Below are 56,990 nucleotides of genomic sequence, written 5' to 3' on the forward strand. Positions count from 1 at the left end.
ATGGACATCCTCCCGGGGACGAACCCCTGATCTCGAATGTCCGTCAAAGCGGATCAAGCCCAGACTGAGAGCCCGCTCTGTCCGCGGGTGCGACGCAACTGGCCCCTACAGCTACCCGGGCCTCACGTCGGTGCCGAAAGCCGGCATGGGGCCGTTCGAGCTCGGCGTTCGTCAGACGCGCCGACTCGGTCAAGGAACTCCGCACCTACCGGCGTCCAGCGCACGCCTCACAGGTACGTGGCGGACGGGATGTAGGGCGTGGGCGGTCGCATGCCGCGCAGGCACAGGTAGCCGCCCGGTCCCAGTTCCAGCCCGGCGGCGAACCCCACGTCCAGGGCCCACTGCTGCTCGGCCGTCAGGCAGGGCACCTCGGCACGCGCCCCGGCGGGGAGGCAGAGCAGCGCGGCGGTGAGCAGCCGGGTGGCGAGCCGCCGCGAGGTGGCTGCCAGCAGCTCCACCCGGCCGTCCGGCGTCAGGTAGCAGTAGCCGCTGCCCGCGAGGTCGTCGCAGACCAGCAGGCGGTTCTCGCGCAGCAGGACCCCGTGGTCGGCCCCGTGCGCGCCGCCGCGCAGCCGCCGGTCGACGGAGTCCAGCAGGTCCCGGTGCGCGGAGCCGCCCTCGATCACCGGTCCGTCCGGCGCGGCCAGCCGGGCGGGGTCCATGATGCCCGTGAGCCGCATCGCCGGGTGCACGTCCAGGCCGGCGCGGCGGTAGAGGCGGGCGGCAGCCGGGTGCCGGGAGCCGGCGGCGACGCCGCGCAGGCAGCCGTTGCCGTAGGCGAGCGCGCGGGCCAGCAGCGCGCTGCCGACGCCCCCGCGCCGGGCCCTGGGCACGACCGCGAGCAGCGGCAGCCCCCACGTCCCTTCCCGCCGCACGGCCTGGGCGGCGCCGATCGGGCTGCCGTCGGTGGGGTCCTCGGCGAGCCAGCAGCCGCCCGGGTCGGTGCGGGCGAGGTGCCGGGTGGCGCGGTGGTGCCGGGCGACACGCTCCGGTGGCCAGCCGTCGGCCTGCGGCAGGTGGCCGCCGTGCGGCGGACGTCCGCCGCACGGGTTGCCCCCGGTCTGCGCCGGGGCGAGGGCGGCCGCGGTCACCACCCGGACCGCCTCGGCGTCCTCGGCGCTGTCCCTGACCGGTCGCAGGATCATGCGGTCATCCTGCTCGACCGCCGCGGCCACCCGCCAGTGTGCCGCCCGCGCCGGGGCGGGCGGCACGACCGCCGCACGGTCACGGCAGGGCGAGCATGCGCTCCAGGGCGAGCTTGGCGAACTTCTCCGTCTCCGGGTCGACCTCGATGCGGTTGACCACGGTGCCCTTGGCCAGCGACTCCAGCGTCCACACCAGGTGCGGCAGGTCGATGCGGTTCATCGTGGAGCAGAAGCAGACCGTCTTGTCGAGGAAGACGATCTCCTTGCCCTCGGGGGCGTAACGGTTCGCCAGCCGCCGGACCAGGTTCAGCTCGGTGCCGATGGCCCACTTCGAGCCGGCCGGCGCGGCGTCCAGGGTCTTGATGATGTACTCCGTCGAGCCGACCAGGTCGGCGGCGGCGACCACCTCGTGCTTGCACTCGGGGTGCACCAGCACGTTGACGCCGGGTATGCGGGCCCGCACGTCGTTGACGGAGTCCAGCGAGAACCGGCCGTGCACCGAGCAGTGGCCCCGCCACAGGATCATCCGGGCGTTCCGCAGCTCCTCCGCCGTCAGTCCGCCGCCCGGCTTGTGCGGGTTGTAGACGACGCAGTCCTCCAGGGACATGCCCAGGTCGCGCACCGCGGTGTTGCGGCCGAGGTGCTGGTCGGGGAGGAACAGCACCTTCTCGCCGTTCTCGAACGCCCAGTCCAGGGCCCGCTTGGCGTTGCTGGAGGTGCAGATGGTGCCGCCGTGGCGGCCGGTGAAGGACTTGATGTCGGCCGAGGAGTTCATGTACGCCACCGGGACCGTGGTGTCGGCCAGCCCGGCCGCCTCCAGCACGTCCCAGCACTCGGCGACCTGCTCGGCGGTCGCCATGTCGGCCATCGAGCAGCCCGCGGCGAGGTCGGGCAGCACGACCTGCTGGCGCGAGGAGGTGAGGATGTCGGCCGACTCGGCCATGAAGTGCACACCGCAGAAGACGATGAACTCCGCCTCCGGGCGGGCGGCGGCGTCCCTGGCCAGCTTGAAGGAGTCACCGGTCACGTCGGCGAACTCGATGACCTCGTCGCGCTGGTAGTGGTGGCCGAGCACGAAGACCCGCTCGCCGAGCTGCGCCTTCGCGGCGCGGGCGCGTTCCACCAGGTCCGGGTCGGAGGGCGCCGGCAGGTCGCCGGGGCACTCCACGCCGCGCTCGCTCTTCGGGTCCGCTCCGCGGCCGAGCAGCAGCAGGGCGAGCGGGGTGGGCTGGACGTCCAGGGGCTGGGCGGTGTTCACGGCACGCACCCTTTCTGATGGCTCGGCTCAACGCTTCTCGTCGATTTGACGTTATCTATCATAACCGCTTCGCGTCAGCTTGACGATGCCGCTCTCCCCGATGTGACGCACCGCGCCCCGCGGGCCGGGCCGCCGCAGGGCGGGCCGTGACCGGGCGGTCCGCGATGTGCGAGCATGGCAGGGAAAGAACGTGCCCGGCTCGGAATGAATCCGGGAGGCCGCCTGTTCCACAGGTGGCAGAGCAGTCCGTACAACCCGGGAGAGAAGCAGATGTCCGTATCGGACGAGACCGCCACCACGACTGACGGCATCATCCTTTCCGACGCCGCCGCGGCGAAGGTCAAGAGCCTGCTCGAGCAGGAGGGCCGCGAGGACCTCGCGCTGCGGGTCGCCGTCCAGCCCGGCGGCTGCTCCGGCCTGCGCTACCAGCTCTTCTTCGACGAGCGCGCGCTCGACGGCGACGTGGTGAAGGACTTCGACGGAGTCAAGGTCGTCACCGACCGCATGAGCGCCCCGTACCTGGGCGGCGCCTCCATCGACTTCGTCGACACCATCGAGAAGCAGGGCTTCACCATCGACAACCCGAACGCCTCCGGCTCCTGCGCCTGCGGCGACTCGTTCAACTGATCCCACGCCCCTCGGGGCGCACGATCGTGTGAAGGCGGCGGCTCTGCCCGGGTCGCCGCCTTCACGCGTGCCAGAGAGTGCCTACTGCCGGGGGATCTTCCGCCCGTCGGCGTCCAGCACCGCCCGGCCGCCCACCGGCGCGTCCAGGGACACCTCGACCGAGGTCCACTTCGCGATCTGGATGCACACCTGTCCTGGCTTCTGCTTCCCGGCCGTCACGACCACCCGCACCGCGTCCGCGCTCTCCTCCGCGCGGGCCGAGTACGGGTTGCACACCCCGCCCCAGAAGTGCAGGGTCAGCGTGCGGTCCTTCGCCTGGTAGGCCTCCACCCGCTGCCCAGGCGCGGGAAGCGCGCCGGGGTCCGAGGGCGGCACGGCCGACTCGGCCGGCGGGGCGGCGGGGGAGTCGCCGCTGCCGGGGGAGTGGGGCTCGGCCGGACCCGTCGACGGCTCGGCTGCCGTGGCGGGCGGCGCCAGGTAGCGGGCCGCCAGCGCCGGGTGGGTGACGCTCAGCCCCTCCGGTTCTCCGCCCAGGGTGAAGCGCCAGGACGGCACGAGGACCTGTTCGCCGTGCTCGGCGTACTGCGCGAGCACGAACTCCGCACCTGTCACCGGCTTCGGTTTGCCCGCGTCGGCCGGCTCGCACGGCGCCTGCACGCACTGCATGTCCGTCTCGCCCCCACCGCCCCGGTTGTTCAGCTCCGCCAGCGTGCGGGCGGCGTCCAGTACCGGGTAGCGAGGGCCCTGCCTCAGCGGTGCCATCAGCCCCTGCGCCCGCACGACCTCCCCGTCCGCGCCGACGGTGACCTGGGTCTGTCGGCCTTCGGTGGGGAAACCCGCCACCTGCGGGGTGGCACGCACCGTGCGCAGCGCACCCGACACGGACGACGCGTCGACGTCGGCCCCGTCCAACCCGAGCGCGTCCAGCACCGGGTCGGCCGCCCGCTCGGCCGCGCGCTCCGAGACCGGCGGCTCCGCGCCCGGCCCGTCCGGACCCGGCTGCTCCGGCACCGGAGAGGCGTGCTCGGGGCCGCCGGTGGATGAGGACGTGCCGTCGGCAGCGGAGGAGGCCGGTCCGCCTTGGGGGGTGCCGGGGTCGTCGTGGGCGCCGGGAGCGCCGTCTGAGGACACCGCGTCGTCCGGGCCGCCGCCCGGCACCAGGGCGGGGCAGCGCGGCGGTTCGGCGGTGCCGCTCTGCGGGCCGGGCGGGGGTGTGCAGTCCGTCGACGCGGGTGCCTGGTACCGCACGAACGACCAGCGTCCGGGGGCCTCCCGCGCCGCACGCAGGGCCGGACCGGCACCGTCCCGGCCCTCGACGGCCAGCCAGGTGCCCTGCCGCAGGTCGGGCTCGGCGTTGATGCCGAGCGCCTTCGCCAGCCGTGCCACCCGTGCCACGTCGACCCGACCGCCGTCGCGGTGCACCGCCGCACTCCCAGGCCCGTCGGGCAGTTCCACGCCCTTGGCCAGTCGGTAGGGATCACCACCGGGAGCGGACGCCGCACCGCTGCTCTCGGCGGTTGAGCTGTAGCCCTCCAGCACCAGCGGCGGGGGAGTGGCGTCACCGCCGGGCCTGCCGTCGGCGGATCCGCCGCCGAGGGCGGCCTGCGCCCAGTAGGCGCCGCCGCCCGCGAGCAGCACCGCGGCCGCCACCGAGGCGGTGACCAGCGCGCGCCGCCGCCTGCCCGGCGCCGGCCCGTCGTGGAGGTGGGGATCGTCGGTGTCCACCGCGGCTCCTTCGGCTTGTGGGACCTGACGCCGATGGGACGGGGTGGACCGGTGACCGGTTCCGTCAGTCGCCGTAGTCGGACATGCCGTCCAGCAGGCGGGCCGAGCGGTCCGGCACGCGCACACCGTGCAGCTGCGACCAGCCCGCCGGGGCGGGGCGCGTTCCCGACGGGCCGTCCGCGGTCCAGCGGGCGGCCATCCGGGCGCAGTCGAGGCGGAGTTCGGCGAGCGTCTCGGGCTCGTCCCGGACGGGGGTGGAGGAGGGTGCACTCTTCGTCATGAGGCCGACGCTACGCAGGTCGGAGCCGTCTGGTAAGCCCTACTTTCGGGTAGTATCGAGCGGTCGGGAAACTTCGGCCGAACGGGTAGCGTGCTCTTCGACCGCCTCCACGGGGGCGGCCCGCTCGGCCTCCGCCGGAGGCCCACTGTCCCGGCCTCCACCGGAGGCTCCCGTCCTCACCTCCACAGGAGCAGCCCGTCGTGCGTATCGCCGTCTCCGGCTCCATCGCCACCGACCACCTCATGACGTTCCCAGGGCGGTTCGCCGACCAGCTCGTCGCCGAGCAGCTGCACACCGTCTCGCTGTCCTTCCTGGTCGACAAGCTCGACGTGCGGCGCGGCGGGGTCGCCGCGAACATCTGCTTCGGCATGGGCCAGCTCGGCGCGCGCCCGGTGCTGGTCGGTGCGGCCGGCGCCGACTTCGCCGAGTACCGCGCCTGGCTGGACCGGCACGGCGTGGACACCGCCTCGGTCCGCATCTCCGAGGTGCTGCACACCGCCCGGTTCGTCTGCACCACCGACTCCGACCACAACCAGATCGGGTCCTTCTACACCGGCGCGATGAGCGAGGCCCGGCTGATCGAGCTGCAGTCCGTCGCCGAGCGGGTGGGCGCGCTGGACCTGGTGCACATCGGCGCGGACGACCCCGAGGCGATGATGCGGCACACCGAGGAGTGCCGGACCCGCGGCATTCCGTTCGCCGCCGACTACTCACAGCAGCTCGCCCGGATGGGCGGCGACGAGATCCGCGGCCTCACCCAGGGCGCGGCCTTCCTCTTCGCCAACGAGTACGAGACGGCGCTGGTCGCGAGCAAGACCGGCTGGTCCCCGGAGCAGATCCTGCAGGAGGTCGGCACCCAGGTCACCACCCTGGGCGCGCGCGGCGTGCGCATCGAGCGCGCCGGCGAACCGGTCATCGAGGTCGGCTGCCCCGCCGAGGAGACCAAGGCCGACCCGACGGGCGTCGGTGACGCCTTCCGGGCCGGTTTCCTCTCCGGGCTGGCCTGGGGCGTCAGCCTGGAGCGCGCCGCGCAGGTCGGTTGCATGCTCGCCACCCTGGTCATCGAGACGGTCGGCACCCAGGAGTACGAGCTGCGCCGAGCCCACTTCATGGAGCGCTTCACCAAGGCCTACGGTGCGGACGCCGCCGCCGAGGTGCAGGACCACATCGGCTGACCGCCCCCGCGGAGCCCCCGAACCGCGCCCCCGCCCGCAGCACCGGGCGGGGGCCTCTCGGGCGGGCGGCGCTCAGGCGCCGGGCGCCCTGCGGCGCACCCGGTGCGCGTCGCCGTCCGAACCGACGTACTCGTGCCCGCGCATGGCGCACCAGGCGGGGATGTCCAGCAGCGCCGCGCGGTCGTCCGCCAGCACCGTCACCACCGCTCCGACCGGCACGTCCCCGATCACCTTCGCCAGCTCGATCACCGGCACCGGGCACCGCCTGCCCAGGCAGTCGACGGTCAGCGAGGTGACGCCCTGCTCACCGCCGTAGGACGCCTCGGCGGCCGGCGCGCCGAGGCGGTCCCGCACCGAGCGGACCGCCTCCGGCAGCGCGCCCAGGAAGGCCGCGACCTCCTCCGACGTCGTCCCGCGCGGCAGCGACACCCGTACGTTGCCCTCCGTCAGCACGCCCATCGCCCGCAGCACATGGCTGGGGGTGAGGGTGCTGGAGGTGCAGGACGACCCGGAGGAGACCGAGTACCCGGCCCGGTCGAGCGCGTGCAGCAGCGATTCCCCGTCGGTGTACAGGCACGAGAACGTGACCAGGTGCGGCAGCCGTTCGTCGGGGTTCCCCACCACCTCGGTGTCCGGCACCAGGTGCGGCACCCGGGCCCGGATCAGGTCCACCAGCCGGTGCAGCCGTTCCGCCTCGGTGGCGGCCTCGGCCCGTACCGCGCGCAGCGCGGCAACCGCGGCGACGATCGCGGGCAGGTTCACCGTGCCGGGCATGCGGCCCGACTCCCGCTCGTCCAGCGGCGGGCGCGGCGCGAACCGCACCCCCTTGCGCACCGCGAGCAGGCCGACGCCGCCGGGGCCGCCCCACTTGTGGGCGCTCGCCGCCAGCAGCGACCACGGGCCCTCCACCGGCCCCCAGGCGAGCGACTGCGCGGCGTCGACGAGCAGGGGCACCTCCGCCGTCCGGCAGTGCTCGGCGATCTCCGCCACCGGCTGCACGGTGCCGACCTCGTGGTTCGCCGACTGCACGCACACCAATGCGTTGTCAGTGCTGTCAGTGCTGTCAGTGCTGTCAGTGCTGTCCGTGCCCTCAGGGCTGTCAGCACTGAGGGCACCGGCGACGTCGCCGGGCGCGACCCGGCCGGTGCGGTCCACCGGGATCTCGGTGACCGTGCCGCCGTCCGCGGTGTGCGCCTCGGCGGCGTGCAGCACCGCCGAGTGCTCGACGGCCGACACCAGCAACCGCCGTCCCACCCGGCGCCGGCCGGCCAGCGCGCCGGCGATGCCGGCGTGCAGCGCCCGGCTGCCTGAGGGCGCGAAGGCCAACTCGTCGGGCCGGCAGCCCACCTCCTCGGCCGCGCCCTCCCGGGCGGCGTCCAGCAGGAGGCGGGCCCTGCGCCCCTCGCGGTGCAGGCGGGCCGGGTCGGCCCATCCCTCGTCCAGTGCGGCGAGCAGCGCCTGCCGGGCTACGGGATGCAGGGGAGCGGCGGAGGCCGCGTCGAAGTAGGGCACCTCTTGAAACTAACCCGCCACGGCCCGGGCATGCCCGCGGACATGTGTCCGCCTCCCGTCGGATCGCCCCGGGCGGCGGCAGCGCGCACCGCGCCCGCCGGAACACGCCCGGGCCGACGCGCCTCTGGCAGGCTCGTCAGGCCGGTGGAGCACCCCTCCGCGACCGCCGGAACGCTCCCGTCCGGCACTGCCGGAACGTGCGCGTCCGCATTCGCCGGAACGCGTGCCTCCGGGTGGGGTGGGAACGGGTGTCCGGCGGTCGCGCGGGAGGGGTTCCGGGCTCGCGCGCGCTCGCGGAGCGCTCTGTTCCACTCCTTCGGTGGGACCCGCGGCGCGTTGTGCACCCTCCCCGCGCGACCCCAAATGGCGTCCAGTAGGGTTTGGTCCGCATAAACATCCAAACCCCTGCCCGCGCCAGGGCCGGCGCCCGGTCAACAGGGCCGCGCCGTGCCGAGCGGGCGAGACTCTCGGGAAGGCGCTACGTGAGTCCCAACGGCTCCGACCGCTCGTCGCGGCGCCCGATGCGGCGGATGCTGCCGCGGGCGCTTGCCGCGGGCCTGGTTCTGGCGACCGCGACAGGTTGCACATCTCAGGACCTCCCCCGCCTCGGTATGCCCACCCCCGTCACGGAGGAGGCGCCGATCATTCTGTCCTTGTGGCAGGGATCGTGGGCGGCTGCACTCATCACGGGGGCCCTGGTCTGGGGCCTGATCCTGTGGAGCGTGATGTTCCACCGGCGCTCCAGGACCAAGGTCGAGATCCCGCCGCAGACCCGGTACAACATGCCCATCGAGGCTCTGTACACGGTGGTCCCGCTGATCATCGTCTCGGTGCTGTTCTACTTCACAGCCCGTGACGAGTCCAAGCTGCTGCAGACCTCCGAACGGCCCGCCCACGTCATCAACGTGGTCGGCTTCCAGTGGAGCTGGGCCTTCAACTACCTGGAGGACGTGGACGGCGACCCGTCCACCGACAACCGGGACGCCAAGGAACTGGACGCCATCCCGGACCGGATGATGGCCGCTGTTCCCGAAGGCGCCGAAGGCGTCTGGGACCTCGGCACGCCGGGCGAGCGGAACCCGCAGAACAACAACCCGGGTCCGACGCTGTGGCTGCCCGAGGGTGAGAAGGTCCAGTTCATCCTGACCTCCCGCGACGTCATCCACTCCTTCTGGGTCGTGCCGTTCCTGATGAAGCAGGACGTCATCCCCGGCCACACGAACCGCTTCGAGGTCACCCCGAACAAGCAGGGCACGTTCATGGGCAAGTGTGCCGAGCTGTGCGGTACCGACCACTCGCGGATGCTCTTCAACGTCAAGGTGGTTTCTCCGGAGCGTTACCAGCAGCACCTGGAGGAGCTGGCCGAGAAGGGCCAGACCGGCTACCAGCCTGCGGGTATCGCGCAGACGGACGCAGCCAAGAATGCGGAGACGAACAACCCGTGAGCACCCTCAACCACACCCCAGCTGACGCTGCGGCGGGAGGCTCGGTCGACAACGAGCTTCCGGTGCGGCGCAAGGACCGGGAGCCGGGCAACGTCGTGGTGAAGTGGCTGACGACCACTGACCACAAGACCATCGGCTCGATGTACCTCATCACCTCGTTCGTCTTCTTCATCATCGGCGGCGCGATGGCGCTGGTGATGCGAGCCGAACTCGCCCGCCCGGGCAGCCAGATCGTCACCAACGAGCAGTTCAACCAGCTGTTCACCATGCACGGCACGGTGATGCTGCTGATGTTCGCGACCCCGCTGTTCGCCGGGTTCGCGAACTGGATCATGCCGCTCCAGATCGGTGCGCCCGACGTGGCGTTCCCGCGGCTGAACATGCTGGCCTACTGGCTCTACCTGTTCGGCTCGACGATCGCGGTGGCCGGCTTCCTCACGCCGAACGGCGCTGCCAACTTCGGCTGGTTCGCCTACTCGCCGCTGTCGGACGCGGTCCGCTCGCCGGGTGTCGGCGCCGACATGTGGATCATGGGCCTGGCGCTCTCCGGCTTCGGCACGATCCTCGGTGCGGTCAACTTCATCACCACCATCATCTGCATGCGCGCCCCCGGCATGACGATGTTCCGGATGCCGATCTTCACCTGGAACGTCCTGCTCACCGGTGTGCTCGTGCTGCTGGCCTTCCCCGTGCTGGCCGCCGCGCTGTTCGCGCTGGAGGCCGACAGACAGTTCGGGGCGCACATCTTCGACGCCGCCAACGGCGGTGCCCTGCTGTGGCAGCACCTCTTCTGGTTCTTCGGCCATCCAGAGGTGTACATCATCGCGCTGCCGTTCTTCGGCATCGTCTCCGAGGTCATCCCGGTCTTCTCCCGGAAGCCGATGTTCGGCTACATCGGACTGATCGGCGCGACGATCGCCATCGCGGGCCTGTCGGTCACCGTGTGGGCGCACCACATGTACGTCACCGGCGGTGTGCTGCTGCCGTTCTTCTCCTTCATGACCTTCCTGATCGCGGTTCCGACCGGTGTGAAGTTCTTCAACTGGATCGGCACCATGTGGAAGGGCTCGCTCAGCTTCGAGACCCCGATGCTGTGGACCGTCGGCTTCCTCGTCACCTTCCTCTTCGGTGGCCTGACCGGCGTCATCCTGGCTTCGCCGCCGATGGACTTCCACGTCTCGGACACCTACTTCGTGGTGGCGCACTTCCACTACGTGGTGTTCGGCACCGTGGTGTTCGCGATGTTCGCCGGCTTCCACTTCTGGTGGCCGAAGTTCACCGGCAAGATGCTGGACGAGCGGCTCGGCAAGATCACCTTCTGGACGCTGTTCGTCGGCTTCCACGGCACGTTCCTCGTCCAGCACTGGCTGGGCGCGGAGGGCATGCCGCGCCGGTACGCGGACTACCTGCACGCGGACGGTCTGACGGCGCTGAACACCATCTCCACGATCAGCTCCTTCCTGCTCGGCCTGGCCGTGCTGCCGTTCTTCTACAACGTCTGGAAGACGGCCAAGTACGGCGAGAAGATCGAGGTCGACGACCCGTGGGGCTACGGGCGTTCGCTCGAATGGGCGACATCCTGCCCGCCGCCGCGGCACAACTTCCTCACACTGCCGCGGATCCGCTCCGAATCGCCGGCGTTCGACCTGCACCACCCGGACATCGCCGGCATGGACCAGCTGCAGAACCGCGAGGGGTCAGGCACCCCCGAGGGCGAGCTGCGCAGCGGCGAGAGCAAGGAGGACACCAAGTGAACGTCCAGGGCAAGATGTTCCTGTGGTTGTCCGTCTTCCTCCTGCTCATCGCCGCCGTCTACGGACTGTGGTCGAAGGAGCCGGTGGGCACCACCGCGCTGTTCCTCTCGTTCGGCCTCGCGCTGATGGTCGGCTTCTACCTGGCGTTCACCGCTCGCCGGGTGGACACCGGGGCGCAGGACAACGAGGACGCGGACGTCGCCGACGACGCCGGTGAGCTGGGCTTCTTCAGCCCGCACAGCTGGCAGCCGCTGGCGCTCGGCGTCGGCTGCGCGCTCGCCTTCATGGGCGTGGTGTTCGGCTGGTGGCTGCTCTACTTCTCGCTGCCGGTGATCTTCGTGGGACTGTTCGGCTGGGTCTTCGAGTACTACCACGGTGAGAGCCAGAACCAGTAGGTCCGCACCGCACCTCCAAACGGGTCGACCCCGGGCAGCCGCCCGGGGTCGACCCGTTTGGCCTTCCCCGACGCGCCCGTAACGGTTACTTTTCATACTTTTGAGCCATGAACCACCGGAAGCATGGACCGCAAGGACTCACGGTGAGCTGCGCGCTGATGCTGGCGCCGCTGATGGTGCTGACCGCCTGTGGCGACTCCACCCATCCGCTGGCCGTGGAGCCCTACGACGCCGCGTCCCACGTGGAGGTGAACGCGGCCGGCAGCCGTCCGGTGGACCCCGAACGGCCCCTGGTGGTCACCGCGGCGGACGGTGAGGGCGAGATCACCGACGTGCTGGCGGTCGACCGCGCCGGACGGTACGTCGCGGGCCGACTCTCCGCCGACGGCACCCGCTGGCGCAGCACCGCCCCGCTGGTCGCCGGCACCTCCTACACCGTGGAGGTGAGCACCGAGAACTCCGCGGGGCGCCGCGGCCGGAGCACGGTGGAGTTCACCACCCGCAACGCGGTGGCCAGGAAGCGCCTCACCGTCGAGTTCGGCCCGCCGAAGGGCACTTACGGGGTGGGCCAGCCGATCACCGCCGAACTCAACCGCAAGGTCGTCGATCCCGAGCAGCGCCGCATCGTCGAACGCGGGCTGCTGGTGCGCTCCAAGCCGAAGGTCGAAGGTGCCTGGCACTGGGTGGACGACCGGAAGCTGCACTACCGGCCGAAGGAGTACTGGCCGGCGCACGCCGCCGTCAGCGTGCGGAGCCGGCTGACGGGCGTGAAGATTCGCGACGGGCTGTACGGCGGCCCCGGCAGGCCGCTGGCGCTGCGCACCGGCGACCGGGTGGAGGCGGTCGCTGACGCCTCGTCACTGGTGATGACGGTCCGGCGCAACGGCAAGGTCATCAACACGCTGCCCATCACCACCGGCAAGGCCGGCTTCCGCACCCGCAACGGCACCAAGGTGGTGCTCGGCCAGGAGCCCTTCGTGCGGATGCGCAGCACCAGCATCGGCATCGGGGAGGGCAGCGCCGACTTCTACGACCTGCCGGTGCACTGGGCGACCCGGCTGACCTGGAGCGGCGAGTACGTGCACGGCGCGCCCTGGTCCGTCGGCTCGCAGGGCTACGCCAACGTCAGCCACGGCTGCACCGGCATGAGCACCGGCAACGCGCGCTGGTTCTTCCGCACCGTCCGGCCCGGCGACCTGGTGACCCACGTCAACACCGCCGGGGACCGGATGGCGGTCTTCGGCAACGGGTTCGGGGACTGGAACCTGTCCTGGGAGAAGTGGCGGGCAGGCAGCGCCCTGCACGGGGACGGCGGCCAGGGCGGTCAGCGGTCCGAGCAGGGCCGCCTGCGGCCCCTGCTGTGAGACGCCGCCGCCCCCTCGACGGCCGCCGTACGCACCCGGCCCGCCCGGCAGCCCCGACGGGCCCTGAGGCACCGCCGGCAGGCGGCTCAGCGCGCCGCTCAGGCGGCGTCGCTGCTCCGGCCGCGCAGCAGCCCGGCGAGGGCCCCGGCCAGCGCCACCGGGTCCACCGGGTGCGCGACGACGGCCTCCGCGCGGCTCCACTCGGCCAGCCAGGCGTCCGTGGGGCGGCCGATGAGCAGCAGCACCGGGGGGCAGTCGTAGATCTCGTCCTTGATCTGCTTCGACACGCCCATGCCGCCGGCCGGAGTGGCCTCGCCGTCCAGCACGCAGACGTCCACGCCGCCCTGCTCCAGTGCGGTCAGCACGGCCGGCAGCGTGGCGCACTCCAGGTACTCCACAGCGGGCGAGTCGGCGGCCGGACGGCGTCCAGCGGCGAGCCGCACCTGCTCACGGGTGTTGGCGTCGTCGCTGTAGACCAGCACCGTGGCCGTCGGCTGCATCGTTCCTCCGCGTTGTCGTACCTGGGATGGGTGATCGAAACGTCAAGAAGCACCTCGAAGCGCTGCCGGGGATCGTACTCCCTCCCGGCGCCCGCGGGCAGCCCGCCGGACCCGCCGTGCCGGGTGCCTCGAACCCGTCTTCGACCAGGGCCCCCGATCGCCCTCCCGACCAGCCTTCCGACCAGCGTGGGGCGGCCTGACACACCGAACGGCACCCCCCGAAGTGAGGACGGAATAAGCGAACGACATAATGACGGCGTGGCGACAGCAACAGCAGTAGAAACCGGGCACGCGCACCCGTCGGTCGAGAGGCCGAACCTCACCAGCGTCGGAACCATCATCTGGTTGAGTTCCGAGCTGATGTTCTTCGCGGCCCTCTTCGCGATGTACTTCACCCTGCGATCGGTGATGGGAGCCGAGTACTGGCAGGAGCAGGCAAGCGCCCTGAACCTGCCGTTCGCGGCGACGAACACCACGATCCTGGTGCTCTCCTCAGTGACCTGCCAGCTCGGCGTCTTCGCCGCCGAGCGCGGGGACGTGAAGAAGCTCCGGAGCTGGTTCGTGGTCACCTTCGTGATGGGCGCGGTCTTCATCGGCGGCCAGATCACCGAGTACGTGGAGTTGGTGAAGCACGAAGGACTCTCGCTTTCCTCGGACCCCTACGGGTCGGTGTTCTACCTGACCACCGGCTTCCACGGCCTGCACGTGGCGGGCGGTCTGATCGCGTTCCTCTTCGTCCTGGGCAGGACGTACATGGCGAGGCGGTTCACGCACCACCAGGCCACCGCAGCCATCGTCGTGTCCTACTACTGGCACTTCGTCGATGTCGTCTGGATCGGCCTCTTTGCCACGATCTACCTGATCAAGTGATGCGGGGGCGCGCGCACCCGTACTGCTTGCAGACAGACACTTCCAGAAGTATCGACGCAGAAGATCCTGACACCCGGGGTAATCCGTGAAAAAGCTCTCCGCACGACGGCGCCATCCGCTGGCGGCGATCGTCGTTCTACTCTTCGCGCTGGCGGCCACCGGGGGGCTGTACGCCGCGTTCGCACCTGCGGGTGAAGCGAAGGCCGAAGCCTCGGCCGCCGCCCAGTCTCTTGCCATCGAGGAGGGCAAGAAGCTCTACGCCGTGGGCTGTTCCAGCTGCCACGGCACCGGCGGCCAGGGCAGCAGCGACGGGCCCAGCCTCGTCGGTGTGGGCGCCGCCGCCGTCGACTTCCAGGTCGGCACCGGCCGGATGCCGATGCAGGCCCCCGGCGTCCAGGCCCCCGCTAAGCCGAAGGTCTACTCCCAGGAGGAGACCGACCAGCTCGCGGCCTACATCGCCTCGCTCGGCCCGGGCCCGACCGTGCCGACCAAGGAGCAGTACAGCCCTGAGGGCCTGAGCGGCGAGGAGATCGCCGAGGGCGGCAACCTCTTCCGCCAGAACTGCGCCCAGTGCCACAACTTCACCGGTGAGGGCGGCGCCCTCACCGACGGCAAGTACGCGCCGGGCCTGAAGGACGTCGACCCGAAGCACATCTACGAGGCCATGGAAACCGGCCCGCAGAACATGCCCGCCTTCCCGGACTCGGTGCTGCCGGAGAAGGAGAAGCGACAGATCATCGCGTACCTGGACAAGGTCAACACCTCCGAGACGCCGACCCCCGGCGGCTGGGGACTCGGAGGCTTCGGTCCCGTCAGCGAGGGACTCTTCGCCTGGACCATTGCCCTCGCCATCCTGGTGGGTGTGACCGTCTGGGTCGCCGCCCGGAACGCCAAGGCCAGGAAGTCATGAGTAGCGAGACTGGATCCCACAACGTGCCAGACGAGAACCTGCCGGCGGAGCCGGGCTCCGCGGGCCACGGGGCACACGACCCCGTGATCGCGGAGGACCCCTTCAAGGACCCGGGCATTCCGCCGCACGAGGACCGCATCCAGGACATCGACGAGCGGGCCGCCAAGCGGTCCGAGCGTGTGGTGGCCATGCTGTTCACGCTGTCCATGGTCGCCACGATCGGCTTCATCGCCTCGTACGTGATCTTCCCCGTGGACCAGATCCGGTACATCTTCCCGCTGGGGCACATCAGCACGCTGAACTTCGCGCTCGGCATGACGCTGGGCATCGCGCTGTTCTGTATCGGCGCCGCCGCGGTCCACTGGTCGCGGACGCTGATGAGCGGTCACGAGTACGTCCAGGAGCGGCACCCGATCGCCGCGACGCCCGAGACCAAGTCCGAGGCGCTGGCGCAGTTCGCCCTCGGCGCCTCGGAGTCCGGTCTCGGCCGCCGCAAGCTGATCCGCAACACCATGTTCGGCGCGCTGGCCCTGGTGCCGCTCTCCGGCGTGATGCTGCTGCGCGACCTCGGTCCGCTGCCCGAGGACAAGCTCTTCCACACCATGTGGCGCAAGGGCCTGCTGCTGGTCAACCAGAACACCGGTGAACCGCTGCGGCCGGAGGACGTCACGGTCGGTTCGCTGACCTTCGCCAAGCCCGAGGGCCTGGAGGAGGACAGCCACGACTTCCACCGTGAGATCGCCAAGGCCGCCCTGATGATCGTCCGGCTGGAGCCGAACGACATCAAGGACAAGCAGCAGCTGGACTGGTCCCACGAGGGCATCGTGGCCTTCTCCAAGATCTGCACCCACGTGGGGTGCCCGGTCAGCCTGTACGAGCAGCAGACCCACCACGTGCTGTGCCCCTGCCACCAGTCGACCTTCGACCTGAGTGACGGTGCACGAGTGATCTTCGGCCCGGCCGGCCACCCCCTGCCGCAGCTGGAGATCAGCGTCAACAAGGACGGTTTCCTCGAGGCACAGGGCGACTTCGCGGAGCCCGTCGGCCCGAGCTTCTGGGAGCGCGGATGAGCACTTCGACAGACAGTCCGAACACCCGGGGCGCAGCCCCCGCCGGTGAACGGGTCGCGGACTGGGCGGACAGCCGTCTGGGGGTCTACGGCGCGGCGAAGAAGAACCTGCGCAAGGTCTTCCCCGACCACTGGTCGTTCCTGCTCGGTGAGATCGCGCTCTACTCGTTCATCATCATCATCCTGACCGGCGTCTACCTCACCATGTTCTACGTGCCGAGCATGGCCGAGGTGCACTACGACGGTCCGTACGTCCCGATGCAGGGCGTGCTGATGTCCGAGGCCTACGCCTCGACCATCGACATCAGCTTCGACGTCCGCGGTGGCCTGCTGATGCGGCAGATCCACCACTGGGCCGCGCTGATCTTCCTGGTCGCGATGTTCGTGCACATGATGCGCGTCTTCTTCACCGGCGCGTTCCGCAAGCCGCGCGAGCTGAACTGGCTGTTCGGCTTCCTGCTGCTGGTGCTCGGCATGTTCACCGGGTTCACCGGCTACTCGCTGCCGGACGACCTGCTCTCCGGCACCGGTGTGCGCTTCATGCAGGGCGCGATCCTCGCGGTGCCGCTGGTCGGCACGTACCTGTCGATGTTCCTCTACGGCGGCGAGTTCCCCGGCACGGAGATCATCCCGAGGTTCTTCACGGCGCACGTGCTGCTGCTGCCGGGCATCATGGTCGGCCTCGTGGTGGCGCACCTGATCCTGGTCTTCTACCACAAGCACACCCAGTACCCCGGGCCCGGACGCACCAACAACAACGTCGTCGGCTTCCCGCTGATGCCGATCTACATGGCCAAGGCGGGCGGCTTCTTCTTCCTGGTCTTCGGCATCATCGCGATGATCTCGGCGGCGGTCAGCATCAACCCCGTCTGGGTGCTCGGTCCCTACCGTCCCGACCTGGTGTCGACCAACGCGCAGCCCGACTGGTACATGGGCTTCTCCGAGGGCCTCATCCGTGTCATGCCCGGCTGGGAGTGGGTCATCCCGACCGGCCACACCATCAACTTCGGTGTGTTCGTGCCGCTGATGATCTTCCCGCTGGTGCTCGCGTCCATCGCGGTCTACCCGTTCTTCGAGAACTGGGTGACCAAGGACAAGAAGGAGCACCACCTGCTGGACCGCCCCCGCAACGCGCCCACCCGGACCGCGTTCGGCATGGCCTGGCTGAGCTGGTACTTCGTCCTGCTCATCGGTGGCGGCAACGACCTGTGGGCGATCCACTTCGACTTGTCGATCAACGCGATCACCTGGTTCGTCCGGATCGGCTTCTTCGTGGTGCCGGTGCTCGTCTTCATCGTGACCAGGCGGATCTGCCTGGGCCTCCAGCGCCGGGACCGCGACAAGGTCCTGCACGGCGCGGAGACCGGCATCATCAAGCGCCTGCCGCACGGTGAGTTCGTCGAGGTCCACGCCCCGCTGCCGCAGGACAAGCTGCACCTGCTCACGCAGCACCACCAGTACGAGCCGGCGGCACTGCCCCCCGCGGAGGACGCCAACGGCGTCCGCCGCAAGGTGAGCCGGCTGGAGAAGCTCCGGGTGAAGCTGAGCCAGGGGTACTACGGCCCGAGCGGCCAGATCCCCAAGCCCACCGCGGAGGAGTACAAGGAGATCACGAGCAGCCACAGCCACCACTGAGCTGTGCGCCGCTACTGATCCGTGGCACCACCGGCCGCAGGGCCCCGTCCGCAGCATGGGACGGGGCCCTGCGGCACGTCCGCGGCTCGATAGGGTGTCGGCAGCAGTGACCGACCCGTGACCAGGAGCGTGACCCATGAGCGCTGTTTCCCCCGTCGGAGGCGACACCGTGGCGGCGCGCACCTGGCCCGACGTGCTGGGCGCCCTCCTCGCCGGCCGCGACCTCTCCTCCCGGGACACCGCCTGGGCCATGCACCGCATCATGCTGGGCGAGGCCACCGACGCGCAGATCGCCGGCTTCGCGGTGGCGCTGCGCGCCAAGGGCGAGACGGTGGAGGAGGTCACCGGGCTGGTCCGCACGATGTACGAGCACGCCAACACCATCGAGGTGCCGGGACCGACGGTGGACATCGTCGGCACCGGCGGCGACCGGGCCAGGACGGTGAACATCTCCACCATGTCGGCCATCGTCGTGGCCGGCACCGGCGCTCGGGTCGTCAAGCACGGCAACCGCGCGGCGTCCTCCGCCAGTGGCTCCTCCGACGTGCTGGAGAAGCTCGGCGTCAACCTCGACCTGAGCCCCGCACGGGTGGCGGAGGTGGCGCAGGAGGCCGGCATCAGCTTCTGCTTCGCGGTGAAGTTCCACCCGGCCCTGCGCCATGTGGCCGGAGCCCGCAGGGAACTGGGCATCCCCACCACCTTCAACTTCCTCGGCCCGCTCACCAACCCGGCCCGCGTCCAGGCCCAGGCCACCGGCGTGGCCGACGCGCGGATGGCGCCGATCATGGCGGGTGTGCTCGCCGAGCGCGGCACCTCCGCGCTGGTCTTCCGCGGCGACGACGGGCTCGACGAGCTGACCACCACCGCCACGTCCACCGTCTGGACGGTGCGCGACCACCGGGTGGAGCGGCAGACTTTCGACCCGCGGGACGTCGGCATCGAGCTGGTGCCGGTGGAGGCCCTGCGCGGTGCGGACGCCGCGCACAACGCCGACGTCGCCCGCCGCCTGCTGGACGGCGAGCGGGGCGCGGTGCGCGACGCGGTGCTGCTCAACTCGGCGGCCGCGCTGGTCGCCCTCACTCCGACGGACGACCCGCTGCCCGAGCAGCTCAGTGCGGGCATGGTCCGGGCCGCCGAGGCCATCGACTCCGGCGCGGCCAAGGCGGCGCTGGACCGGTGGGTGGCCGCCAGCCAGGCCTGACCCCCCGGCCCTGGCCCGTCGAAGCCCGTCCCGCTGGCACAGCCCAACCGGCACAGCCCAACCAGCTCAGCCAGCCCAGCCCACCGTCCCGTCCGGCCGCCGTGCCGGGCGGGACGGCGGCGTGACGGGCCCCGGACCGGCGCGTGCTCAGCATCCGGACGGTGCCGCTGCCGTCGGCGGTCGGTTGTGCCATACTCACGGCAGGTCACGAGTGACAGCGATTTCGGCCCCGGCCCGCTGTCCGGCAACCCTCCTTCCGTGGCGGGGTGCCCCGGGTGATGACCCGGCCGCAGGCAGCGAGGTCTGCGGCAAGCGCGGTAGAGGGAGTTCCCCGATGAGCAAGCGAATGCGTTAGGGCGCAAGCCCCCACCCCCGCATGTCTCCCGGCGGCGTGGTCCGCCGGTTGCTCCGTGAATTCCCTCCACCCCAGTTCCGGGAGATCCCAGCATGTCCGCAACCGCCGCTGCCCCCTGCCGCAACGCCACCGCCGACGCGTCCCTCTCCGCAGCACCCGCAGCCTCCGCTCCCGGTTTCGACGCCGAACCGCTGCCGGTGCTCGGCGCCGACGTGAGCGTGCCGCTCGCCGACGGCGGCGAGCTGCCGTACGCGGCGCTCGACTACGCGGCCAGCGCCCCCGCCCTGCGGCGGGTGTGGGACGACGTCGCCGCCTACGTGCCCTACTACGGCAGCGTGCACCGCGGTGCGGGCTACCTGTCGCAGCTGTCCACCGACCTGTTCGAGCAGAGCCGCGCCACCGTCGCCGACTTCCTCGGCTGCCGGCCGGACGACCAGGTCGTGTTCACCCGCTCCACGACCGACTCGCTCAACCTGCTCGCCGCGGTGCTGCCCGAGGCCACCACCGTCTTCGTCTTCGAGACCGAGCACCACGCCGCGCTGCTCCCGTGGCGCGGCCGGCGCACGGTGTGCCTCGCCGCCCCCCGCAGCCCGCAGCACGCGGTGGCGGTACTGGAGGAGGCGCTGCACGCGGCACCAGAGGGCCCGAAGCTGGTCTGCGTCACCGGCGCCTCCAACGTCACCGGGGAGCTGTGGCCGGTGGCCGAGTTGACCGCCGCCGCGCACCGGCACGGCGCCCGGCTGGTCCTGGACGCCGCCCAGCTGGCCCCGCACCACCGGGTGGACCTGGCCGCGATCGACGCGGACTGGGTCGCGCTGTCCGGGCACAAGCTGTACGCGCCCTTCGGCTCCGGCGTGCTCGCCGGCCGTGCCGACTGGCTGCGCGAGGCCGAGCCGTACCTGGCCGGCGGCGGCGCCAGCCGCCGCGTGGCACGGGACGGTGACGGGCGGCTGGACGTCGAGTGGCACACCACCGCGGCCCGCCACGAGGCCGGCTCGCCCAACGTGATCGGCGCGTACGCGCTGGCCGCTGCCTGCCGGGCCCTGACCGAGGCCGGCTTCGAGCGCCTCGTGGCGCGGGAGCAGCGGCTGCTGGAACGGCTCCTGACCGGCCTGGCGGAGGTGCCGGGGGTGCGGGTGCTCTCGCTGTTCGGCGACGGTGCCCCGAGGGTGGGCGTCGTCTCGTTCGTGGTGGACGGCTGGAACAGCTCGCACCTGGCGGCGGCGCTGTCCGCGGAGTACGCCATCGGTGTCCGCGACGGACTGTTCTGCGCCCACCCGCTGCTGCGTGCCGTGCTGGGCGCGGCGGAGAGCGAGGCGGGTGCCTGCGGCGCGCCGGAGGCGGAGCCGGGGGAGCGGTCGCTGAACGCGGTGCGGGTCAGCTTCGGCGCGGGCACCCCCGCCGAACACGTCGACCGGTTCCTGGCGGCCGTCGCCCGGCTGGTCCGCGACGGCGCCCGGCTGGGCTACCGCACCGAGAACGGGCGCTGCGTGCCTGACCTGGACGCCCCGGTGTCGCGGCCCGCCGGGGCCTGATCCGGGACTGCCCGGCCCGCGGCGGCGGGCGCGTCGCCGCGGGGGGCGCGCCCGCCGGGCGGAAGGGTGCTCAGGCGTCCAGCCCGATGGCGAACGCCGCTTCCAGGTCGTGCGAGGAGTAGGTGCGGAAGGCGATGTGGGTCTCGGTGGAGAGCACACCGGGGACCTTGCTGATCCGGCCCGGGATGACCTCGGCCAGGTCGTCGTGGCGAGCCACCCGCACCATGGCCACCAGGTCGTGGGCGCCCGTCACCGAGTAGACCTCGCTGACGCCGTCCAGGGCCGCGATCTGCTCGGCGATCTCCGGAATCCGGTCGGTGCTGGTCTTGATGAGCACGATCGAAGTGATCACGTCTGGGTCTCTCCCTCGGTCGCCTGAGCTGGCCCGCTCACTCTAACCGCCCGCCCGGACCCGCCCCCGCGCGGCGAGGACCGCGGCGGAACCCCTCGTGCGGGTGGCCGTTCGGGGTCGGAGCGGGGTCCGGGCGGCAGCCGGAGGGGGCGCGCGCGGGCTTGGTGACGCTTCGGTTGCCCTGCGGCGGCCCGGCACACTCGGGGCCCCGCAGGCCGTAGGGTTGCGGGTGACGACGCGGGCGCGGTACTCCGCAGCTCCCGGGCCCTCCGAGCGAAGAAGAGGACGACACCATGCCGGTCCCTCCACCCACCGCCGCGACCCGCTGGCGCTGCACCCTGTGCGGCAACCTGACCCGGTTCGACGTGACGCGCACCAGCCGGGTGGTGGAGTACGTGCACCTGGACCTCGCCGGTGAGCCCAGCGTGGAGGAGACCGAGGTCGTCAGCGAGGCCGTGGAGTCGGTGCGCTGCCGCTGGTGCAACGCGGTGGACCAGGTCGAGCTGGTGGACCGCCCCGGCGCCCAGGTCTGACGGACGGGCGGGTGTGAGCGGTGCAGGAACGGACGGGTGGCGAACCGGCCACCCCGGCGGAGCCGGGCGGCGGTGAGGGCGCGGAGGCCGAGGCGCTCGACCGGCCGCTGCCCGAGCGGGTGCGGCGCCGGGTGGTGGCGTTCACCGGCGACGCCCTGGGCGGGCTGACCGTCGCGGAACTGCCCGCACCCCTGCGCCAGTACGCCCGCTTCACACCCGCGCGCCGGGCCAAGTACGGCGGCAACGCGATGGCGGCGGCGCTGGCCGCTGACACGGTCTTCCGGCAGCGCATCGCCGGCCGGTTCCGCGAGCTGGAACCGGAGCTGGCACGGGCCGTCGAGGGCGGGGCACCGCCGGCCGCGGCCGACCCGGTGGACGTGGCTGCCGCGGCGTACGTGCTGCGTCCCGACGGCTGGGTGAAGCTGGTCGCCGCCGCGAGCGAGGAGGCGCAGCGCGCCGAGGCCGAGCGGGCCGGTGAGGAGGCCCAGCGGGAACTGGCCCGGCTGCGCGAGGAACTGGACCACGCGCGGACCGCCGCCCGCGAGGAGACCGAGCGCTACCGCACCGAACTCGACGCCGCACGCAAGGAGTCGGACGCACTGCAGCGCCGGCTGCGCAGCGCGCTCAGCGACGTCAAGCGCGGCGAGGCGGAGGTCCGCAGGACACGCGCGCTGCTGGAGGAGGCCCAGGCGGGCGCGGCCACGCACAAGGCGGCGGCCGACAGTGAGGCGCGCCGGCTGAGGACCCGCCTCGCGGAGGCCGAGGGTGCGCTGGAGAGCAGCCGCCGCGCGGTGCGCGAGGGGCGCAGCGTGGAGGACATGCGGGTGCGCCTGCTGCTGGACACGGTGCTGGACGCGGCCCAGGGGCTGCGTCGCGAGCTGGCGCTGCCCCCGGCCGCGCTGCATCCGGCGGACACCGTGGACGCGGTCGAGCCCGGCCGCATGACGCCGAAGGACATCGCCCGGCGTGCGCTGTCGGAGGACGACCCGGCGCTGCTCGACCAACTCCTCGCACTGCCGCAGGTGCACCTGCTGGTCGACGGCTACAACGTCACCAAGACCGGTTATCCGACACTGCCGTTGGAAAAGCAACGACTGCGGCTTCTGGGTGGTTTGTCGGTGCTCGCCGCGCACTCCGGCGCCGAGGTCACCTGCGTCTTCGACGGTGCGGAACTGGTGGCACCGGTACTGCTCGCACCACCTCGGGGCGTAAGGGTCCTTTTCAGCAAACCGGGGCAGACCGCCGACGAGTTGATCCGCCGGCTCACCCGTGCCGAGCCCGAGGGGCGTCCCGTGGTGGTCGTCTCCACCGACCGGGAGGTGGCAGACGGGGTCGCCGCCGCCGGGGCGCGGCCGGTCGCATCGGCCCTGCTTCTCAAGCGACTTGCCCGGACCTGAGGCCTCCGCGGGTCTACGCAGGGTCAGGCGGCGGTCGCTGCCAGTGCGGTGAAGGTAAAGGATCTGCTCGCGCAACGAGATTTTGCCCGGGAGGATTTGATGCCTGGGTGGCACGTGGCTATGGTCAGGGCTCGAACCTTCGCGCGGTCGATCACTCATCCGGGGTGTCAGCGGAGGAACCGCCGATTCCGTGGTGTGTACACGGAGCCGGGAGTGACGTCCCCCAACACTCCGGCAGGCGGCTGAGGAAGAAGGAGCTCGCCCGAGTGGCGTCCCACCGTCGTCCCAAGCAGCCCAGCCGTGCCCGTGCGACCGTTCTCACTGCGACCGCCGCGGCAGCTGTGGCCCTCTCCACCCAGGCGGCCTCGGCGGATCCCGCGCCGGACCCGAACAAGAAGGGCGTGCAGGCAGAGGTCGACCGCCTGCACGAGGAGGCGACCCAGGCGACGGAGAAGTACAACGGCGCCAACGAGAAGGCCAAGAAGCTCCAGAAGCAGGTCGACCGCGTCCAGGACACCGTGGCCCGCGGCCAGGGTGAACTCAACGACATGCGCAACGCCCTCGGTGCCGTGGCCACCGCCCAGTACCGCAGCGGCGGCGTCGACCCGACAGTGCAGCTGATCCTCTCCGCCGACCCGGACGAGTACCTGGCGAAGGCGGCGACGCTCGACCAGCTCAGCAGCAAGCAGCTCGGCGCCCTGCAGAAGATCCAGACCAAGCAGCGCACGCTGGAGCAGCAGCGCAAGGAGGCCGGCGAGAAGCTCAAGGAACTCGCCGACACCCGCAAGGAACTCGCGGCCAAGAAGTCCGAGATCCAGGGCAAGCTCGCCAAGGCGCAGCGCCTGCTGAACACCATGACGGCGAAGGAGAAGGCCGCCGCGGCGGCCGAGAAGGCAGCCGAGGACGCGCGGGCCACCCGCAGCAGCGCCAGCGCCCGCACCGAGCTGGGCAACCAGGCCGGCGCGTCGCAGCGCGGCAGCGGCGCCCTGAGTGCGGCCCAGTCCAAGGTCGGCTCGCCCTACGTGTGGGGCGCCACCGGCCCCAACTCCTTCGACTGCTCGGGCCTGACGTCCTGGGCCTTCAACCAGGCCGGCGTCTCCATCCCGCGCACCTCGCAGGCACAGGCCAACGCCGGTACCCGGATCAACTCCATGAGCGACCTGCGCCCCGGCGACCTGGTGCTGCTGCGCAGCGACCTCAGCCACGTCGGCTTCTACGCCGGCAACGGCCAGATGCTGCACGCCCCGAAGCCCGGCGCCAACGTCCGCTACGAGTCCATCAGCGGCAGCGGCATGCCGTTCATGTGGGGCGTCCGCATCGGCTGACGTACCGCCGACCGGTCCGGGCTGCCACCGGCCCGGGCCGCGACCGGGCCGGAATCCACCGGCCGTCGCGCCGCCACACTCCTCCCTACGGGTGATTCCGCACCGCCGTGACTGACCGCGTCGCGGCGGTGACCTGCGCCCGGGACGCTGTGTCACATTCCGTGCCGCCGAGGGTTCTTGGTGCTGGTGTGACGCCGGGGCTACTGTCTGCGAGCGCAGTCCCCGAACGGGGAGGCGTCAGCGGAAGGAGCGCGGACAACCGTGGCGACGCACCGGTCCAATCGGCACATCTCGCCGCCCGGCCTCGGCCGTGGTGCCCGGGTCACCGCCCTGTCGGCGGCTGCGGGAGCGGCTGCCGTGATCACGGCCGTCCCGGCTCTCGCCGACCCCGCGCAGCCCACGGTGGAGTCCGCCGGTACGCGCGTGGACCAGCTCTACGCGGAGGCCGAACGCGCCACCGAGAAGTACAACGCCACCGCCGAGAAGGTCGACGAGCTGCGCGAACAGGTCGAGCGCGCCCAGGACCGGGCCGCCCGCGGCCAGGCCGCCGTCAACCGGATGCGCGGCGCGCTGGCCGCTGTGGCCGGCGCCCAGTACCGCTCCGCCGGGCTCGACCCGACGGTCGCGCTGATCCTCTCGGAGAACCCCGAGGACTACCTGGACAAGGCCGCGACGCTCGACCGGATCAGCAACCGGCACTCCGGCAAGCTCCGCGAACTCCTGCGCGCTCAGCGCTCCCTGGCCCAGCAGCGGACCGAGGCGGGCACGAAGCTCACCCAGCTGGAGCACCACGGCAAGGAACTCCAGCGGCACAAGAAGGCCGTGCAGAGCAAGCTCGGCGCCGCCCGCCGGCTGCTCAACCGGCTGACGCCCGAGGAGCGTTCCGACCGCGAGCGCGCCTCCCGCAGCGGAACCCGCCCCGACGGTGTGCTGCCGGACGCCTCGCAGGCGCCCTCCGGCCGGGCCGGGGCGGCGGTGGCCGCCGCGCGCGGTGCCGTCGGCCGCCCCTACGTGTGGGGCGCCGCCGGGCCCAGCGCCTTCGATTGCGCCGGGCTCACCCAGTGGGCGTACGCCCAGGCCGGGGTGTCGGTGCCGCGCACCTCGCAGGGCCAGGCCCACGCGGGCCGCCGGGTGCCGCTCTCCCAGGCCCAGCCGGGCGACCTCGTCGTCTACCGCGGCGACGCCAGCCATGTGGCGATGTACGTGGGCAACGGCCAGGTCGTGCACGCGCCCTACCCGGGCGCGCAGGTGCGGTACGACCCGGTCAACATGATGCCGGTGAGCGCGGTCAGCCGGCCCTGACCGGCCGGGCCCAGGAGCCCGCCGGCCGCCCGTCGCCGTACGATCGTCCCGTGGCGGGACGCGGCTGGGCGACGCGGCCGTGGGCGGCGGCCGTCCTCGCGGCCCTGCTGGCGCTGCCCGCCGCCTGCGCCGCCCCTGCCCCGGTGCCCGCGCCGCGCGAGGAACTGGGACAGCTGCTGGCACGGCAGTCGGCCGCGGTCACCGCGGGTGACCGCGACGCCTACCTCGCCGAGATCGACCCGGCGGCGACCGGCTACGCGGCGCTGCGCCGCCAGGCCTTCGACAACCTGCGCGCCCTCCCGCTGGAGCAGTGGTCCTACCGCCTGCTGTCGGTGCACCCACTGCCCGAGGACGGCGACCGCGCGGTGGTCCGGGCGGAGCTGAGCCACCGGCTGCGCGGCCACGACCGCACCCCCGTCACAGACGAGGAGCAGTGGGACGCGGTCCGCCGCGGTGACCGCTGGTACCTGAGCGGGGAACGGGACGGAAGCGCCCGCCAGCTGTGGGAGCAGGGCGCGTTGACCGTGCAGCGGGGCAGCCGCAGCCTGGTGCTCGGCGTCGGGCGGGACCGTGCCTCGCTGCGCGAGCTGGCCGCCGAGGCCGACCGCGCGGTGCCCGCCGTGGACGCGGCATGGAAGCGGCCCTGGACGCGCCGGGTCGTGGTGCTGGCGCCCGCCGGAGTCAACGAGATGGCCGAGCTGCTCGGTGCGCCGCCCGCCGACTACCGCGGCATCGCCGCCGTCACCACCAGCGCGGGCGACCCGGGCGCGCACGCCGAGCGCGGGGACGGCACGGCCCGGCACCGGGCATCCGCCGACCCCGGCCCGACGTCCGGCCCGGCGCCGGCGGTCCGTGTGCTGGTCAACCCAGGCGCGTACGGCGCGCTCAGCGCGGAGGGGCGCCGGGTCGTGATGACCCACGAGGTGACGCACGCCGCCACCCGGGGCGCCACCACCGCCGCCACGCCGCTGTGGCTCTCCGAGGGCTTCGCCGACTGGGCCGGATACCTCGGCACCGACCGCACCCCGGAGCAGGCCGCCCCGGAACTGGCCCGCGAGGTGCGCGCCGGCCGGGTGCCCCGGCAACTGCCCTCCGACGAGGACTTCACCTTCGGCCGGTCCGCCGCCGAGCTGGCCCTCGCCTACGAGGGCGGGTGGCTGGCCTGCCTGCTCATCGCCCGCGACTGGGGCCCGAAGGCGCCCGGAGACCTCTACCGGGCGATGGGCGGGCAGAGCGCGGACGCGGCGCTGCGCGAGGTGCTGGGCGTCGGCGAGGCCGAGTTCACCGCTCGCTGGCGCGACCACCTGCGGGCCGAACTCGGCGGCTCACCGGCGCGGCGACCGCAGGGCTGAACACGCGGGCTCCGCCGTGCCCGGCCCCGCCCGGACCCGGTTCCGGGCGGTCCCCGGCCGTCACCGTGCTGCGCCACAGCGCCGCACCGGCCAGCAGCGAGGCGGCCACCAGCAGCCCGTTCCGCACCACCAGCAGTGTCACGCCGACCGCGTCGCTCGCCACCACGTGCCCGAAACCGAGCGGGAACTCCAGCAGCGTGAAGAAGGTCGCGGCCAGCACCAGCAGGGCCGGTCCCCGCATGTGCCACGAACGCAGCGCCAGGCACACCGCGGCCAGGCCCACCAGCCACAGCAGGTACTGCGGGCTGAGCACACGGCTGGTGGTGGTGAACAGCAGCACCGCGGTGAACGCCGCGTCGGCGGGAGTGGCCGCCGTCCAGCGCCGGGCCCGCAGCCGCCACCACAGCAGCCAGCCGAAGGCGAGGGCCGTCAGTACCAGCGACCCCGCCGCGACCGCCTCCACGTGCGGGCCGAGGAACTCCATCGACCCGTAGTGCAGCCTCACCTCCCCCTCCCAGCCGAACTGCCGGGCGACGTGCAGTACCAGCGCGCCCAGCGACTCCACCTCCACACCGCGGTCCCGCTGCGCCGTCAGGAAGTCCAGCGCGCCCGGCATCGCCGCGGTGAACAGTGCCGTGAGCAGCACCCCGGTGGCCAGCGCCGCCAGCCACGCCGCGCGGGTCGCCCGGCCGCGCGGCGTGCCGACCAGGATCAGCGCCGGCCACACCTTCAGCAGCGCGCCGAAAGCGGCCAGCGCGCCCGCGGCACGGGGGTGCCGGGCAGCGGTGAGCAGCGCGGCCACCGCCACCGCCGTCACCATCACGTCGTACCGGGCGAAGGCTGTCGGCCCCAGCAGCGGCACCCCGGCCACCCACACCCAGGCGCCCGCCACGCTGCGCCCGGCGCCGCGCCCGGCGCGCAGCAGCGCGGCGAACACCGCCGCGTCGGTGAGCAGCGCCAGGACGAAGAACGCCGCCGGGTAGGACAGGAACGGCAGCAGGGCGGGGGCGAGCACGGGCAGCGCGGCGCCCGGCGGGTACTGCCACGTCACGTCGTCCAGCGGGAAGCTGCCCGTGCGCAGCACCTCGTACCAGTTCCGGTAGATCACCGACACGTCGGTGGTGACGTCCGGGCCCGGCAGGGTCAGCACGTGGAACACCAGGAGCAGCAGCAGGACGCGGGTGGCGGCCCAGACGAGGCAGGCGGTCCGGGCGGTGGGGGGCGCACGCATGACCCGACCGTACGCTGCGCGCCCGGCCACCCGGTACTGTCGTCGCCGATGTACGAGACGATGCGCAAGACGCTGATTGTCACCAACGACTTCCCGCCCCGCCCCGGCGGCATCCAGGCGTTCCTGCACAGCTTGGCGCTGCGGCTGGACCCGGACCGGGTGGTCGTCTACGCCTCGACGTGGAACCGGACCGCCGAGGGGCGCGCGGAGACGTCGCGGTTCGACGCCGAGCAGCCTTTCGCGGTGGTGCGCGACCGCGCCACGATGCTGCTGCCCACCCCGCGCGCGACCCGCCGCGCGGTGGGACTGCTTCGGGAACACGGCTGCACCGCGGTGTGGTTCGGCGCGGCGGCACCGCTGGGCCTGATGGCCCCCGCGCTGCGGGACGCCGGGGCGGAGCGGATCATCGCGACGACCCACGGCCACGAGGCGGGCTGGGCCCAGCTGCCGGGCGCCCGGCGGCTGCTGCGCCGGGTCGGGGACGGGGTGGACACCGTCACCTACCTCGGTGAGTACACCCGCTCCCGGATCGCCCCGGCGCTCTCCCCGGCGGCGGCCGACCGGATGGTCCAACTGCCGCCCGGCGTCGACGAGAAGACCTTCCACCCGGGTTCCGGCGGCGACCGGGTGCGGGCCCGGCTGGGCCTGAGCGAGCGCCCGGTCGTGGTGTGCGTCTCCCGCCTCGTCCCGCGCAAGGGCCAGGACACCCTGATCCGCGCGCTGCCGCGGGTCCTGTCCGAGGTGCCCGACACCGTGCTGCTCGTCGTCGGCGGGGGCCCCTACGAGGGCGAGCTGCGGCGCCTGGCGTCCACGACGGGCGTGGCCGACGCCGTCCGGTTCACCGGGTCGGTGCCGTGGGCGGAGCTGCCCGCCCACTACGGGGCCGGCGACGTCTTCGCCATGCCCTGCCGGACCCGCCGCGGCGGCCTCGACGTCGAGGGGCTGGGCATCGTCTACCTGGAGGCGTCCGCCACCGGCCTACCGGTGGTCGGCGGCGACTCCGGCGGCGCGCCCGACGCGGTGCTCGACGGCGAGACCGGCTGGGTGGTTCGCGGCGGCGACGCCGAGCAGACCGCGGACCGGCTGGTCAGCCTGCTGCGCGACCCGGAACTGCGGCAGCGCATGGGACGGCGCGGTCGGCAGTGGGTCGAGGAGCGCTGGCGCTGGGACCTGCTGGCCGAACGGCTCCGCGCCCTGCTGTGACGCCGTCAGGTCGGGTCCGGCCGCGACCGGACCCGCCCCGCCCACCGCTGAGTCCGCCCCCGTGCGACTCAGCGGTGGGCGGGGCGGTGGTCAGTACGCGAACGTCCTGCCCGTGCAGGTCCGAGCGCCGCGGGTGACGCAGCCTCAGGAGTGGGGCGGGACGCCGTCAGGAGTAGAGGGCTTCGATCTCCTGTGCGAAGTCCTTCACGACCACGTTGCGCTTGAGCTTCAGCGACGGCGTGACATGCCCGGACTCCTCGCTGAACTGGGCGTCCAGCACCCGGAACTTGCGCACCGACTCGGCGCGCGACACGGCGGCGTTGCCGTCGTCCACCGCGCCCTGCACCGCGGCGAGCAGATCGGCGTCGGCGAGCAGTTCGGCGTGTGAGAGCTTGTCCTTGCCGTGCTCGGCCGCCCAGCGCGGCAGGAACTCCTCGTCCAGGGTGATCAGGGCGGCCACGAACGGCCGCCCGTCGCCGACCACCATGCACTCGCCGACCAGCGCGTGGGCGCGGATGCGGTCCTCGATGACCGCCGGGGCGACGTTCTTGCCGCCCGCCGTCACCAGGATCTCCTTCTTGCGCCCGGTGATGGCGAGATAGCCGTCCTCGTCGAGTGTGCCGATGTCACCGGTGTGGAACCAGCCGTCGGCGAGTGCCTCGTCGGTGGCGGCCTTGTTGTTCCAGTAACCGGTGAACAGGTGGTCGCCGTGCAGCAGCACCTCGCCGTCGTCGGCGATCCGCACCACCGAGCCCGGCAGCGGCTGGCCGACCGTGCCGATCTTCTGCCGGTCCCACGGGTTGAAGCCCGTCGCCGCGCAGGTCTCGGTCAGTCCGTAGCCCTCCAGCACGGTGAACCCGATGCCGCGGTAGAAGTGGCCCAGGCGCTCGCCGAGCGCCGCGCCGCCGGAGATGGCGTGCGTCGCGCGGCCGCCCAGTACCGCGCGGAGCTTGGAGAAGACGAGCTTGTCGAACAGCTTGTGGGTGAGTTTCAGCCGCAGCGACGGCCCGGCGGGGTCGTCCATGGCCCGGCTCCACGCGATCGCGGTGGCCGACGCCCGGTCGAAGATCTTGCCCTTGCCGTCGGCCTGCGCCTTGGCCCGCGCCGAGTTGTAGACCTTCTCGAAGACGCGCGGCACGCCGAGCACGATGGTCGGCTGGAACGAGGCCAGCTCGTCGGTGAGGTTCTTCACGTCGGGCACGTGGCCCAGGCGGATCGGTGCCATCACCGCCGCCAGCTGCACCATGCGCCCGAAGACGTGCGCGGCCGGGAGGAACAGCAGGACCGAGGACTCCCCGGTACGGAACAGCGGGCGCAGCCGCTCCACGACGTTGCCGCACTCGGCGAAGAACGAACGGTGCGTCAGCACGCAGCCCTTGGGGCGCCCGGTGGTGCCGGAGGTGTAGACGATGGTGGCCGGGGAGTCGGCGTGGGCGGTCGAGCTGCGCTCGTCCACCGTCTCCTCGCTGATCTCCGCGCCGGCCGCCCCCAGCTCGGCCACGGCGCCGTCGTCGATGGTCCACACCCGGCGCAGCTCGGACAGCTCGGCGGACACGGACGCGACGCACTCGGCGTGCGCGGCGGTCTCCACCAGGATGGCGACGGCCCCCGAGTCACCGAGGATCCAGGCCACCTGCTCGGGGGAGCTGGTCTCGTAGACCGGCACGGTCACCCCGCCGGCGCTCCAGATGGCGAAGTCCAGCAGCGTCCACTCGTAGCGGGTGCGCGACATCAGTGCGACGCGGTCGCCCGGCTGCACACCCGCCGCGATCAGCCCCTTGGCGGCGGTGCGGACCTCGGCGAGGAACTCCCTGGCCGTCAGGTCCTGCCAGCCGCCACCGGCGGTGCCGGGGGCCTTGCGGGCGATCACCGCCACATCGGAGTGCTGGACGGCGTTCCGACGGATCAGATCAGTCAGGTTTCCGTCCGCGGGGACCTCGTACAGGGCCGGAAGGCTGAACTCGCGCAAGACTGCTGCTCCTCATCGGCGCCGGAACGGGGGCCGCTGCGGGTCGGCCTCCGTTGGCTCGCCCCTGGGCGTTCGCGGCCCCGGGGGTGGACGGCCCGGACGTTACCCATCGGTATGGCCGTCGGTACAGGGGGAAAGGCCAGATGTTCGCTGTGTCACATATGCCCGGGAGGCGAGTCGCCCCCAGTCGCCCCCCAAAGGGCCGCCTGGGACAGCCCCCTGGTGAGAACCCTAGTCCACCGTCCCCCTGACCTGGAAGCGACCGCCTTCCGCCCCCGACCGGCGCCTCCCCGGCGCGCCGCTGCACCTCCCGGCGCACAGTCGCACCCCGGCGCCCCCGCGGCTGCCACCGTCTCCCACCGGGACCGCTGGGCGGAGCCTTAGGCTGACCGCATGCCTGGGACACGGATTCATGTGGTCAGTGATGTGCACGGCAACGCCGAGGACCTCGCACGGGCAGGCGACGGCGCGGACGCGCTGATCTGCCTGGGCGACCTGATCCTCTTCCTGGACTACGCCGACCACTCGCGCGGCATCTTCCCCGACCTGTTCGGCGAGGAGGCGGCCGACCGCATCGTGGAACTGCGCACCGCACGCCGCTTCACCGAGGCCCGGGAGTTCTCCCGCAGCCTGTGGTCCGGCATGGACCGGGCCGCCGCGATCGAGAGCGCCGTACGCAAGCAGTACGCGGAACTCTTCGCCGCCTTCCCCGACCCGACGTACGCCACCTACGGCAATGTCGACATACCCCGGCTGTGGCCCGAGTTCACCGAGGACGGCACCACGGTGCTCGACGGGACGACCGCCGTCATCGGTGGACTCACCGTCGGCTTCGTCGGCGGCGGTCTGCGCACGCCGATGAACACGCCCTTCGAGATCGACGACGACGTCTACGCGGAGAAGGTCGCCGCGCTCGGCCCGGTCGACGTGCTCTGCTCGCACATCCCGCCGGACGTCCCCGAGCTGTGCTACGACGTCGTCGCGCGCCGGTTCGAGCGCGGTAGCGCCGCACTGCTCGACGCCATCCGGGAGGTGCGCCCCCGCTACGCCCTGTTCGGCCACGTGCACCAGCCGCTGGCCCGCCGTATGCGGGTCGGCGCCACCGAGTGTGTCAACGTCGGCCATTTCGCGTCCCACGGGCGGCCCTTCGTCCTGGAGTGGTGACGGCCGCCCGCCCGCAGCGCGGTAGCCTCGGGAACGCAGGCGGGACGCGGTGCGCGGGGCGCACCCGGCGTCCGCGCGCTTCAGACCACAGCTTGAGACCACAGCGGCACACACGGGTTCAGCGGAGGAGCCAGGGCGATGGCGGAACACACCAGGTCGAGCATCACGATCGACGCGGCACCGGCCGAGGTCATGGACGTGATCGCCGACTTCGCCCGTTACCCGGAGTGGACGGGAGAGGTGAAGGAGGCCGAGGTGGTCTCCACCGACGAGCACGGGCGCGCCCAGCAGGTGAGGCTGCTGCTCGACGCGGGAGCCATCAAGGACGAGCACACCCTCGGCTACGAGTGGCCCGCCCCCGGCGAGGTCCGCTGGTCGCTGGTGAAGTCGCAGATGCTGCGCGCGCTGGACGGGGCCTACCTGCTGAAGCCGCTCGACGGCGGCGCCCGCACCGAGGTCACCTACCAGCTCACCGTGGACGTCAAGATCCCCATGCTCGGCATGATCAAGCGCAAGGCGGAGAAGGTCATCATCGACCGCGCGCTGGACGGGCTGAAGAAGCGGGTCGAGTCCGGCGCCGCCACCGGCAAGGCCTGAGGTGCCGCCCGCCCCCGGTCCGCGCGTCGTACTCGTCACCGGGACCGGCGGCGCGGGACGCACCACGGTCGCCGCCGCCACCGCGCGCGCCGCCGCGGCCGACGGGCGGCGCACCGCGCTGATCAGCGCCGACCGGAGGGCCGCGGACGGCGAAGGCTTCACGGCCGTGGCCGTCGACCCCGCCGCCACGTTCCGCGCCCACGCCCTCGGCCTGCAGTCCCGCGGCGCCTCGCTGCTCGACCTGCTGGGCTCGCAGCCGCTGGACGAGGACGAACTCACCGAACTCCCCGGCGCCGCCGACTTCGCGCTGCTGCGGGCCCTGCTCGCCACCCACCGCGACGGGGAGCACGAGGTGCTCGTCGTGGATCTGCCGCCGGCGCCGGACGCCGTGCGGCTGCTCGCACTGCCGGAGCAACTGCGCCGCTACCTGACCCGCCTGCTGCCCGCCGAGCGCCAGGCCGCCCGCGCCCTGCGGCCGGTGCTGGCCCAGCTGGCCGGGGTGCCGATGCCGGCCCGCCGCCTCTACGAGGCTGCCGAGCGGTGGCACGGCGAACTCGCCGCGGTGCAGGACGTGCTGTACGCCGACGGCACCTCGGCGGTGCTGGTCACCGAGCCCGGGCCGGCCGCCGCCGGGGCGGTGGCCGAAGCCCGCCAGGGCCTCGCGCTGCTGGGCCTGCCGGTCGACGCGGTGCTCGCCAACCGGATGCTGCCGGAGGTCTCGCCCGACCCCTGGCTGGTCGCCCTCCAGGAGGAGCAGCGCCGCGCGCTCAAGGAACTCGCCGGAACGCTCGGCCCGGTGCCGCTGGTGGAGCTGCCGCACCTGGGGCCGCCGCCCGCCGGCACCGGTGCGCTGGCCGCGCTCGGGGTGCCGCCCCTCGCCGACCCGGCCCCGCGTCCCGAGGCCCGGGTGGTGGACCGGCTCGCCGAGGACGGCGAGCTGGTGTGGCGGCTGCCGCTGCCCGGAGCGGTGAAGGAGGAGCTGCAGCTCGTCCGCCGCGGCGACGAGGTGATCGTCACCGCCGGGCCGTTCCGCCGCGCGCTGCTGTTGGACGCGGCACTGCGCCGCTGCAGCGTGGCCGGCGCCCGGCTGGCCGACGGGGAGCTGTCGGTACGCTTCGTGCCCGACCCCGGACTGTGGCCCGACGGCGACTGACCGGTACTGTCGAAGAGGTACATCCCGCTCGCGCCCGCAGGAGTCCGCCATGAGCGATGCCACCGATCCCACCGACGCCTGGGCCGACGCCTGCGCCGAGGATCTCGCCGCCGAGCAGGCGCGCCGCCGTGAGCGCTACGGCACCCCGCCCGGCAGTGCGGCGGAGGAGCTGCGCAAGCTCGCCGACACCGTGGCGCAGCGGATCGCCGATCTCGCCGGTCCGCTCACCGGGTCCGCTGCCGGATCGGTCGCCGCGCAGTCCGCGGCGCAGTCCGCCGAGCGGGCCGCCCGGCAGTTCGCGGAAGGCGCGCGGGCTGTCGTGGAGCCGGTCGTCGAACGCAACCCGCAGGTGTTCCAGCACCTCTCCGCGGCCGGTTCCGAGCTGCTGGCCGCCTACCGCGCCGCGGTCAGCGGCCACGAGCAGCGCTGGACCCGCGGCGACCGGCCCGAGACCACCCCGGTCGACACCGCAGACCCCGCAGGCCCCGCTGAGGCGGCAGACCCCGCAGACCCCGCAGAGGCAACGGACCCCGCGGGCCGCGCCGGTGACCAGCCTGCCGCCGGGGACGCCGCGCAGGACAAGCGGAACGACGGCGACCGCGAAACCGGCCGAGGCCGGGGCGAGGACGGCCCTGCCGGTACCGAGCGCATCGATCTCGACTGAGGCCGGGTCGGCGGCCTCAGCGGGGCCCGGCTGAGGCCCCGCCGCGGTCCCGAAGCGGCGCGGGAGCCCTTCCGCCCTCCGGTACGGTGTTCCCACAGCGGGGACCGAGCGAGTAACTGAGGGACATATGGGACTCACCATTGGCGTCGACATCGGCGGTACGAAGGTGGCCGCCGGCGTGGTCGACGAGGACGGCAACATCCTCAAGACCAGCAGGGTGCCCACCCCCCAGACAGCCGAGGGCGTGATCGACGGCATCGCCAACGCGGTCCGCGAGGCCAGTGCCGAGTACACGGTCGACGCGGTCGGCATCGGCGCACCCGGTTACGTCGACGACAAGCGTGCCACCGTGCTGTTCACGCCGAACCTCAGCTGGCGGCACGAGCCGCTGAAGGACCGCGTCGAACAGCGCATCGGCCTGCCCGTCGTCATCGAGAACGACGCCAACGCGGCGGCCTGGGGCGAGTACCGCTTCGGTGCCGGACAGGGCCACGGCGACGTCGTGTGCATCACGCTCGGCACGGGCCTGGGCGGCGGCATCATCATCGGCGGGCGGCTGCACCGCGGCCGGTTCGGAGTGGCCGCGGAGTTCGGCCACATCCGCATGGTGCCCGACGGCCTGCTGTGCGGCTGCGGCAACCAGGGCTGCTGGGAGCAGTACGCCTCCGGCAGCGCCCTGGTGCGTTACGCCCGGCAGCGGGCGGCGGCCACGCCGGAGAACGCGGGCATCCTGCTGGGGCTCGGCGACGGCACCCCCGAGGGCGTCCAGGGCAAGCACGTCAGCTCGGCCGCCCGTCAGGGCGACCCGGTGGCGATCGACTCCTTCCGGGAGCTGGCACGCTGGGCCGGCGCGGGCCTGGCCGACCTGGCCTCGCTGTTCGACCCGGGCGCGTTCATCGTCGGCGGCGGCGTCTCCGACGAGGGCGAGCTGGTGCTCGACCCCATTCGGAAGTCCTACCGCCGCTGGCTCGTCGGCGGCCACTGGCGTCCCCAGGCGCAGGTGCTCGCCGCCCAGCTCGGCAACAAGGCGGGCCTGGTCGGTGCCGCCGACCTCGCCCGTCAGGGCTGACCCGCCCCCGTCAGGGCCGCCCGGTCAACCGCCGGCCAACCGCCCGGCCCGCCCTTCGAGCGGACCTGGCGGGAGGCCCGGCGGTGCGCTGCGGCACGGGGTCCGGGCCGTTAGCGTGGGGCCATGACGCCGCTCGCCGACCTGCCCGCGTCCCGCACCGACCCCGACGGCTCCGCCGTGGTCCGCGTGCTCAGCTACAACATCCGTTCCATGCATGACGACGTGGGGGCGCTGGCCCGGGTCATCCGGGCCTGCGCCCCGGACGTCGTCTGCGTGCAGGAGGCGCCGCGGTTCTTCCGGTGGCGCAAGCACGCCGCCCGCCTGTGCCGGCTGACCGGGCTGTTCCACGTCACCGGCGGCGCCACCGCCAACGGCACCATGATCCTTGCCTCGCTGCGCGCCTCCGTGGACCGCACTGAGGACGTGCTGCTGCCGCAGACCCCCGGCCTGCACCGGCGGGGCTTCGCCACCGCGGTGCTGCGGTTCGGCGAGAGCACCCGTCTGGCCGTCGTCAGCTGCCACCTCAGTCTGCAGAAGGACGAGCGGCACGCCCAGGCAGGCATGCTGCTGGGCCGGCTCGCGGCGACCGACCCGCTGTGCGCGGTCGCCGCCGGGGACCTCAACGAGCGTCCCCAGGGCCGTGCGTTCAGGCGGCTGACCTCCGAACTCCAGGACTGCTGGTCGGTCGCGCCCTGGGGCGGCGAGCTGACCTCGGAGCCGCGACGCCCGCACCAGCGCATCGACGCGGTGCTCACCCGGGGGCCGGTGGAGGTGCTGGGGTGCGGCGTGCCGACCGGGCTGCCCGGGATCACCGCGGCCGACCTGTGCGCGGCGACGGACCACCTGCCCGTCCTGGCCGCCCTCCGCGTGCCGCCGACCGCCGCCGCCACCACCGGCGGCGGTGAGGGCGGTCGGGCCCGGGAGCTGGGAAGTCAGTAGCGGTTGCTCTTGCGGATCGCCTCGCTGCGGGCGTACGCCACGTTGCCGTCCAGGCAGCGGCTGTCGCCCGCAAGGCCCTCGAATCGCCCCCGGGCCTCGGCCTCGACGGCCCGGCCCTCGGTGGTGTGGGTCCGTGCGCCGGAGTCGCGGCGCAGCAGCACCACGATCATCCAGCCCGTCAGCAGCGCTATCACCGAGAAGATCACCAGAAGATCCAACACGGCCGTTCCCCCGTCCGTCGAGATGTCCCCGTTCAAGAACCATCATCGCGCGGCGGGACGGCGGGGCGCATGTCCAGGTTCCGGCAGCGAACCGGCCCTCCTGGCTGCGTCAGACCACGGCGCCCCTGCCGGGGTCGTCAAACCCGTCGTCCTCCCGGCCGTCACGCATCCTGGCCACCAGCGTGCCGAACCCGCCGAGGAAACCGCCGATGCCCAGCGTGGTGATCCACCACGTCATGTCCAGCTGGAACAGCACGGTGCCGAACAGCAGCGCGGGCCCGCCCAGCACGGCCAGCCAGGCGAAGCGGGTGACCGTGTCGCCCCTCGGCGGGGGCGGCGGGTCGGGCGGCACGAAGTGGTCGTCCTCCTCGGAGGGCGGCGCCGGCTTCCAGTCCCGCGGACCGGTGCCCGCCGCGTACACCGTCAGGCTCCGCCGCGGCCCGTCCGGCCCGTCCTGCGCATCCCCGTCCTGCCCGTTCTGCCCGTCCTCGGTCTGGGCGGTCTGGGCGGTCTGGGCGTCCTGCGCGTCCCCGTCCCGCGCGTCGTCCCGCTCCAGGGTGTCGCCGTCCTGCGCGCCGCGGTCCAGGGTGTCCCCGTCCCGCGCGTCACCGTCCCGTCCGTCACCCCCCGCGTCGCCGCGGTCGGTGCGGGGAGCGTCGCCGGCCGTCCCGCGGCCGTCGTCCAGGCCCGGCGCGGAGCCCTCGCCGTGTACGGTGCGCCCGGCGTCCGGCGCTGAGCCGTCGCGGGCGGGCCCGGCGCCCGCCGGGCGGAAGCCGGGCGGGTCCGGCGGTTCCTCGCCGTAGCCGGCGACGATCTGCGCCCAGGCGGCGTCCTCGTCGAGGGGCTCGCGGCCGTCCCCCCGGCCCTGCTCACGCTCCGTCACGTGCCGTCTTCCTCGCTGCCAGCCGGCTGATGAATCCGTACGAGTCCGCGAAGATCCGCTCCGCGTCGTGGTCCAGCGTCGCCACGTGCAGGCTCCGCTCCAGGACCGTCTCGGTCACGTCCGTGGACGACACCGAGCTGAGCACCACCGCCGAGTCGGTCGGCGGCACCACGTGGTCCACCCGGCTGTGCAGCACCAGCAACGGCTGGGTGACCTGCGGCAGTTCGCTGCGCACCAGCTTGAAGAAGGCGTTCAGCGAGTGCGCCGCGTGCAGCGGCACCCGTTCGTAGGCGAGCTCCGTCGCGCCCTCCTTGGCGATGTCGTTCGCCACACCCTTGGTGGAGCGCACGAGGTGGCGCACCACCGGCAGGGCGAGCCCCTGTGCGCGGGGGAAGGTCATCCCCGGGTTGACGACCACCACGCCCTCCACCGCCGGCCCGTGCTTGGCGGCGAGCCGCAGAGCGAGGGCGCCGCCCATGGACAGGCCGCACACGAAGACCTGCTCGCACCGCTCGGTCAGGGCGCGCAACTCGTGGTCCACCGTGGCGTACCAGTCCTGCCAGCCGGTGACCTGCATGTCCTCCCACCGGGTGCCGTGCCCGGGCAGCAGCGGCAGCGACACCGTCAGCCCCCGGTCCGCCAGGTACTGCGCCCAGGGGCGCATGGACTGGGGCGTGCCGGTGAATCCGTGACAGAGCAGGACACCGATTTCTGAGCCTTCGTGGTGCATCGGTTCTGACCCGGGAAGCAGCGGCACCGTGGGGTCTCCGTTCGGACGGATGCGTGACAGGGGTCCTGCCACCCTACGCGGGCGGTCGGTCACCCGGTAGCCCGGTGGCCGGCCCGGGACCGGGCTGCCGGGCCGGGGGTGGGTCCGCCGACGCCCAGGGGCGCCGGCGGCGCGCAGGGGGATAAGGTTCTCGCGGTGAAACAGGAGGTTGGCGGTTGTTGTACGGAGCAATGAAGCTGTCGGTCGGAGGGTCGCTCAAGCTTGCCTTCCGGCCCTGGGTCGAGGGGCTGGAGAACATTCCCGCCGACGGCCCGGCGATTCTGGCGAGCAATCACCTGTCCTTCTCGGACTCGTTCTTCCTGCCGGCCGTTCTGGACCGCAAGGTCACGTTCGTGGCGAAGGCCGAGTACTTCACCTCCCCGGGGGTCAAGGGGAAGTTGACCGCAGCCTTCTTCAAGGGCGTCGGCCAGCTTCCCGTGGACCGCTCGGGCGCACGGGGAGCGGCGGAGGCGGCGATCAGGAGCGCGGCGCAGGTCCTCGACCGCGGTGAGCTGTTCGGCATCTACCCCGAGGGCACCCGCTCGCCCGACGGGCGGCTGTACCGGGGCAAGCCCGGAGGCCTGGCCCGCATCGCCCTGGCCACGGGCGCGCCCGTGGTGCCGGTGGCGATGATCGACACGGAGAAGATCCAGCCGCCCGGCAAGGTGGTGCCCAAGCTGATGCGGCCCGGTATCCGGATCGGTGCCCCGCTCGACTTCAGCCGCTACCACGGCATGGACGGCGACCGCTTCATCCAGCGCTCCCTCACCGACGAGGTCATGTACGAGATCATGAAACTCTCCGGTCAGGAGTACGTCGACATGTACGCCACCGCCGCCAAGCGGCAGATCGCGGAGGCCGCCAAGAAGCGGGCCGAGGAGGAGAAGGCTGCCGCCAGGGAGGCGGAGAAAGCCGGGCGGGCGGACATAAGTCCCGTCTGAGCCGGTGGTTCGCAGGGGGAACGGGGAACGGGGGGCCAGCATGGCCGGCAGAGCACCGCAGGCGGCACGGCGACCGCAGCGCATGTCCGTTGAGCAGCCGCTGTGGCGCGCCCTGACCGGGTACCGGCTGCTGACCCTGGTCTACGCCGTCGCCCTGTTCGGCTACAACCACGCCGACTACACCCGCCCCCTGGTCGGTGCGGTCTTCCTCACCTTCCTGGCCGGGTGGACGCTTGCCACCCTCGGCCGGGTCTCGTCGGCCGAGCGCTGCACCCGCCGCTTCCTGGCCTGCGACATCACCGTCGCCGTCACCGGCATCATGCTCAGCCGGCTGGCCGACCCGTCCGACGCGGTCGGCCCGACGCTGCCCTCGATCTGGGTCGCCGGGTCCGTGCTGGCGTTCGCCATCAAGGGCGGCTGGCGCTGGGCGGCGGGTGCCTCGCTCGTCATCGGCGCGGCCAACGTCCTCGAACGCGGTGCCGTCTCCCGCGACACGGTGCACAACGTGCTGCTCGTGCTGGTGGCCAGCATCGCCATCGGCTACGTCGTCGAGGTCGCCCGGGCCAGTGAGCGCACCCTCGCCGAGGCGCTGCGCGTCGACGCGGCCACCCGCGAACGGGAGCGGCTGGCCCGCGACATCCACGACGGTGTGCTGCAGGTGCTGGCGATGGTGCAGCGGCGCGGCACGGCGCTGGGCGGTGACGCCGCCGACCTGGGCCGCCTCGCCGGTGAGCAGGAGGTCGCCCTGCGCACCCTGGTCGCCTCGGGCCCGCCGCCCGGCCCCGCTGCGGCGGATGCACCGCCCGGTCAGGGCGCCGCGGCCCTGCCGCCGCCCCGGGACGGCGGGGTCCGCGACCTGCGGGAGCTGCTCGCCGGGTACGCCGGTTCCGCCGTGTCGCTGTCCGCCCCGGGCGAGCCGGTGCCGCTGCCCGAACCGGCGGCCGGTTCGGTCGCGGCCGCCGTCGGCGCGGCCCTGGACAACGTCCGCGTGCACGCCGGGGACGGCGCCCGCGCCTGGATCCTCGTCGAGGACGAGGGCGACGCGGTGCTGGTCACGGTGCGCGACGACGGCCCCGGCATTCCGGCCGGCCGGCTGGCGGCGGCCGAGGCGGAGGGCCGGATGGGAGTGTCGCTGTCCATTCGCGGGCGGCTGGAGGAAGTGGGCGGAAGCGCCCGGTGGGAGTCCGTGCCCGGGCAGGGCACCGAAGTCGAGTTGAAGGTGCCCAGACATGACTGAGACGCACGGCACGCCGAACGCACGGACCGTACGGGTGATGGTCGTCGACGACCATCCGATGTGGCGGGACGCCGTCGCCCGAGACCTGGCCCAGGCCGGCTTCGACGTGGTGGCGACCGCCGGTGACGGCCCGCAGGCCGTGCGCCGGGCCGAGGCGGTCCGCCCCGACGTACTGGTGCTCGACCTCAACCTGCCCGGCCTGCCCGGCGTGGAGGTATGCAAGCGCCTGGTGGGGGAGGGCTCGACGCTGCGGGTGCTGGTGCTCTCCGCCAGCGGGGAGCACGCCGACGTGCTGGAGGCGGTCAAGTCCGGCGCCACCGGCTACCTGGTCAAGTCGGCCAGTACCGAGGAGCTGGTGGACGCGGTCCGCCGCACCGCCGCGGGCGACGCGGTCTTCACCCCCGGCCTCGCCGGCCTGGTCCTGGGCGAGTACCGGCGGCTGGCCGGAGAGGCACCGCCGCCCAGCTCGAACGGCCCGGCAGCGCCGCAGCTCACCGAGCGGGAGACCGAGGTGCTGCGGCTGGTCGCCAAGGGCCTGTCCTACAAGCAGATCGCCGAGCGGCTGGTGATCTCCCACCGCACGGTCCAGAACCACGTGCAGAACACCCTCGGCAAGCTCCAACTGCACAACCGCGTCGAGCTGGTGCGCTACGCGATAGAGCGCGGGCTCGACGACGACTGACGTCCGCTGGCGTAACGTGGCGCGGGGAACGATCACCTGCCAGGCAACGCGGAGAGGACACGCCATGCGGATCGGGGTACTGACCGGCGGCAGCGACTGCCCGGGACTGAACGCGGGCATCCGCGCCCTCGTGCGCAAGGGCGTCCAGGAGCACGGCGACTCCTTCGTCGGGTTCCGGGACGGGTGGCTGGGCGTCCTGGGGGACAACACCGTGCCGCTGGACATCCCCGCGGTCCGGGGCACCCTGCCGCGCGGCGGCACCATTCTCGGCTCGTCCCGCACCGACCCGGTCGCCGTGCCCGACGGCCCGGACCGCATCCGCCGCACGCTCGACGCCCACCGGCTCGACGCGCTGGTGGTGTTCGGCGGCATCAACACCCTCGCCCGGGCCGCCGTTCTCGCCGACCGCTACGGCATCCCCTGCGTGGGCGTGCCCAAGACCATCGACAACGACATCGCCGGCACCGACTACACCATCGGCTTCGACACCGCCGTCAACGTCGCGACCGAGGCCATCGACCGGCTGCACACCACCGCGGAGTCGCACAAGCGGGTGCTCGTGGTGGAGGTGATGGGCCGCAGCACCGGCTGGATCGCGGTGCACGCCGGTCTGGCCGGAGGGGCCAACTGCGTGCTCATCCCCGAGCGGCCCTTCGACCTGGACGAGGTCTGCGCGCATGTGACGTCCCGGTTCCGCGCCACCTACTCCCCGATCGTGGTGGTCGCCGACAGCGCGCAGCCCAGGGGCGGCGGTGTGGAGCTGGAGGGGCTGTCCGGCGTGGGGGAGTGGCTGGGCAACGCGATCGAGCACCGCACCGGCCACGAGGCGCGCACCACGGTGCTCGGCCACATCCAGCGCGGCGGCACCCCCAGCCCGCAGGACCGCTGGCTCGCCACCCGCTTCGGCCTGCACGCCGTCGACGCCGCGCACGACGGCGCCTGGGGCTCGATGGTCGCGCTGCGCGGCACCGACATCGTGCGTACCCCGCTCGCCGCTGCGGTGGCCGCACCCAAGTGCGTCGACGCCGCCCGCTACGCCGAGAACGAGATCTTCTTCGGCTGACCGAAGGCCGGACGCGGACCGGACGCGGACCGGACGCGGATCGGCCGCTCGGCGTCGTCCCTCCGGGCGCAGGCCCTATATTCGAGCTGTGCAGATCCTCGCCTTCGGAGTGCAGACCGACGAGAAGCCCCTCATCGAGCGGGCGTTCGCCGACCGACACCAGGTCCGCTGCCTTGACGTGTTCATGAACGGGGACACCGCGCCGATCGCCGCCGGCCACGAGGTCGTGAGCGTCAGCGTCAACGCCGAACTCGACGCGGACGTGCTGCGCACGCTCGCCGCGGGCGGCACCCGGATGATCGCCCAGCGGGCCACCGGCTTCAACAACATCGACCTGGACGCGGCGGCCGGACTCGGCTTCACCGTGGCCCGCGTCTCCTCCTACTCGCCCTACTCCGTCGCCGAGTTCGCCTGGACCCTGGCGATGGCCGTCAACCGCAGGATCGTCCGCGCCGCCCGCCGCACCCGCGAGTTCGACTTCCGGCTGGACGGGCTGCTGGGCCGCGACATGCACGGACGGACCGTCGGTGTGGTCGGCACCGGCAAGATCGGGGAGGCGTTCACCCGCATCGCGCACGGCTTCGGCATGCGCCTTCTCGGCTGGGACATCGCTGAGAACCCGGCCTGCCGCGCCCTCGGCATGGAGTACACCGGGCTGCCCGAGCTGCTCGCGCAGTCCGACCTGATCAGCCTGCACGTACCGCTGCTGCCGCAGACCCACCACCTGCTCGGCCGGGACGCCCTGCGCTCGATGAAGGACGACGCCATCCTCGTCAACTCCAGCCGGGGCGGCCTGGTGGACGCCGAGGCACTGGTCGACGAGCTGAAGGCGGGCCGCTTCACCGGTGTGGGCCTGGACGTGTACGAGGCCGAGGCGGGCCTGTTCTACCAGGACAAGTCGCTCGAGGTCATCGCCGACGACACGCTGGTGCGGCTGATGTCGTTCAGCAACGTGCTGGTCAGTTCCCACCAGGCGTACTACACGCGCGAGGCGGTCGGGCAGATCATCGACACCACGGTGCGCAACATCGACGACTATTTCGCGGGCCGGGTCGGGGAGAACGTGCTCACCGCCCCCGGCCGCCCGCCCGGCACCCGCTGACGCGCGGCCGGCCCCCGGCGGGTGCCGGGGGCCGGGCCGGCAGCGGCCGGAGAGGTCAGCGCACCGCGGCCGCCGTGAGCAGCCCCGCCACGATGCCCGGGCCGTTGCGGGTCAGCACCGACTCGGGGTGGAACTGCACGCCGGCGAAGCCGGGGCCGCGCAGCGCGTGCACGTCGCCGCTGGCCGGGTCGCGGCTCAGTTCGACGCCGCGGGCCGCCAGCGCCTGCTCGGCGTGCGCGTCGCAGCGCGCGGTGTAGGAGTTGTAGAACCCGACCGTCTCCAGCCGGCCGAAGAGGTCGATCCGCTCCTGCGCGCCCTGCTGCGGGGCCGCCTTGCGCACGAGGTCCAGGCCCAGTTCCGCGGCGAGCAGTTCGTGGCCCAGGCACACACCCAGCAGCCCGGACGCGCCGCCCTCCCGGCGCAGCAGGCCGGCGGCCAGCCCACGCAGCAGCCGCATCCTGGTGTCGGAGGTGTCCCGCGGGTCGCCGGGGCCCGGGCCCAGCACCACCGGGCCGCGGTGGGCGAGTGCGAGGTCCCGCAGCCCCGGCTCGTCGTGGCGCAGCACGGTCACCGGCCGGCCGGCCGAGCGCAGCAGGTGCGCCAGCATGGAGGTGAAGGTGTCCTCGCCGTCGACCACCAGCACCTCCCCGCCGACGCTGCCGCCGCCGTCTTCGGGCACGGCTGCGTGGCCCGTCGAGGAGGAGTCGGGAGCGGCGCCCTCGGAGGCAGCGGCCGCCGGCTGCATCCGCAGCCAGAACGGCGCCAGGTCCGCGCGGCGTGCGGCGAGCGCCGCCCGCACCCGCGGATCGTCGGCCAGCGGCTCCGTTGAGCGCGGCGGCAGCGGGCGGCCGGGCCGCACCCCCAGCGCCGCCAGCACCCCGGCGGCCTTGGCGTGCGTCTCCGCCACCTCGCTCGCCGGGTCCGAGTCGCGGACCAGCGTCGCACCCACCGGCACCCTGAGTCTGCCGGTCGCCGCGTCGATGTCCGCGGTGCGGATCAGGATGGGCGAGTCCAGGTCCTGTGAACCGTCCGGCGACGGCGGACCGAACAGGGCGAGCGCGCCGGCGTAGTAGCCGCGCCCGGTCGGCTCGTACCGGCTGATCACCCGGCAGGCGTTCTCCACCGGGCTGCCCGTCACCGTCGCCGCGAACATCGTCTCCCGCAGCACCGACCGGGCGTCGAGCGTGCTGCGCCCGCGCAGCTCGTACTCGGTGTGGGCCAGGTGGGCCATCTCCTTCAGCCGGGGACCGACGACCACCCCGCCGCGGTCCCCGACGGTGCACATCATCTTCAGCTCCTCGTCGACGACCATCGACAGCTCCTCGCGCTCCTTGCGGTCGCCGAGGAACCGCAGCAGCCCGTCGGCCGTCGGCCCGCCCGGCGGATAGCGGTAGGTGCCGCTGATCGGGTTCATCACGACCGTGCCGCCGCTCATCCGCACGTGCACCTCCGGGCTGGCGCCGACCAGGGTGCGCTGACCGGTGTGCACCGCGAACGTCCAGTAGGCGCCGCGTTCGGCGGTGAGCAGCCTGCGGAACAGGGCCAGCACGTCGGCGGGCCGGTAGCCTGCGATCGCGCCGCGGAAGGTGCGGCGGACCACGAAGTTGGCGCCCTCACCGGTGGCGATCTCGTCGCGGACGATCCGCCGCACGATCTCCTCGTACGTGCCGTCCTCGACGTCGAAGCCCTCGTCCGCCACCTCCACCGGGTGGTCGGGCAGCGCGGCCAGGACCTCGGCCAGCGGCAGCTCGTACCGCTCGGCGGGCACCAGGACGGAGAGCGGGGTGCCGTCGTCGCGGACGTCGAAGCCCCGTTCGGCGATCTGTCGGAACGGCACCAGCGCCAGTGCCCCGTGCGGCCCGTCGGGCACGGCGGCCAGGCGGTCGACCTCCGCGACCTCGCCGACCAGCACCTCCACCGTGCGGTGGTCCCGGCCGGGGGTGCGGCGGCGCAGCAGGGCGAACGGGGGGCAGTCGGCGTCGAGCAGGCGGTCCAGCACTGTGCGTGCGGTCATGGTCTTCCTTCCGGGACGGCTCGGGTGAGCCGGTGGTCCAGGGGGCAGGGAGGACCGTCACGGAGGTGACACGACCCGCGAACACGCCGAAGGCCGCCCTCCGGGCGGCCTTCGCGTCAACAGTCGGGTGTACGCGCAGTCAGTGGGCCGCCGGTGAAGCGGGCCACCACCAGGTGCATGCGGTGCGGAGAGCGGGATGCGCGAACATGGCGGCAGGTTACCGCAGTCGGCGGGCGGCGACACCGAAAGCCGCACGTCGGGCGCGCCGCCGTCCGTGGACGGTCCGTCTCACCCACCGGTCACCGCGCGGAACGGCCCGCGCGACCCCGTAACCTGGACGCGTGACCGTGAACGCCAATACCGACGCCGGTGCCCGCACCTGGCGAGACCTGCCCGCGGCGCAGCAGCCCGACTACCCGGACGCCGAGGCCCTGCGCGATGTGATCGCCGAGCTGGAGTCCTATCCGCCGCTCGTCTTCGCCGGAGAGTGCGACCAGCTCAAGGACCGGCTGGCCGCCGTCGCCCGCGGCGAGGCGTTCCTGCTCCAGGGCGGTGACTGCGCGGAGGCCTTCGACGGCGTGTCCGCGGAGCACATCCGCAACAAGCTGAAGACGCTGCTCCAGATGGGCGCGGTCCTCACCTACGCCGGCTCGGTGCCGGTGGTGAAGGTCGGCCGGATCGCCGGCCAGTACAGCAAGCCCCGCTCGAAGCCGACCGAGACCCGCGACGGCGTCACCCTGCCGACCTACCGCGGCGACTCGGTCAACGGTTTCGGGTTCACCGAGGCGGAGCGTCTTCCGGACCCGCAGCGGCTGAAGCGCATGTACCACGCGTCGGCGTCCACGCTGAACCTGGTGCGCGCCTTCACCACCGGCGGCTACGCCGACCTGCGGCAGGTGCACGCCTGGAACCAGGACTTCGTGAAGAACTCGCCCTCCGGGCAGCGCTACGAGGCGCTGGCCAGGGAGATCGACCGGGCGCTGAACTTCATGAACGCCTGCGGGGTGGACCCGGAGGAGTTCAAGACGGTCGAGTTCTTCGCCTCGCACGAGGCGCTGCTGCTCGACTACGAGGGCGCGCTGACCCGCACCGACTCCCGCAGCGGCCAGCTGTACGACGTCTCCGGCCACATGGTGTGGATCGGTGAGCGCACCCGCCAGCTCGACGGCGCGCACATCGAGTTCGCCTCGCGGATCAGCAACCCGATCGGGGTGAAGCTGGGGCCGACCACGACTCCCGAGGACGCCCTGACGCTGATCGACCGGCTCGACCCCGAGCGGGAGGCCGGCCGGCTCACCTTCATCACCCGCATGGGCGCGGACAAGGTCCGCGACCGGCTGCCGACCCTGGTGGAGAAGGTCACCGCCTCCGGTGCCAAGGTGGCGTGGGTGTGCGACCCGATGCACGGCAACACCTTCGAGGCGGCGTCCGGGCACAAGACCCGGCGCTTCGACGACGTGCTCGACGAGGTCAAGGGCTTCTTCGAGGTGCACAAGGGCCTCGGCACGCACCCGGGCGGCATCCACGTCGAGCTGACCGGTGACGACGTCACCGAGTGTGTGGGCGGCGGCGACGAGATCTTCGTCGACGACCTGCACCAGCGCTACGAGACGGCCTGCGACCCCCGGCTGAACCGCAGCCAGTCGCTGGACCTGGCCTTCCTGGTGGCGGAGATGTACCGGGACCAGTAGGAACCACCGGCGGCCTGCCCGTTCGCGGGCAGGGCCGCCACCGGTCGGAAACGATCTGGGGCGCGGATCACAGCGATCCGCGCCCCAGCCCGTTTCCTGGACACCGCCCGGCGGGTAAGGTTAGGTTAACCTCACCGATTGAGCCGCTCCGGAGGTGTCCGCGTGTACGTCTGCTCCTGCTTCGGCATCACCGAGCAGCAGGTCCGTGAGCACGCGTCTGCCGGGGCCTGCACACCCCGCCAGATCGCCTCCGCCAGCAAGGCCGGCACCGACTGCGGCTCGTGTGTGCGCCGCATCCAGGGCCTGCTCGGCCGGGGCGGCTGCCCCCGCAGGGAGTCCGCGGCGGAGAGCGCCGTGGCCGCGCTCGCCGCGCCTGCGGCGACGGCTGGCGTCGCCGAAGCCGCCTGAGCGGCCCGGCAGCACTTTCCGGGCCGTCCGCCGCGGGCGGACGAGCCGGTGCCTGCGTGGTGTGTGTCAGCTCTCGGGCTGCTCGATGAGCTGGGCGATGTACAGCGCCTCGCCGAGCTTCTCCACCAGCTCCAGCTGGGTGTCCAGGTAGTCGATGTGGTGCTCCTCGTCGGCGAGGATCTCCTCGAAGATGTTGGCCGAGGTGATGTCGTTCTTCGCCCGCATCACCTCGATGCCGCGCTTGAGCCGGTCGATGGCCTCGACCTCGATCATCCGGTCCGCCTGGAACATCTCGGTGACCGTCTGGCCCACCCGGACGTGGAACAGGCGCTGGTAGTTCGGCAGCCCGTCCAGGAAGAGGATGCGGTCGGTCAGCACCTCGGCGTGCTTCATCTCGTCGAAGGACTCGGCGCGGGTGTACTTCGCCAGCTTCGTCCAGCCGAAGTTCTCCTGCATCTTCGCGTGCAGGAAGTACTGGTTGATCGCGGTCAGCTCGGCCGTGAGCTGCTCGTTGAGGAATTCGATGACCTCGGGATCGCCCTGCATCGCGGCGGTCTCCTTCCAAGCGGTGCGGGCAGGCTGCGTGCCCGGCAAGATTCTGTGGGGTAGTGCGCTGAATCCTCGCACTCCCCCAGCGATCACGTCCAGTAAGTGCAGGCTTACCGAAATTGCCCTGATTCCCGGCAGGTTCGGCCCGCGGGCGGTCGGGACCACCCGTACCCGTCTGTCACCATGGACACATGGGTCAGCCGGTAAGCCATGAAGGGGAACAGGACAGCCTTCCACCAGGACAGAGGCCCCAGCGGGGCTGGCCGGTCACCCACTACGGCCCGGTGCCGAGGTTCAAGGCCGACCGCTGGGAGTTCCGCGTCTTCGGCGCCACCGCGGACGGCGACAAGCACTGCTGGAACCACGAGCAGTTCTCGTCCCTGCCTCACGAGACGGTCACCGCCGACCTGCACTGCGTCACCAAGTTCAGCATGCGCGGCGTGGAGTGGGGCGGCGTGCCCGCGCGCACCGTGCTGGAGCTGGCCCCGCCCGCCCCGGAGACCACCCATGTGATGGTGTGGGCCGAGTACGGCTTCAGCTCCAACCTGCGACTGGTCGACTTCGACCGCCCTGACGCGCTCTTCGCCACCCACCGCTCCGGTGAGCCGCTGACCGCCGAGCACGGCTTCCCGGTCCGCCTCGTCGTGCCGCACCTCTACGCCTGGAAGGGCCCGAAATGGGTGCGCGGCGTGGAGTACATGACGGCCGACCGGCGCGGCTTCTGGGAGGAGCGCGGCTACCACAACGTCGGCGACCCGTGGCGCGAGCAGCGCTACTCCTACCAGGAGGAGCCCGGCGAGGGCCCGGAGCTGTGACGGGGACGGGTCACCCGTCCTCCCGCCCGTCCCCCCGCTCGTCCTCCTGGCTGGTCCCGCCGTCGCGCAGCCGCTGGAGGCGGGCGACGTCGGCGGCGTGGCCCTCCTTGCCGCCGGGCGTCTCGATGACCAGCGGCACCCCGGCGGTGGCGGGGTGGTCGAAGAGGTCCGCGAAGGCGCCGGCGCCGATGTGGCCGGAGCCGATGTTCTCGTGCCGGTCCTTGCGGGCGCCGCACACGTCCTTGGAGTCGTTGGCGTGGACGAGCTTCAGCCGGCCCTCGCCGGTGGTGTCCACCAGCTCGTCCAGCAGCAGCTTGGTGCCGCCCGGTGCGGCCATGTCGTGCCCGGCGGCGAAGGCGTGGCAGGTGTCCAGGCAGACGCCCAGCCTGGGGTGCCGGTCCAGGGCGTCGAAGTAGGGCCCCAGGTCCTCCGCCAGCGAGCACAGTGACGCCCCCTGCCCGGCCGTCGGCTCCAGCAGCAGCCACGGGTCGTCGTCCGCGGTCAGCTCCTCCAGCAGCGGCAGCAGCCGCTCCCGGACCTGGGCCAGCGCCACCGCCCGCTCCCGGCCGCCCGTAGCGGAACCGGTGTGCACGACCACGCCGCGCGCGCCGATCACCCGGCCGCGCCGCAGCGAGTGCCGCAGCGAGTCCACCGAGCGGTCGACGGTCGCGGGGGTGTGGGAGCCGAAGTTGATCAGGTAGGGCGCGTGCACGTAGACCGGCAGCGACTCGGCCTCGCAGGCCTCGCGGAACGCCTCGTCCTGCTGCGGGGCGCCCGGTGGGGTGGCCCAGCCGCGCGGGTTGGCGACGAAGACCTGGAGCGTCTCGGCGCCCAGCTCGCGGGCGTAGGCAAGGCCGGTGGCGGCGAGCCCGCCGGCCACCGGGACGTGGCTGCCGACGGGGTTGCGGGCCCGGCCGGGCCCCGGCACGGGGAGGGAGGAGGTGCGGGTGTTCACCCTCCCAAGGGTGCCAGGGCCCGTGGTGGCGCCTGTCAGTAGGCCCCGAAGACGTTGTCGATGGAGCCGTAGCGGTCCGCCGCGTAGTTGCAGGCGGCGACGATGTTGGCCACCGGGTTGTACAGGCTCCGCTCGGTGCCCGAGACGTGGTACGCGTCGAAGGTGGGCTGGATCACCTGGAGCAGGCCGATCGAGGGCGTGCCGTTCTGGGCGTTGATGTCCCAGTCGTTGATCGCGTTCGGGTCGCCGCCGGACTCCCGCAGCACGTTGCGGTGGATGCCGTCGTAGCTGCCCGGGATGCCGTTCGCCCGCATGATGTCGAGGGACTGGCGAATCCAGCCGTCCAGGTTGTTGCCGTAGGCGGCGGGAGCGGTGCGCTGCGCGGTCCGGCTGGCGGTGGTCGCGCTGCCGCGCTCGGCCTTCGCCTTGGCCTCGGCGGCCTTCTTGGCCTCGGCCGCCTTCTTCGTCTCGGCGGCCTTCCTGGCCTCAGCCTTGGCTTCGGCGGCCTTCTTGGCGTCCGCGGCCTTCTTCGCCTCGGTGGCCTTCTTGGCGTCGGCTGCCTGCTGCGCCTCGATGGCGCGCTGGGCGACGGCCTCGTGCTGGCGGCCGATGTCCGCCCGCTGGGCGGGTATGTGCCCGGTCAGCGACTGGAGGGCGGCCGGCTCGGCCTGCAGGCTCGCGGTGTCGGACTCGGTGCCGCCGGGCGCCAGGCTCAGTGCCAGGGTCGCGACGCCAGCCGCAGCGGTGACGCCGATCGCGGAGAACCTCTGCGACCGGGTGACGGCGCGACGCCAGTCGTACGTCTTGGCTTCGGGCATGGTGGAGCTGACCTTTCCCCTTCGCGTGGATCGCCGGTTGCCGGAGGGCGGGACGGGCCGTGAGCGGTCACGACGCCGGGCGACGGAGAGAAGTCTTAGCGGTCGGAAATTCGCAGGGCAAAGGGCGCCCCTACTACTGCCGATAGTGGGCGAGGGGGGTGCGGCAGGCGGTCGATGCCCGCTCCAACGGCGGGAACGGGCCACTAATCCGGGTCGTAGGTGAGATGCGTCCTATGCCGCACATCACAGCCGGGCGAGGGTTGAAACACGGTGCGAAGTTGCGGTCGCACCCAGTGTCAGCGAATCGTGTCAGCGAATCCAGAGGGTGATGGTGGAGCCCTTCGGCGCGCGTTCGCCGCCGTCCACGGACTGGTTGAAGACCTCGCCGGTGAAGAACACCCGGCGGACCTTCACCTCAAAACCGGCGGCCTCCATCGTGCGCACCGCCTCGTCCTCCTCGGCCCCGATCACGTCGGGTACCGCCACCATCTCCGGGCCCTTGGACAGCGTCAGGGTGACCGTGTCGCCCCTCGCCCCGGTACCGCCCGCCTTCGGCGACATCCGGGCGACCGTGCCGGCCGGCCGCTCGGAGTGCACCTGCCGGGACGCCACGCGGACCTCGAAGCCGGTGCCCTCCAGCTCCTCGCGGGCCGTCGCCTCCTTGACGCCGACGACGTCGGGCAGGTCCAGCTCCTCGCCCTTGGAGACGACCAGCGACACCGCGCTGCCGGGCCGCCGCTCCACCCCTGCCCTGGGGTCGGTGCGGACCACCGCGCCCTGCTCGACCTCGTCGTGGAACTCCCGCTTGACCGTCGCCGGCTCCAGACCGGCCTGCTTCAGCCGCTTGCGGGCCTCGGCCAGCGGCACACCGGTGAGCCGCGGCACCTTCACCACGTCCGGGCCGCGCGAGACGGTGAGCGTGACGGTGCTGTTGCCGCGGATGCGGGCACCGGGCACCGGGTCGGTCTCCACCACCCGGCCCCGCGGCACGGTGCTGCTGTGCTCCCGCGTGACCTGCGCCCGCAGCCCGGCGTCGGTGACCGCCGTGACGGCCTGCGCCTCCGGCATGCGCAGCACCCCGGGCGTGTGGGTGAACTGGCCGGAGTTGATGTACCAGACACCGGTGCCCACCCCCAGCACCAGCAGGACCGTGCCGATCAGCGCCAGCACCGACCTGCGGGACCGCCGCGGACGGCCCGGCGCGGCGGTGGGTCCGCCCCCGGCCCCGGCGAGCGGCTCGGCGGCCAGCACGCTGGTCCGGTCCACCGCCGCGCCGGACAGCACGGTGGTGGGGGAGTCGTCGGGGCCGCCCGCGCCGGCGCTGGAGCCTGCGGGGTCCACGTCGTCCGCTGAGCCGTCCCCGGCGCGCGGCGGCACCGCGTCCAGCTCCGCGTCGCTCAGCGCCGCGCGGGCCCGGCGCACCTCCTGCAGCATCCCCACCGCGTCCGCCGGGCGCTGCCGGGGGTCGCGGGCGGCGGCGCGTGCCACCAGGGCGTCCAGCCCCGGAGCGAGCCCGGGGACCAGGGCGGACGGCGCCGGTACGTCGCGGTGCAGGTGCTGGTACATCACCTGGGCCGGTGTGCTGCCGGTGTGCGGTTTGGCGCCGGTCAGCATCTCGTACAGCATCACGCCGCAGGCGTAGATGTCGGCGGTCGTGTCCGCCGTGCCGTGCTCGATCTGCTCGGGCGCGAGGTAGGAGACCGTGCCCATCACCGCGGTGGTGGACGTGGACGTCTGCGCGTCCACCGCCCTCACCAGGCCGAAGTCGGCGACCTTCACCCGCCCGTCGTCGCCGATGAGCACGTTCTCCGGCTTCATGTCGCGGTGCACCAGCTGCGCCCGGTGGGCCGCGCCCAGGGCCGCCAGGACCGGCTCCAGGATGTCCAGCGCGGCCCGCGGCTGAAGCGCCCGCCGCCGCACCAGGACGTCCCGCAGCGTGCAGCCCGCCACGTACTCCATGGCGAGGTAGACGTAACCGCCGTCGGTGCCCTGGTCGAAGACGCCCACCACGTTGGTGTGCGCCAGCCGGGCGGCCGACTTGGCCTCGCGGATGAACCGTGCGACGAACTGCGCGTCGACGGCGAGCGCCGGGTGCATGACCTTCAGCGCCAGCACCCGGTCCAGCCGGGTGTCGACGGCCCGGTAGACCGTGGCCATGCCGCCGACGGCGATCCGCGCCTCGACGCGGTACCGGCCGTCCAGCATGTGCCCGATCAGCGGGTCCTGAAGGGTGGTGTCCACAGCACCGGAGTCTACGAGCCGGTAGCCCGCACGTCGGCGGGCAGGGCGCCCGGCGAGCCGGGTTGCAGCGGAACGGTGACAGGACCGCGTCCGTCGCGCGACCGCCCGGCCCGCCGGCCGCTCGCGGACGTCGGGCGGACCCCAGGGGGAGGTCAGCGGAGGTCGGCGGACGTCAGACGGTGAAGGCGGGGCGCTCCGGGTCGAGTTCGGCGCGGCCGTCAACCGGTGAGGACGCCTCGGCGAAGTGGCGGCGGGGGATGCGTCCGGCCCGCCGGGCCAGCCGCCCGGCGAGCACGGCGTGGCGCATCGCCTCCGCCATCAGCACCGGTTCCTGCGCCCGGGTCACCGCCGACGCCAGCATCACCGCGTCGCACCCCAGCTCCATCGCCAGCGCCACGTCGGACGCCGTGCCCGCGCCGGCGTCGAGGATCACGGGGACCCGGGCGCGCTCGGTGATGAGCTGGAAGTTGTGCGGGTTGCGGATGCCCAGCCCGGAGCCGATGGGTGAGCCCAGCGGCATCACCGCCGCACATCCCACGTCCTCCAGCCTGCGGGCCAGGACCGGGTCGTCGCTGGTGTAGGGGAGCACGGTGAAACCGTCGTCGACCAGGGTCTCGGCGGCGTCCAGCGTCTCCACCGGGTCGGGCAGCAAGGTGCGCTCGTCGGCGATCACCTCGAGCTTCACCAGGTCGGTGCCCAGTGCCTCCCGCGCCAGCCGAGCCGTCAGCACCGCCTCCCCCGCGGTGTAGCAGCCCGCCGTGTTCGGCAGCGCCCGGATGCCCAGCCGCTCCAGGACCGACAGCACCGAACCGCGTACCGACGGGTCGAGCCGCCGCATCGCGACCGTGGTGAGTTCGGTGCCGGACGCCACCAGCGCGCGCTCCAGCACGTCCAGGCTCGGCGCGCCGCCGGTCCCCATGATCAGCCGGGAGCCCAGCCGCAGCCCGCCGATCCGCAGCCCGTCCGGCGCCTCCGGCGCTTCCGCGCCCGTCGTGCTGCCGCCGGTGCCGTTGCTCGTGCCGTCCACAGTGCTCAGCCTCCCTGTACCGCGGTGAGGATCTCCACGCGGTCGCCCTCGCCCAGCGGCGTGGCGGCCCAGCTCCCGCGGGGCACCACCGACTCGTTGACGGCCACCGCGACCCCGCTGCTCGCGGAGGTCACCGTCCGCACCAGCGCGTCCAGGGCCTGCCCGTCCTGCGCCTCGTGCGGTTCGCCGTTCAGCTGGATTCTCATACCGGTACCTCCCTGGGGGTGTTCGAGGTGTCGCACGGGTGCGGTGCCGTCTCGAAGCGCCGCGCGGAGAACGGCACCGCGACCTCCGGCAGCTCCCCGGTCTCCAGGGCCTCCGCGACGGCGTCCCCGGTGACGGGCGTCAGCAGCACGCCGTTGCGGTAGTGCCCGGTCGCCAGGTGCAGCCCCGGCAGCCCGGTCGGCCCCAGCAGCGGCGCGTTGTCGGGGGAACCGGGCCGCAGCCCGGCACGGGTCTCCACCAGCGGCAGTTCGGTGATGCCCGGCACCAGTTCGTGCGCGTCCCGCAGCAGCTCGTACACGCCGCCGGCGGTCACCGTGGTGTCATGGCCGGTCTCCTCGCTCGTGGCGCCCAGCACCAGTTCGCCGCCGATCCGAGGCACCAGGTAGACGTGGCCGCCGCGCACCACCGCGCGCACGGTCCGGGACAGGAACGGCCCGAACTCCGGCGGTACCCGCAGTCGCAGCACCTGCCCCTTCACCGGCCGCACCGGCGGGAGCACCTCCGGCGGGACGCCGGCCAGGTCGCCGCTCTCGCTGCCCGCCGCCAGCACCACCGCGTCGGCCGCCAGTGTGGTGCCGTCGGCCAGTTCCACCCCTGCGGCGCGGTCGCCGCGCACGGTCAGCCCGCGGGCGCGCACCCTGCAGAACCGCGCCCCGGCCCGTTCCGCGGCCGTCACCAGTGCAGTCGCCAGCCGCCGTGGATCCACCTGGTGGTCGCCGTCGACCCGCAGGCCGCCGCGCACACCGGGCGCCAGCATCGGCTCCAGCCGCCGGCACTCGCGGCCGGTCAGCCACTGCGTGCGCAGCCCGCAGCGCTCCTGGAGCGCGTGCAGCTCCCGCAGGTGGGCGCGGTCGTCGGCGTCAAGCGCGACGGCCAGCGTGCCGCAGGTGCGGTAGCCCACGTCCCCGGCGGCGTCGCCGCCCGCCTCGGCGAGTTCCGCCACGAAGTCCGGATACCGCGCCGCCGACGCCAGGTTGAGGGCGAGCAGCTGCTCCTCCCCGTAGTGCAGCTCCGTCACCGCGGCCAGCATGCCCGCCGCGACCTGCGCCGCGCCGCCGCCCGGTTCCGGATCGACCACCGTGACGTGCATGCCGCGCTGCGCCGCGCGCCACGCCGTCACCAGGCCGATGACACCGCCGCCGACCGTCACCACACGCATGGGCTCACCCCTTCTCCCTTCGCCGGCATGACCCGGTGCAGGTTCCTACGGTCGGAGGCCGCCAGCCTCCCTCTCAGCCCGGTACGGCCGGGCTCCCGCGAGTGCATCTCGCCCTCACCCTACTGCCCGTGCCCCGCCGCCCCCCAGGGAGCACCCGGCGTCCCGCACCACCGCCGCGCACCGGCCGCCGTACGGGCCCGGGACGCGGTCCACCGGGCCCGTACGAGCAGCAATTACAGTGACCGGGTGACCTCACGCAGCGAGCAGAGCCATCAGCGGGTCGTGATCGTCGGCGCCGGCCTCGCCGGGGTGCAGACGGCCGTCCAGCTCCGCGAACAGGGCTGGGCCGGAGGCGTCACCCTGATGGGTGCCGAGACGCACCGGCCCTACGACCGGCCGCCGCTGTCGAAGGCCGTACTCAGCGGCAAGGCCGCCGGCTCCGCGTTCGACATCGACTACGCCGCGCTCGGCATCACCCTGCAACTGGGCACCCGGGCCGAGTCGCTGGACCCGCAGGCCCGCGTGGTGCGCACCGCGGACGCAGAGGTGCGCTACGACCGGCTGGTCCTCGCCACCGGCGCGGCGGCGGCGACGCTTCCCGGCACCGGCACCGGCACCGGCACCGGCACCGGCACCGGCACCGGCACCGGCCGCTCGGGGCCGCCCGGCGTGCACGTGCTGCGCACCCTGGACGACGCCGAGCGGCTGCGGCCGGTGCTGAGCGGGCAGGTGCCGCTGGTGGTGGTCGGCGCGGGCTGGATCGGCGCGGAACTGACCACCGCGGCCCGGGAGGCGGGCTGCCCGGTGACGGTGGTCGAGGCGGCCGACCGGCCGCTGGCCGGCGCCCTGCCGGCCGCGGTCGCCGGCCACATGCGCGGTTGGTACGAGGAGTGCGGGGCCGTCCTGCGCACCGGCACGGCCGTCGCCGAGGTCCGGGCGGGCGAGGTGGCGCTGACCGACGGGACGGTGCTGCCCGCCGGGGCCGTGGTGGTCGGCATCGGCGCCCGCCCGGCCACCGGCTGGCTGGCCGGCTCCGGCGTCGAGCTGGCGCCGGACGGCTCGGTGCGCGCCGACGAGCAGCTGCGCACCTCGGTGCCGGACGTGTACGCCGTGGGCGACTGCGCCTCGTTCCCTTCGGCCCGCTACGGGCGGCGCCTCCTGGTCCACCACTGGGACAACGCGCTC

Annotated in this window: 53 protein-coding genes and 2 riboswitches (1 of these 55 running past the window's edge); of the genes, 33 read left to right on the top strand and 20 right to left on the bottom strand. The window is 73.0% G+C overall.

The genetic code is table 11. From position 1 onward, the window contains the following. Window positions 1-227: 227 nt before the first annotated feature. Window positions 228-1,145, bottom strand: coding sequence for a GNAT family N-acetyltransferase (locus QNO07_RS19225; RefSeq protein ID WP_283993415.1), 918 nt, complete (start codon window positions 1,143-1,145; stop codon window positions 228-230). Between the two features lie 79 nt (window positions 1,146-1,224). Next, entirely contained in the window at window positions 1,225-2,412 is a 1,188-nt protein-coding gene (gene nadA, locus QNO07_RS19230) for a quinolinate synthase NadA (protein ID WP_502961881.1), read from the bottom strand. A 261-nt stretch (window positions 2,413-2,673) separates the two neighbouring features. Between nadA and QNO07_RS19235 the strand changes: the two genes are divergently transcribed. Then, the gene (locus QNO07_RS19235; RefSeq protein ID WP_283993417.1) at window positions 2,674-3,030 is read left to right on the top strand and encodes a HesB/IscA family protein; all 357 of its coding nucleotides are present in this window, start codon (window positions 2,674-2,676) and stop codon (window positions 3,028-3,030) included. 81 nt (window positions 3,031-3,111) lie between these two features. Here the strand turns inward: QNO07_RS19235 and QNO07_RS19240 are convergent, their stop codons facing one another. Both QNO07_RS19240 and QNO07_RS19245 read right to left on the bottom strand, forming a co-directional pair. Next, window positions 3,112-4,755 carry a hypothetical protein gene (locus QNO07_RS19240; RefSeq protein ID WP_283993418.1) on the bottom strand — a complete coding sequence of 548 codons (1,644 nt, stop codon included), beginning with the start codon at window positions 4,753-4,755 and terminating at the stop codon, window positions 3,112-3,114. A 64-nt stretch (window positions 4,756-4,819) separates the two neighbouring features. After that, window positions 4,820-5,035 (bottom strand): hypothetical protein, encoded by a 216-nt coding sequence (locus QNO07_RS19245; RefSeq protein WP_283993419.1) that lies wholly within the window; start codon window positions 5,033-5,035, stop codon window positions 4,820-4,822. A 200-nt stretch (window positions 5,036-5,235) separates the two neighbouring features. On the opposite strand from QNO07_RS19245, the gene QNO07_RS19250 reads away from it, so the two are divergent. Next, window positions 5,236-6,210: a carbohydrate kinase family protein gene (locus tag QNO07_RS19250; protein ID WP_283993420.1), complete on the top strand. Its 975-nt coding sequence runs from the start codon at window positions 5,236-5,238 to the stop codon at window positions 6,208-6,210. A gap of 72 nt (window positions 6,211-6,282) precedes the next feature. Here the strand turns inward: QNO07_RS19250 and QNO07_RS19255 are convergent, their stop codons facing one another. After that, on the bottom strand, window positions 6,283-7,722 hold the full coding sequence (locus QNO07_RS19255; protein ID WP_283993421.1) for a cysteine desulfurase/sulfurtransferase TusA family protein: 1,440 nt from the start codon (window positions 7,720-7,722) through the stop codon (window positions 6,283-6,285). Window positions 7,723-8,204: 482 nt separating this feature from the next. Between QNO07_RS19255 and ctaC the strand changes: the two genes are divergently transcribed. The 4 genes from ctaC to QNO07_RS19275 all read left to right on the top strand — a co-directional run bounded on the left by ctaC (window position 8,205) and on the right by QNO07_RS19275 (window position 12,680). After that, a complete protein-coding gene (ctaC, locus tag QNO07_RS19260) occupies window positions 8,205-9,167 on the top strand; it encodes an aa3-type cytochrome oxidase subunit II (RefSeq protein WP_283993422.1) in 963 nt (320 codons plus the stop codon). After that, the gene (gene ctaD / locus QNO07_RS19265) at window positions 9,164-10,921 is read left to right on the top strand and encodes an aa3-type cytochrome oxidase subunit I (RefSeq protein ID WP_283993423.1); all 1,758 of its coding nucleotides are present in this window, start codon (window positions 9,164-9,166) and stop codon (window positions 10,919-10,921) included. Before ctaC ends, ctaD begins: the two co-directional genes overlap by 4 nt. Then, window positions 10,918-11,316: a cytochrome c oxidase subunit 4 gene (locus QNO07_RS19270; RefSeq protein WP_283993424.1), complete on the top strand. Its 399-nt coding sequence runs from the start codon at window positions 10,918-10,920 to the stop codon at window positions 11,314-11,316. Before ctaD ends, QNO07_RS19270 begins: the two co-directional genes overlap by 4 nt. Before the next feature lie 107 nt (window positions 11,317-11,423). Continuing rightward, window positions 11,424-12,680, top strand: a complete 1,257-nt coding sequence (locus QNO07_RS19275; protein ID WP_502961882.1) for a L,D-transpeptidase — start codon at window positions 11,424-11,426, stop codon at window positions 12,678-12,680. Window positions 12,681-12,778: 98 nt separating this feature from the next. On the opposite strand, the gene QNO07_RS19280 is transcribed toward QNO07_RS19275, so the two are convergent. After that, window positions 12,779-13,180 carry a hypothetical protein gene (locus QNO07_RS19280; RefSeq protein WP_283993425.1) on the bottom strand — a complete coding sequence of 134 codons (402 nt, stop codon included), beginning with the start codon at window positions 13,178-13,180 and terminating at the stop codon, window positions 12,779-12,781. 258 nt (window positions 13,181-13,438) lie between these two features. On the opposite strand from QNO07_RS19280, the gene ctaE reads away from it, so the two are divergent. From ctaE to QNO07_RS19310, 6 genes are all read left to right on the top strand, one after another. Continuing rightward, on the top strand, window positions 13,439-14,050 hold the full coding sequence (gene ctaE / locus QNO07_RS19285; RefSeq protein WP_283993426.1) for an aa3-type cytochrome oxidase subunit III: 612 nt from the start codon (window positions 13,439-13,441) through the stop codon (window positions 14,048-14,050). 85 nt (window positions 14,051-14,135) lie between these two features. Next, window positions 14,136-14,960 (top strand): cytochrome bc1 complex diheme cytochrome c subunit, encoded by an 825-nt coding sequence (gene qcrC / locus QNO07_RS19290; RefSeq protein WP_283993427.1) that lies wholly within the window; start codon window positions 14,136-14,138, stop codon window positions 14,958-14,960. Next, window positions 14,957-16,030, top strand: coding sequence for a cytochrome bc1 complex Rieske iron-sulfur subunit (qcrA, locus tag QNO07_RS19295; RefSeq protein ID WP_283993428.1), 1,074 nt, complete (start codon window positions 14,957-14,959; stop codon window positions 16,028-16,030). The genes qcrC and qcrA overlap by 4 nt, the downstream gene beginning before the upstream one ends. Further along, window positions 16,027-17,664 (top strand): cytochrome bc1 complex cytochrome b subunit, encoded by a 1,638-nt coding sequence (gene qcrB / locus QNO07_RS19300; protein ID WP_283993429.1) that lies wholly within the window; start codon window positions 16,027-16,029, stop codon window positions 17,662-17,664. Before qcrA ends, qcrB begins: the two co-directional genes overlap by 4 nt. Window positions 17,665-17,800: 136 nt before the next feature. Then, complete coding sequence (trpD, locus tag QNO07_RS19305; RefSeq protein ID WP_283993430.1) at window positions 17,801-18,865, top strand: anthranilate phosphoribosyltransferase; 1,065 nt, start codon at window positions 17,801-17,803, stop codon at window positions 18,863-18,865. Between the two features lie 203 nt (window positions 18,866-19,068). Next, a riboswitch (SAM riboswitch) is annotated at window positions 19,069-19,186 on the top strand. A gap of 126 nt (window positions 19,187-19,312) precedes the next feature. Then, a complete protein-coding gene (locus QNO07_RS19310; RefSeq protein ID WP_283993431.1) occupies window positions 19,313-20,755 on the top strand; it encodes an aminotransferase class V-fold PLP-dependent enzyme in 1,443 nt (480 codons plus the stop codon). Between the two features lie 70 nt (window positions 20,756-20,825). Here QNO07_RS19310 and QNO07_RS19315 read toward each other — a convergent pair whose 3' ends face one another. After that, complete coding sequence (locus QNO07_RS19315) at window positions 20,826-21,107, bottom strand: Lrp/AsnC family transcriptional regulator (RefSeq protein ID WP_283993432.1); 282 nt, start codon at window positions 21,105-21,107, stop codon at window positions 20,826-20,828. 293 nt (window positions 21,108-21,400) lie between these two features. On the opposite strand from QNO07_RS19315, the gene QNO07_RS19320 reads away from it, so the two are divergent. The 5 genes from QNO07_RS19320 (at window position 21,401) to QNO07_RS19340 (ending at window position 27,016) form a co-directional block, all read left to right on the top strand. Continuing rightward, window positions 21,401-21,640, top strand: coding sequence for a hypothetical protein (locus QNO07_RS19320; protein ID WP_283993433.1), 240 nt, complete (start codon window positions 21,401-21,403; stop codon window positions 21,638-21,640). 20 nt (window positions 21,641-21,660) lie between these two features. Next, window positions 21,661-23,037, top strand: coding sequence for an NYN domain-containing protein (locus QNO07_RS19325; protein WP_502961883.1), 1,377 nt, complete (start codon window positions 21,661-21,663; stop codon window positions 23,035-23,037). Between the two features lie 266 nt (window positions 23,038-23,303). Beyond that, entirely contained in the window at window positions 23,304-24,362 is a 1,059-nt protein-coding gene (locus QNO07_RS19330) for a C40 family peptidase (protein ID WP_283993434.1), read from the top strand. Window positions 24,363-24,623: 261 nt separating this feature from the next. Beyond that, window positions 24,624-25,664, top strand: a complete 1,041-nt coding sequence (locus QNO07_RS19335) for a C40 family peptidase (RefSeq protein WP_283993435.1) — start codon at window positions 24,624-24,626, stop codon at window positions 25,662-25,664. Between the two features lie 50 nt (window positions 25,665-25,714). Next, window positions 25,715-27,016 carry a hypothetical protein gene (locus QNO07_RS19340; protein WP_283993436.1) on the top strand — a complete coding sequence of 434 codons (1,302 nt, stop codon included), beginning with the start codon at window positions 25,715-25,717 and terminating at the stop codon, window positions 27,014-27,016. On the opposite strand, the gene QNO07_RS19345 is transcribed toward QNO07_RS19340, so the two are convergent. Then, window positions 26,946-28,247 (bottom strand): glycosyltransferase 87 family protein, encoded by a 1,302-nt coding sequence (locus QNO07_RS19345; RefSeq protein WP_283993437.1) that lies wholly within the window; start codon window positions 28,245-28,247, stop codon window positions 26,946-26,948. The genes QNO07_RS19340 and QNO07_RS19345 overlap by 71 nt on opposite strands. A gap of 60 nt (window positions 28,248-28,307) precedes the next feature. Between QNO07_RS19345 and QNO07_RS19350 the strand changes: the two genes are divergently transcribed. Next, complete coding sequence (locus QNO07_RS19350) at window positions 28,308-29,450, top strand: glycosyltransferase family 4 protein (RefSeq protein ID WP_283993510.1); 1,143 nt, start codon at window positions 28,308-28,310, stop codon at window positions 29,448-29,450. A gap of 166 nt (window positions 29,451-29,616) precedes the next feature. Here the strand turns inward: QNO07_RS19350 and QNO07_RS19355 are convergent, their stop codons facing one another. Beyond that, window positions 29,617-31,419 carry an AMP-dependent synthetase/ligase gene (locus tag QNO07_RS19355; protein WP_283993438.1) on the bottom strand — a complete coding sequence of 601 codons (1,803 nt, stop codon included), beginning with the start codon at window positions 31,417-31,419 and terminating at the stop codon, window positions 29,617-29,619. A gap of 393 nt (window positions 31,420-31,812) precedes the next feature. Here QNO07_RS19355 and QNO07_RS19360 point away from each other — a divergent pair, with 393 nt between their 5' ends. From QNO07_RS19360 to QNO07_RS19385, 6 genes are all read left to right on the top strand, one after another. Then, window positions 31,813-32,583: a metallophosphoesterase family protein gene (locus QNO07_RS19360; RefSeq protein ID WP_283993439.1), complete on the top strand. Its 771-nt coding sequence runs from the start codon at window positions 31,813-31,815 to the stop codon at window positions 32,581-32,583. Between the two features lie 138 nt (window positions 32,584-32,721). Continuing rightward, window positions 32,722-33,180, top strand: a complete 459-nt coding sequence (locus tag QNO07_RS19365; RefSeq protein ID WP_283993441.1) for an SRPBCC family protein — start codon at window positions 32,722-32,724, stop codon at window positions 33,178-33,180. Between the two features lies 1 nt (window position 33,181). Continuing rightward, window positions 33,182-34,333: an ArsA family ATPase gene (locus tag QNO07_RS19370; RefSeq protein WP_283993442.1), complete on the top strand. Its 1,152-nt coding sequence runs from the start codon at window positions 33,182-33,184 to the stop codon at window positions 34,331-34,333. 49 nt (window positions 34,334-34,382) lie between these two features. After that, entirely contained in the window at window positions 34,383-34,997 is a 615-nt protein-coding gene (locus QNO07_RS19375) for a DUF5304 domain-containing protein (RefSeq protein ID WP_283993443.1), read from the top strand. 127 nt (window positions 34,998-35,124) lie between these two features. Continuing rightward, window positions 35,125-36,066, top strand: a complete 942-nt coding sequence (locus QNO07_RS19380) for an ROK family glucokinase (RefSeq protein ID WP_283993444.1) — start codon at window positions 35,125-35,127, stop codon at window positions 36,064-36,066. 123 nt (window positions 36,067-36,189) lie between these two features. Then, window positions 36,190-37,005: an endonuclease/exonuclease/phosphatase family protein gene (locus tag QNO07_RS19385; RefSeq protein WP_283993445.1), complete on the top strand. Its 816-nt coding sequence runs from the start codon at window positions 36,190-36,192 to the stop codon at window positions 37,003-37,005. Here the strand turns inward: QNO07_RS19385 and QNO07_RS19390 are convergent. The 3 genes from QNO07_RS19390 to QNO07_RS19400 all read right to left on the bottom strand — a co-directional run bounded on the left by QNO07_RS19390 (window position 36,999) and on the right by QNO07_RS19400 (window position 38,866). Beyond that, entirely contained in the window at window positions 36,999-37,226 is a 228-nt protein-coding gene (locus QNO07_RS19390) for a hypothetical protein (RefSeq protein ID WP_283993446.1), read from the bottom strand. The genes QNO07_RS19385 and QNO07_RS19390 overlap by 7 nt on opposite strands. Before the next feature lie 109 nt (window positions 37,227-37,335). Continuing rightward, entirely contained in the window at window positions 37,336-38,109 is a 774-nt protein-coding gene (locus tag QNO07_RS19395; RefSeq protein WP_283993447.1) for a hypothetical protein, read from the bottom strand. Next, window positions 38,096-38,866: an alpha/beta hydrolase gene (locus tag QNO07_RS19400; RefSeq protein WP_283993448.1), complete on the bottom strand. Its 771-nt coding sequence runs from the start codon at window positions 38,864-38,866 to the stop codon at window positions 38,096-38,098. The genes QNO07_RS19395 and QNO07_RS19400 overlap by 14 nt, the downstream gene beginning before the upstream one ends. A 203-nt stretch (window positions 38,867-39,069) precedes the next feature. On the opposite strand from QNO07_RS19400, the gene QNO07_RS19405 reads away from it, so the two are divergent. The 5 genes from QNO07_RS19405 (at window position 39,070) to QNO07_RS19425 (ending at window position 43,903) form a co-directional block, all read left to right on the top strand. Then, on the top strand, window positions 39,070-39,819 hold the full coding sequence (locus QNO07_RS19405; RefSeq protein WP_283993511.1) for a lysophospholipid acyltransferase family protein: 750 nt from the start codon (window positions 39,070-39,072) through the stop codon (window positions 39,817-39,819). Between the two features lie 40 nt (window positions 39,820-39,859). Next, entirely contained in the window at window positions 39,860-41,056 is a 1,197-nt protein-coding gene (macS, locus tag QNO07_RS19410) for a MacS family sensor histidine kinase (RefSeq protein WP_502961884.1), read from the top strand. Then, a complete protein-coding gene (locus QNO07_RS19415) occupies window positions 41,049-41,738 on the top strand; it encodes a response regulator (RefSeq protein ID WP_283993450.1) in 690 nt (229 codons plus the stop codon). Before macS ends, QNO07_RS19415 begins: the two co-directional genes overlap by 8 nt. A gap of 64 nt (window positions 41,739-41,802) precedes the next feature. Next, entirely contained in the window at window positions 41,803-42,801 is a 999-nt protein-coding gene (locus tag QNO07_RS19420; RefSeq protein ID WP_283993451.1) for an ATP-dependent 6-phosphofructokinase, read from the top strand. Between the two features lie 88 nt (window positions 42,802-42,889). Next, the gene (locus tag QNO07_RS19425) at window positions 42,890-43,903 is read left to right on the top strand and encodes a 2-hydroxyacid dehydrogenase (RefSeq protein ID WP_283993452.1); all 1,014 of its coding nucleotides are present in this window, start codon (window positions 42,890-42,892) and stop codon (window positions 43,901-43,903) included. Window positions 43,904-43,958: 55 nt separating this feature from the next. On the opposite strand, the gene QNO07_RS19430 is transcribed toward QNO07_RS19425, so the two are convergent. Further along, window positions 43,959-45,917 carry an anthranilate synthase family protein gene (locus QNO07_RS19430; RefSeq protein WP_283993453.1) on the bottom strand — a complete coding sequence of 653 codons (1,959 nt, stop codon included), beginning with the start codon at window positions 45,915-45,917 and terminating at the stop codon, window positions 43,959-43,961. Between the two features lie 341 nt (window positions 45,918-46,258). Here QNO07_RS19430 and QNO07_RS19435 point away from each other — a divergent pair, with 341 nt between their 5' ends. Further along, window positions 46,259-47,608 carry a class II 3-deoxy-7-phosphoheptulonate synthase gene (locus QNO07_RS19435; RefSeq protein WP_283993454.1) on the top strand — a complete coding sequence of 450 codons (1,350 nt, stop codon included), beginning with the start codon at window positions 46,259-46,261 and terminating at the stop codon, window positions 47,606-47,608. Window positions 47,609-47,770: 162 nt separating this feature from the next. Beyond that, the gene (locus tag QNO07_RS19440; RefSeq protein ID WP_283993512.1) at window positions 47,771-48,016 is read left to right on the top strand and encodes a (2Fe-2S)-binding protein; all 246 of its coding nucleotides are present in this window, start codon (window positions 47,771-47,773) and stop codon (window positions 48,014-48,016) included. Window positions 48,017-48,082: 66 nt separating this feature from the next. Here the strand turns inward: QNO07_RS19440 and bfr are convergent, their stop codons facing one another. Continuing rightward, window positions 48,083-48,562, bottom strand: a complete 480-nt coding sequence (gene bfr, locus QNO07_RS19445; protein ID WP_283993455.1) for a bacterioferritin — start codon at window positions 48,560-48,562, stop codon at window positions 48,083-48,085. Between the two features lie 194 nt (window positions 48,563-48,756). Here bfr and QNO07_RS19450 point away from each other — a divergent pair, with 194 nt between their 5' ends. After that, window positions 48,757-49,380 (top strand): sulfite oxidase-like oxidoreductase, encoded by a 624-nt coding sequence (locus tag QNO07_RS19450; protein WP_283993456.1) that lies wholly within the window; start codon window positions 48,757-48,759, stop codon window positions 49,378-49,380. 10 nt (window positions 49,381-49,390) lie between these two features. On the opposite strand, the gene QNO07_RS19455 is transcribed toward QNO07_RS19450, so the two are convergent. From QNO07_RS19455 to thiO, 6 genes are all read right to left on the bottom strand, one after another. Then, entirely contained in the window at window positions 49,391-50,308 is a 918-nt protein-coding gene (locus tag QNO07_RS19455) for a deoxyribonuclease IV (protein ID WP_502961889.1), read from the bottom strand. 62 nt (window positions 50,309-50,370) lie between these two features. Continuing rightward, window positions 50,371-51,153, bottom strand: a complete 783-nt coding sequence (locus QNO07_RS19460) for a transglycosylase SLT domain-containing protein (protein WP_283993458.1) — start codon at window positions 51,151-51,153, stop codon at window positions 50,371-50,373. A 309-nt stretch (window positions 51,154-51,462) separates the two neighbouring features. Further along, the gene (pknB, locus tag QNO07_RS19465) at window positions 51,463-53,394 is read right to left on the bottom strand and encodes a Stk1 family PASTA domain-containing Ser/Thr kinase (RefSeq protein WP_283993459.1); all 1,932 of its coding nucleotides are present in this window, start codon (window positions 53,392-53,394) and stop codon (window positions 51,463-51,465) included. Between the two features lie 172 nt (window positions 53,395-53,566). After that, the gene (locus tag QNO07_RS19470; protein WP_502961885.1) at window positions 53,567-54,421 is read right to left on the bottom strand and encodes a thiazole synthase; all 855 of its coding nucleotides are present in this window, start codon (window positions 54,419-54,421) and stop codon (window positions 53,567-53,569) included. A 5-nt stretch (window positions 54,422-54,426) separates the two neighbouring features. Further along, window positions 54,427-54,627, bottom strand: coding sequence for a sulfur carrier protein ThiS (gene thiS / locus QNO07_RS19475; protein ID WP_283993460.1), 201 nt, complete (start codon window positions 54,625-54,627; stop codon window positions 54,427-54,429). Then, window positions 54,624-55,805, bottom strand: a complete 1,182-nt coding sequence (thiO, locus tag QNO07_RS19480) for a glycine oxidase ThiO (protein ID WP_283993461.1) — start codon at window positions 55,803-55,805, stop codon at window positions 54,624-54,626. The genes thiS and thiO overlap by 4 nt, the downstream gene beginning before the upstream one ends. Continuing rightward, window positions 55,803-55,914: riboswitch (TPP riboswitch) on the bottom strand. It overlaps the preceding gene by 3 nt. Before the next feature lie 137 nt (window positions 55,915-56,051). Here thiO and QNO07_RS19485 point away from each other — a divergent pair. Then, on the top strand, window positions 56,052-56,990 hold the 5' portion of the coding sequence (locus QNO07_RS19485) for an NAD(P)/FAD-dependent oxidoreductase (protein ID WP_283993462.1). The gene runs 393 nt beyond the window's last position; only the first 939 of its 1,332 coding nucleotides appear in the window; the start codon lies at window positions 56,052-56,054; its stop codon lies beyond the right edge, outside the window.

The sequence above is a fragment of the Streptomyces sp. 549 genome (assembly GCF_030124175.1).
Classification (GTDB): domain Bacteria; phylum Actinomycetota; class Actinomycetes; order Streptomycetales; family Streptomycetaceae; genus Streptomyces.

Coding starts and splice junctions, on each gene's coding strand:
- QNO07_RS19225 (WP_283993415.1), bottom strand. CDS start 1,145: ATGATCCTGCGACCGGTCAGGGACAGCGCCGAGGACGCCGAGGCGGTC.
- QNO07_RS19235 (WP_283993417.1), top strand. CDS start 2,674: ATGTCCGTATCGGACGAGACCGCCACCACGACTGACGGCATCATCCTT.
- QNO07_RS19245 (WP_283993419.1), bottom strand. CDS start 5,035: ATGACGAAGAGTGCACCCTCCTCCACCCCCGTCCGGGACGAGCCCGAG.
- QNO07_RS19275 (WP_502961882.1), top strand. CDS start 11,424: ATGAACCACCGGAAGCATGGACCGCAAGGACTCACGGTGAGCTGCGCG.
- QNO07_RS19280 (WP_283993425.1), bottom strand. CDS start 13,180: ATGCAGCCGACGGCCACGGTGCTGGTCTACAGCGACGACGCCAACACC.
- qcrA (WP_283993428.1), top strand. CDS start 14,957: ATGAGTAGCGAGACTGGATCCCACAACGTGCCAGACGAGAACCTGCCG.
- qcrB (WP_283993429.1), top strand. CDS start 16,027: ATGAGCACTTCGACAGACAGTCCGAACACCCGGGGCGCAGCCCCCGCC.
- trpD (WP_283993430.1), top strand. CDS start 17,801: ATGAGCGCTGTTTCCCCCGTCGGAGGCGACACCGTGGCGGCGCGCACC.
- QNO07_RS19310 (WP_283993431.1), top strand. CDS start 19,313: ATGTCCGCAACCGCCGCTGCCCCCTGCCGCAACGCCACCGCCGACGCG.
- QNO07_RS19320 (WP_283993433.1), top strand. CDS start 21,401: ATGCCGGTCCCTCCACCCACCGCCGCGACCCGCTGGCGCTGCACCCTG.
- QNO07_RS19345 (WP_283993437.1), bottom strand. CDS start 28,247: ATGCGTGCGCCCCCCACCGCCCGGACCGCCTGCCTCGTCTGGGCCGCC.
- QNO07_RS19350 (WP_283993510.1), top strand. CDS start 28,308: ATGCGCAAGACGCTGATTGTCACCAACGACTTCCCGCCCCGCCCCGGC.
- QNO07_RS19360 (WP_283993439.1), top strand. CDS start 31,813: ATGCCTGGGACACGGATTCATGTGGTCAGTGATGTGCACGGCAACGCC.
- QNO07_RS19365 (WP_283993441.1), top strand. CDS start 32,722: ATGGCGGAACACACCAGGTCGAGCATCACGATCGACGCGGCACCGGCC.
- QNO07_RS19375 (WP_283993443.1), top strand. CDS start 34,383: ATGAGCGATGCCACCGATCCCACCGACGCCTGGGCCGACGCCTGCGCC.
- QNO07_RS19380 (WP_283993444.1), top strand. CDS start 35,125: ATGGGACTCACCATTGGCGTCGACATCGGCGGTACGAAGGTGGCCGCC.
- QNO07_RS19385 (WP_283993445.1), top strand. CDS start 36,190: ATGACGCCGCTCGCCGACCTGCCCGCGTCCCGCACCGACCCCGACGGC.
- QNO07_RS19405 (WP_283993511.1), top strand. CDS start 39,070: ATGAAGCTGTCGGTCGGAGGGTCGCTCAAGCTTGCCTTCCGGCCCTGG.
- macS (WP_502961884.1), top strand. CDS start 39,860: ATGGCCGGCAGAGCACCGCAGGCGGCACGGCGACCGCAGCGCATGTCC.
- QNO07_RS19415 (WP_283993450.1), top strand. CDS start 41,049: ATGACTGAGACGCACGGCACGCCGAACGCACGGACCGTACGGGTGATG.
- QNO07_RS19420 (WP_283993451.1), top strand. CDS start 41,803: ATGCGGATCGGGGTACTGACCGGCGGCAGCGACTGCCCGGGACTGAAC.
- QNO07_RS19430 (WP_283993453.1), bottom strand. CDS start 45,917: ATGACCGCACGCACAGTGCTGGACCGCCTGCTCGACGCCGACTGCCCC.
- bfr (WP_283993455.1), bottom strand. CDS start 48,562: ATGCAGGGCGATCCCGAGGTCATCGAATTCCTCAACGAGCAGCTCACG.
- QNO07_RS19450 (WP_283993456.1), top strand. CDS start 48,757: ATGGGTCAGCCGGTAAGCCATGAAGGGGAACAGGACAGCCTTCCACCA.
- QNO07_RS19460 (WP_283993458.1), bottom strand. CDS start 51,153: ATGCCCGAAGCCAAGACGTACGACTGGCGTCGCGCCGTCACCCGGTCG.
- thiS (WP_283993460.1), bottom strand. CDS start 54,627: ATGAGAATCCAGCTGAACGGCGAACCGCACGAGGCGCAGGACGGGCAG.
- thiO (WP_283993461.1), bottom strand. CDS start 55,805: ATGCGTGTGGTGACGGTCGGCGGCGGTGTCATCGGCCTGGTGACGGCG.